39 protein-coding genes and 1 riboswitch (1 of these 40 only partly in view) are annotated in these 57,671 nt (G+C 42.2%); of the genes, 27 read left to right on the plus strand and 12 right to left on the minus strand.

The annotated features are described in order from the left end of the window. The first annotated feature begins 3 nt into the window (after window positions 1-3). Window positions 4-3,147, plus strand: coding sequence for a TonB-dependent receptor (locus tag DW182_RS17955; RefSeq protein WP_115502570.1), 3,144 nt, complete (start codon window positions 4-6; stop codon window positions 3,145-3,147). Window positions 3,148-3,175: 28 nt separating this feature from the next. Then, the gene (locus tag DW182_RS17960) at window positions 3,176-5,266 is read left to right on the plus strand and encodes a RagB/SusD family nutrient uptake outer membrane protein (RefSeq protein ID WP_007666539.1); all 2,091 of its coding nucleotides are present in this window, start codon (window positions 3,176-3,178) and stop codon (window positions 5,264-5,266) included. Between the two features lie 256 nt (window positions 5,267-5,522). Here DW182_RS17960 and DW182_RS17965 read toward each other — a convergent pair whose 3' ends face one another. Then, window positions 5,523-6,203: an SGNH/GDSL hydrolase family protein gene (locus DW182_RS17965; RefSeq protein ID WP_199678620.1), complete on the minus strand. Its 681-nt coding sequence runs from the start codon at window positions 6,201-6,203 to the stop codon at window positions 5,523-5,525. Window positions 6,204-6,239: 36 nt separating this feature from the next. After that, complete coding sequence (locus tag DW182_RS17970) at window positions 6,240-8,279, minus strand: beta-galactosidase (RefSeq protein WP_370449828.1); 2,040 nt, start codon at window positions 8,277-8,279, stop codon at window positions 6,240-6,242. Window positions 8,280-8,517: 238 nt separating this feature from the next. Here DW182_RS17970 and DW182_RS17975 point away from each other — a divergent pair, with 238 nt between their 5' ends. The 4 genes from DW182_RS17975 to DW182_RS17990 all read left to right on the plus strand — a co-directional run bounded on the left by DW182_RS17975 (window position 8,518) and on the right by DW182_RS17990 (window position 13,205). Next, window positions 8,518-9,198 (plus strand): DUF4450 domain-containing protein, encoded by a 681-nt coding sequence (locus DW182_RS17975; protein ID WP_118296397.1) that lies wholly within the window; start codon window positions 8,518-8,520, stop codon window positions 9,196-9,198. Then, window positions 9,195-10,616, plus strand: a complete 1,422-nt coding sequence (locus DW182_RS17980) for a glycoside hydrolase family 28 protein (RefSeq protein WP_118296398.1) — start codon at window positions 9,195-9,197, stop codon at window positions 10,614-10,616. The genes DW182_RS17975 and DW182_RS17980 overlap by 4 nt, the downstream gene beginning before the upstream one ends. A gap of 57 nt (window positions 10,617-10,673) precedes the next feature. Further along, window positions 10,674-11,801: a glycoside hydrolase family 88 protein gene (locus DW182_RS17985; protein WP_117706800.1), complete on the plus strand. Its 1,128-nt coding sequence runs from the start codon at window positions 10,674-10,676 to the stop codon at window positions 11,799-11,801. Window positions 11,802-11,927: 126 nt separating this feature from the next. After that, window positions 11,928-13,205 (plus strand): rhamnogalacturonan acetylesterase, encoded by a 1,278-nt coding sequence (locus DW182_RS17990; protein ID WP_118296399.1) that lies wholly within the window; start codon window positions 11,928-11,930, stop codon window positions 13,203-13,205. A 115-nt stretch (window positions 13,206-13,320) separates the two neighbouring features. Here DW182_RS17990 and DW182_RS17995 read toward each other — a convergent pair whose 3' ends face one another. Further along, window positions 13,321-13,986 (minus strand): Crp/Fnr family transcriptional regulator, encoded by a 666-nt coding sequence (locus DW182_RS17995; RefSeq protein WP_117706798.1) that lies wholly within the window; start codon window positions 13,984-13,986, stop codon window positions 13,321-13,323. A 175-nt stretch (window positions 13,987-14,161) separates the two neighbouring features. On the opposite strand from DW182_RS17995, the gene DW182_RS18000 reads away from it, so the two are divergent. After that, window positions 14,162-14,758, plus strand: a complete 597-nt coding sequence (locus DW182_RS18000; RefSeq protein ID WP_117706768.1) for a MarC family protein — start codon at window positions 14,162-14,164, stop codon at window positions 14,756-14,758. A 305-nt stretch (window positions 14,759-15,063) separates the two neighbouring features. Here DW182_RS18000 and DW182_RS18005 read toward each other — a convergent pair whose 3' ends face one another. Beyond that, window positions 15,064-15,726 (minus strand): rhomboid family intramembrane serine protease, encoded by a 663-nt coding sequence (locus DW182_RS18005; RefSeq protein WP_117706766.1) that lies wholly within the window; start codon window positions 15,724-15,726, stop codon window positions 15,064-15,066. Window positions 15,727-15,918: 192 nt separating this feature from the next. On the opposite strand from DW182_RS18005, the gene DW182_RS18010 reads away from it, so the two are divergent. Genes DW182_RS18010 through DW182_RS18020 form a run of 3 tightly spaced genes read left to right on the plus strand, consistent with a single transcriptional unit; the run spans window position 15,919 to window position 20,564 of the window. Next, window positions 15,919-17,859, plus strand: coding sequence for a glycogen debranching enzyme N-terminal domain-containing protein (locus DW182_RS18010; protein WP_117706764.1), 1,941 nt, complete (start codon window positions 15,919-15,921; stop codon window positions 17,857-17,859). Between the two features lie 14 nt (window positions 17,860-17,873). After that, complete coding sequence (locus tag DW182_RS18015; protein ID WP_007666504.1) at window positions 17,874-19,145, plus strand: glycosyltransferase family 4 protein; 1,272 nt, start codon at window positions 17,874-17,876, stop codon at window positions 19,143-19,145. An 18-nt stretch (window positions 19,146-19,163) separates the two neighbouring features. Continuing rightward, complete coding sequence (locus DW182_RS18020; RefSeq protein WP_118296400.1) at window positions 19,164-20,564, plus strand: glycoside hydrolase family 57 protein; 1,401 nt, start codon at window positions 19,164-19,166, stop codon at window positions 20,562-20,564. 86 nt (window positions 20,565-20,650) lie between these two features. On the opposite strand, the gene DW182_RS18025 is transcribed toward DW182_RS18020, so the two are convergent. Then, window positions 20,651-22,198, minus strand: coding sequence for a DUF4270 domain-containing protein (locus tag DW182_RS18025; protein WP_118296401.1), 1,548 nt, complete (start codon window positions 22,196-22,198; stop codon window positions 20,651-20,653). A 20-nt stretch (window positions 22,199-22,218) separates the two neighbouring features. After that, window positions 22,219-23,043 (minus strand): glycogen/starch synthase, encoded by an 825-nt coding sequence (locus DW182_RS18030; protein ID WP_117691686.1) that lies wholly within the window; start codon window positions 23,041-23,043, stop codon window positions 22,219-22,221. A gap of 246 nt (window positions 23,044-23,289) precedes the next feature. Here DW182_RS18030 and panC point away from each other — a divergent pair, with 246 nt between their 5' ends. Both panC and panD read left to right on the plus strand, forming a co-directional pair. After that, complete coding sequence (gene panC / locus DW182_RS18035) at window positions 23,290-24,135, plus strand: pantoate--beta-alanine ligase (protein ID WP_118296402.1); 846 nt, start codon at window positions 23,290-23,292, stop codon at window positions 24,133-24,135. Between the two features lie 27 nt (window positions 24,136-24,162). Further along, window positions 24,163-24,516: an aspartate 1-decarboxylase gene (gene panD, locus DW182_RS18040; protein ID WP_007212709.1), complete on the plus strand. Its 354-nt coding sequence runs from the start codon at window positions 24,163-24,165 to the stop codon at window positions 24,514-24,516. 196 nt (window positions 24,517-24,712) lie between these two features. Here panD and DW182_RS18045 read toward each other — a convergent pair whose 3' ends face one another. The 5 genes from DW182_RS18045 to rplU form a co-directional block, all read right to left on the minus strand. After that, a complete protein-coding gene (locus tag DW182_RS18045) occupies window positions 24,713-25,678 on the minus strand; it encodes a hypothetical protein (RefSeq protein WP_118296403.1) in 966 nt (321 codons plus the stop codon). Window positions 25,679-25,694: 16 nt separating this feature from the next. After that, entirely contained in the window at window positions 25,695-28,001 is a 2,307-nt protein-coding gene (locus DW182_RS18050) for a bifunctional dihydroorotate dehydrogenase B NAD binding subunit/NADPH-dependent glutamate synthase (protein ID WP_007666491.1), read from the minus strand. A gap of 233 nt (window positions 28,002-28,234) precedes the next feature. After that, entirely contained in the window at window positions 28,235-29,509 is a 1,275-nt protein-coding gene (gene serS / locus DW182_RS18055; RefSeq protein ID WP_118296425.1) for a serine--tRNA ligase, read from the minus strand. Between the two features lie 144 nt (window positions 29,510-29,653). Continuing rightward, on the minus strand, window positions 29,654-29,923 hold the full coding sequence (gene rpmA / locus DW182_RS18060) for a 50S ribosomal protein L27 (RefSeq protein WP_007666487.1): 270 nt from the start codon (window positions 29,921-29,923) through the stop codon (window positions 29,654-29,656). A 23-nt stretch (window positions 29,924-29,946) separates the two neighbouring features. Continuing rightward, the gene (gene rplU / locus DW182_RS18065) at window positions 29,947-30,264 is read right to left on the minus strand and encodes a 50S ribosomal protein L21 (RefSeq protein WP_007666485.1); all 318 of its coding nucleotides are present in this window, start codon (window positions 30,262-30,264) and stop codon (window positions 29,947-29,949) included. Between the two features lie 429 nt (window positions 30,265-30,693). After that, window positions 30,694-30,901: riboswitch (cobalamin riboswitch) on the plus strand. Window positions 30,902-31,020: 119 nt separating this feature from the next. On the opposite strand from rplU, the gene DW182_RS18070 reads away from it, so the two are divergent. From DW182_RS18070 to DW182_RS18085, 4 genes are read left to right on the plus strand one after another with little or no spacing between them, the layout of a single operon-like run. After that, window positions 31,021-32,193 carry a DUF5074 domain-containing protein gene (locus tag DW182_RS18070; RefSeq protein ID WP_021967055.1) on the plus strand — a complete coding sequence of 391 codons (1,173 nt, stop codon included), beginning with the start codon at window positions 31,021-31,023 and terminating at the stop codon, window positions 32,191-32,193. Window positions 32,194-32,202: 9 nt separating this feature from the next. Then, entirely contained in the window at window positions 32,203-34,215 is a 2,013-nt protein-coding gene (locus tag DW182_RS18075) for a TonB-dependent siderophore receptor (RefSeq protein WP_007666476.1), read from the plus strand. Window positions 34,216-34,239: 24 nt separating this feature from the next. Continuing rightward, window positions 34,240-35,595, plus strand: a complete 1,356-nt coding sequence (locus DW182_RS18080) for a DUF5074 domain-containing protein (protein ID WP_118296404.1) — start codon at window positions 34,240-34,242, stop codon at window positions 35,593-35,595. Between the two features lie 2 nt (window positions 35,596-35,597). After that, a complete protein-coding gene (locus tag DW182_RS18085) occupies window positions 35,598-36,581 on the plus strand; it encodes a PKD-like domain-containing protein (RefSeq protein WP_007666472.1) in 984 nt (327 codons plus the stop codon). Window positions 36,582-36,627: 46 nt separating this feature from the next. Here DW182_RS18085 and DW182_RS18090 read toward each other — a convergent pair whose 3' ends face one another. Next, the gene (locus DW182_RS18090; protein ID WP_007666466.1) at window positions 36,628-38,775 is read right to left on the minus strand and encodes an HAD-IA family hydrolase; all 2,148 of its coding nucleotides are present in this window, start codon (window positions 38,773-38,775) and stop codon (window positions 36,628-36,630) included. Window positions 38,776-38,912: 137 nt separating this feature from the next. Here DW182_RS18090 and DW182_RS18095 point away from each other — a divergent pair, with 137 nt between their 5' ends. The 11 genes from DW182_RS18095 to DW182_RS18145 all read left to right on the plus strand — a co-directional run. Further along, a complete protein-coding gene (locus DW182_RS18095) occupies window positions 38,913-41,147 on the plus strand; it encodes a GH92 family glycosyl hydrolase (RefSeq protein ID WP_118296405.1) in 2,235 nt (744 codons plus the stop codon). A 20-nt stretch (window positions 41,148-41,167) separates the two neighbouring features. Continuing rightward, complete coding sequence (locus tag DW182_RS18100) at window positions 41,168-41,728, plus strand: RNA polymerase sigma-70 factor (RefSeq protein WP_118296406.1); 561 nt, start codon at window positions 41,168-41,170, stop codon at window positions 41,726-41,728. A 31-nt stretch (window positions 41,729-41,759) separates the two neighbouring features. Continuing rightward, window positions 41,760-42,767 (plus strand): FecR family protein, encoded by a 1,008-nt coding sequence (locus DW182_RS18105; RefSeq protein ID WP_117691692.1) that lies wholly within the window; start codon window positions 41,760-41,762, stop codon window positions 42,765-42,767. Window positions 42,768-42,808: 41 nt separating this feature from the next. Next, a complete protein-coding gene (locus DW182_RS18110; RefSeq protein ID WP_118296407.1) occupies window positions 42,809-45,088 on the plus strand; it encodes a GH92 family glycosyl hydrolase in 2,280 nt (759 codons plus the stop codon). A 190-nt stretch (window positions 45,089-45,278) separates the two neighbouring features. Then, the gene (locus tag DW182_RS18115; protein ID WP_044533831.1) at window positions 45,279-48,623 is read left to right on the plus strand and encodes a TonB-dependent receptor; all 3,345 of its coding nucleotides are present in this window, start codon (window positions 45,279-45,281) and stop codon (window positions 48,621-48,623) included. A 22-nt stretch (window positions 48,624-48,645) separates the two neighbouring features. Then, window positions 48,646-50,223: a RagB/SusD family nutrient uptake outer membrane protein gene (locus DW182_RS18120; protein ID WP_007666457.1), complete on the plus strand. Its 1,578-nt coding sequence runs from the start codon at window positions 48,646-48,648 to the stop codon at window positions 50,221-50,223. Between the two features lie 26 nt (window positions 50,224-50,249). Next, window positions 50,250-51,254, plus strand: a complete 1,005-nt coding sequence (locus tag DW182_RS18125) for a glycoside hydrolase family 18 (RefSeq protein WP_233564182.1) — start codon at window positions 50,250-50,252, stop codon at window positions 51,252-51,254. Between the two features lie 8 nt (window positions 51,255-51,262). Beyond that, on the plus strand, window positions 51,263-52,417 hold the full coding sequence (locus tag DW182_RS18130) for a DUF1735 and LamG domain-containing protein (RefSeq protein ID WP_044533833.1): 1,155 nt from the start codon (window positions 51,263-51,265) through the stop codon (window positions 52,415-52,417). 30 nt (window positions 52,418-52,447) lie between these two features. Then, window positions 52,448-54,421 carry a BT_3987 domain-containing protein gene (locus DW182_RS18135; protein WP_227073113.1) on the plus strand — a complete coding sequence of 658 codons (1,974 nt, stop codon included), beginning with the start codon at window positions 52,448-52,450 and terminating at the stop codon, window positions 54,419-54,421. 149 nt (window positions 54,422-54,570) lie between these two features. Next, window positions 54,571-56,577, plus strand: a complete 2,007-nt coding sequence (locus DW182_RS18140) for a glycoside hydrolase family 97 protein (RefSeq protein ID WP_118296410.1) — start codon at window positions 54,571-54,573, stop codon at window positions 56,575-56,577. Window positions 56,578-56,604: 27 nt separating this feature from the next. After that, window positions 56,605-57,671: the start of a GH92 family glycosyl hydrolase gene (locus DW182_RS18145; protein WP_118296411.1), read on the plus strand. 1,201 nt of this gene lie beyond the right edge of the window; only the first 1,067 of its 2,268 coding nucleotides appear in the window; its start codon is at window positions 56,605-56,607; its stop codon lies off the right edge, out of view.

The following is a 57,671-nucleotide window of genomic DNA, read 5'->3' on the forward strand; positions in this document are numbered from 1 at the left end:
AGTATGAAAAACAGCAAGAATTTAAGTCTGTTGAGTCGTCTGGGTAAACTCCAACGGCTGTTTCTCGTGGCTTTGTTCTCGGTATTGGCTATAGGAGCCGCCGCACAAAGCAAAACCGTTTCGGGTACTGTAATTGATCAAACCGGTGAACCGGTTATTGGTGCCAATGTTCTGGTTAAAGGCACTACTAATGGTGTGATTACTGACTTGGATGGTCGATTTACTCTTTCCAATGTACCTAACAATGGTACGATTTCTATTTCTTTTATAGGTTATAAAGACCAAGAAATTTCTGTTGCAGGAAAAACAAATTTCCAGGTGACATTGCAGGAAGATAATGCAATGTTGGATGAAGTAGTGGTAGTAGGTTACGGCGTTCAGAAGAAGAGTGACGTGACGGGTGCTTTGACACGCGTAGGAAGTAAGGAACTGAATGCAAAGCCCGTAAGCAATGCTTTTGAGGCATTACAAGGCAAGGCGGCAGGTGTGGATATTACTTCCAGTCAGCGTCCGGGTTCTGTAGGTTCTATTCGTATCCGTGGTAATCGTTCATTGAATGCCAGTAATACTCCGCTTTATGTCGTGGATGGTGTTCCTTTGAGTGCAGGGGGGATCGAGACACTAAATCCGCGTGACATTGAGTCGATTGACATTTTGAAGGATGCTTCTTCTACGGCTATTTATGGTTCGCGTGGTGCCAATGGTGTTGTGCTTGTCACTACTAAACGCGGTAAAGTGGGACAATTTGCCTTAAATTACTCTGGAACGGTCACTATGGAAACTATAGAAGATAAGTCGCCTGTGATGAGTGCCAGTGATTACATTACTTGGAAGCGCTGGGCGTACTACAACAATAACCCAGAGGTTTACGCTCCTGGTAATGCGCCTACTTATGAGAACGACCAAAAAATCTTTGCGGGTGACACCTATGCTTTGAAAAATGTAAACAAAGGCTGGGAAGGTAACTCTTGGGATGGTTCCAAAGTAAGCAATACCGACTGGACAGGCATCGTAACGCGTACAGGTATCACCCATGAGCATACATTGAGCGCCACTGGTGGTAGTGAGAATCTGCAAGGATCTTTCTCTTTCGGCTATTTAAATAACAAAGGTACGCAGAAAGGACAGGAATATGAGCGTTTTAATCTGGCTGCAACTGTAGATATTACACCGAAACCTTGGATTAAAATAGGAGCATCGATTAATATGTCGTTTGCAGACCAACAGTATGGTGTGGATCGTATGGCCGGTACGAATAACGGCCCCGGTGATATTTACGGACTGGCCAAATCCATTCCTCGTTATGCTGTACCATACGATGATGAAGGAAATGTGATTGCTACGCCGCATACCGAATCACGTACTTATACGGTAGTGGATGAATGGAAGAAGGTGAACGATGATCGTGAAAATTATCGTGCATTGGCTAGTTTCTACGCACAATTGGATTTCGGTAAGATGTGGAAACCGTTGGAAGGTTTGAGCTATAAGTTTGCTTTTGGTCCTGATTTTCGTTACAATCGCAATGGTATCTTCCGCGACAGTTCATCGGCATCCCTTGCCGGTTCAACGAATTATGCCAGTTGGGGGTCTAACCGTTATTTTTCCTGGACGCTGGACAATATGATTCTCTATAACCGCCAGTTTGGCAAGCACAACATCGGCGTGACATTGTTGCAGACAGCTTCAAAGAATAACCATGAAAGCGGTTCAATGAGTGCATCTGATATCCTTGTTCCCGAAATGCTATGGAATAACATGGGGATTGTTGATGTTACACAATCCCGTTACAAAGCAGGCATGGGTACCGGTTTGACCGAAAGCCAGATGGCATCCTACATGGCTCGTATAAACTATTCGTTCAATGATCGCTATCTTTTGACTGTATCAGGACGTTACGACGGTTCGTCAGTACTGGCGGCAGGCAATAAATGGGATTTTTTCCCGTCAGCCGCCCTTGGTTGGCGCATTAACCAGGAAGAGTTTATGCAAGACATTACTTGGATTGACAATTTGAAACTGCGTATTGGTGTAGGTACAACGGGTAACTCTTCCGTCAGCCCTTATGGTACATTGGGTGGAATCTTTACAGGTTGGATGCCATTTTCGACGGGTAACCAAATGATTTTTGTGACTAATGAGCCTTACTATGTAGATATGAGTAAGAAAGCCAATTCGATGGCTAATAGAGACCTGTCGTGGGAGAAAACTACACAGTGGAACTATGGTATTGATTTCGGATTCTTAAGTAACCGTATCAATGGTACGATAGACGTTTATCACTCCAAGACGAAAGATTTGTTGATGTCCGTAAATATTCCTACTCTGACAGGGTATCCTTCTACAATGCAGAATATCGGGCAGACAAAGAACTTCGGTGTGGACATTTCGTTGAATGTAACTCCCATCCGTACTGAGGATTTTGAATGGGTATCATCTCTCAATGCAGCTTATCAGAAAGAAGAGATTGTTGAACTGGCTAATGGCAAGAATGATATGATTGACAACACATGGTTCATTGGTCAATCTATAGGAGTCTTTTATGATTATGCTGCCGATGGTATCTGGAAAGAATCAGATGCGGCGGAAATGGCTAAGTGGAATGAGAAGGGAAGCAAATTCAAGGTCGGCATGGTGAAGCCGGTAGATCAGAATGGAGACTACCAGCTTGATGCCAACGATGATAAGATAATTTTGGGTAATAAGACCCCACGCTGGACGTTGGGCTGGAGTAACTATTTTACTTGGAAAGGTGTTGAATTGGGAATTGAATTGTACGGTCGTTTCGGTTACATGATTTCGACAGGAGGCGAGGCACAGGCCGGTCAGTTCCAGCAGCGTGAAATAGACTATTGGACACCGGATAATCCGAATGCCGAATGGCAGATGCCTATCTACGGTTCGGGTGACTCTTATGCCGGTCTGTTGGGCTATAAGGATGCTTCCTTCCTGAAACTGCGTAATATTTCTTTGGGGTACAACATCCCGCAAAACATTTGTAAAAAGATAGGTATCAATTCATTGAAAGTATATGTACAAGGACGTAATCTGGGTGACATCTATTCATCTATTGATTACATTGACCTCGATCTCGGTACGTCTTATTACAATCGTGGTGTTACGTTTGGCTTGAATGTAGGTTTCTAATCATTAATCATTAAACAAAAAAACGAATATGAAAAATACTAATAAAATATTATCGGGTATTCTTGCCGCTTCAATAATGTTTGGTACGACCTCATGCGGTGATGACTTCCTGAAAGAAAATGCAAACCATACTACTACGGATGCTTTGCTTGAAACTGGTGCGGGCGCATTGGCCATGGCTGCCGGTCTTTATGGTAACCTGCGTTGGCACTTTGGATACGAATGGGCTTATGCCATTACACTTTATGGTTGTGATGAATTTTCAATGGGATCAGACGAAACTTCGCTTGGATGGATGGACTATAATACGGCTGAAATGAATCCGGCAGGATCGTCGCGTCGAAACCATCCTTCGCCTGCAGATTTGTGGAACGAATTGTATTTTGGTATTGCAACGTGTAATCTACTGTTGCAAAAAGCTCCTCTCATAGCCAGTGAACAGGATCGCAATTCAGCCTTGGGGGAAGCTTATTTCTTGCGTGGATACAACTATTATCGTCTGTTCTGCCAATACGAGCGTTGCCCATTACAACTGGAACCTATTGATGTAAGTGCAGGCGTTCCACGTAACTTCAAGCTGTCTAGTGGTGAAGATGTACTGAATCAAGTCATTGATGACTTGCAGAAAGCGTATGATTTGCTTCGTACAGACGATTGGCGTGGTGCTGGTACGTGGACTAAATATACGGCTGCCCATTTCTTGGCTAAAGCTCTACTCTATCGCCAAAGCGAGCGTTGCACTTGGAAGAGTAATTATCCTGCAAAGACCGATCTTGACCGTGCCATCCGGCTCTGTGATGAAGTCATTGATGCGCGTGGCTTGGAAAAAGATTATAATAATTTGTATTCCAACTGGACAGGGGTGGACTGTAATATTGAAAAGTCGAAAGAAATCTTGATGTCGGCTTTGCATAACGATGCTTCGACTACTGTTGGCCGTTACGGAAATCGTACCTATAATTATTTCTCTTCGCAGTACAACACTTATTCAGGTGGCTATGTTCCCCGTGGTCAGTATATCGGCGACATGGAGTTCCAGCGTTGCCGTCCTACAGAATATACTTATGCTGTGTTTGATAATGTGAATGATTCTCGTATGTGGAAAACCTTTAAAACGGTTTATGGTATTTGCAATAACGTAGCAACGCCCGATTATGTTAAAGCTGAAAATGCGCCCACATTTGGCGATCAAGGAGTTCTCTTCTTGTTGAATAAGAAGGATGACACACGCTTTCGTAAGGATGAGTTTGGTCGTGCGGCTATTAAGCATACATTTGTCAATCCTGAAACGGGTAAATGGGTACCCAATGTAGCCCCGGTTTATGCTGAAGGTCAATATGTGATGAATACTTACGGTACATCGGCAGCCAATCGTTCTAATATGTTCTGTGGTATTAACAAAACAGCCGATGGTAGCCGTACCGGTGAAAAGGGGGATGCACACCGAGATGTAACGATGGCTCGTGTTGGTGAGACCTACCTTGTGAAAGCTGAATGTCAAGTACGTAATGGTGATGATGCAGGCGCATTGGCTACTATTAACTTGCTGCGCAAACGTGCTGAATGGAAAGCCGGTGAAGACCGTGAATATTATGTAGATGGTACTATTGCTTTCAAGAGTAACTCAACAGCTTCAGGCAATTGTGCAAAAGGTAACAAAGATGCCAATGGCGCTAAGTTGACGAATCAGCAGGCATTTGAATATTCGTTTATCCAGAAGAATTCTTATGTACTTTCTACGGGTGTGGAACGTCCGGTAGAAAGTGAATCGTGGAATGCATCTAGCCTTCAAATCTCCAGTTGGAACAACCTCCCTGCAGAAGACCAAGCTGTATTGAACGGAATGGGACTGAGTGTTAATACACTAGAAGGTAAGGTTAATTTTATTCTGAACGAACGTACTCGTGAATTATTGGGTGAGTGGAATCGCTGGGATGAACTGAGCCGCACGAAGACTCTTTATAAGCGTGCCAAACTTTTCAATCCTGAAACACTCTATATTCAAGAACATCATAACCTGCGTCCTATTCCTCAGTCGTTCCTTGATGGCTTGACTAATGACAATGGTGAACCACTGACAGATCAAGAAAAGAAGGATATGCAGAATCCGGGGTATTAATTTAGGGTATAGGATAATATAGTTTTGTTGATTTGTAAAGGGTTGTCCTCTGTAGGCAGATGAGGCAACCCTTTTCTTGTTTACTTGACATGATCTTGATTTTACACTTACTGGATGGCTCCACTGAGCATCTTCAAATAACAAAACATGATGCGAAAACGAGTTATATGTATCAAACCAATTTTGAACTGCTACTTACGATAAAGATGAAAAAAGGAAACAGCTAGGTGTTCCGGTCAAAGAGCCCACAGTGGCTTCAATACTGTAATATAAAGTTCTCCGCTACTTTCAGGAAGCGGACATGACCTTTTGCATTCAGATGTGCCGTGTCCTTCTCTCCCTGAAAATATATTCTTCTGAAAGTGTCATTGTCGGCATAGATACCTCCCTTCCTGGCGCAATCAAAGATGGGAATGCTGTAATTACCGCAGACTTCAACCATGGCGTCTACCACTTTCTCGGAGTCACTTTCCTTAAAGTTCTTACAGTTCCATCGGGTAAAGAAAAAGATTTTGGCTGTGGGATATTTCTCTACGAGGCCTTTGCAGAGTATTTCCAGCTTAGCTTTGAAATTATCTATTCCTCCGATGGAATCAAGCTTGAAAGCATCGTTGTGTCCTCCGATTACGATAACATAGTCGAGGCTGTCTGTCATCTCTTTATATCTTATGTACATGGCCTCGCCCCAGCGCGGGCTGGAATAAGCAATACTATTCCCATTCCTGCCATAATTGAAGTATTCCATGCCATGTTTTTGAGCAAACGCATAGTGCCAGGTATTTTCAACAGGTTCTTTGTGGTTCTTCACATAACTGTCACCAATGACTCCGATACGTTTTCCTTTCAGATCATCCGCTTGCGAGTGAGTGTTTGCTGTCTGTGCGAATCCCGTGAGAGCGGACAGGCAGAAGATGATAAATAATAGTTTCTTTCTCATGATACTTATTGTGTATAAATAGATGCCGGTTTTGAACTATTGCTTTGTTGCGAATACCAGTACTCCTGCCGTCGGAATATCTGTTGTTCCTATCAAAGTTTTGGCTCCTTCAGGAAGATTGAAGTGATAGGGCTTGTCGCCATAATTGAGAACTATTCCCAAACCGTTGCGATATTCCATCGTTACTCCATACGGCAGATCCATTACAGATATATTCAGTTTTGCATAGAGCTTTTTGAGCACATCTCTTTCTAAGGTTCCGTCTGTGCTGTCGATTCCTACATAAGTGATAGTGCCTTTACCAAGTTTGCGGGTAGTAATGGCCGGTTTTCCTTCATAAAATTCTTCGATATACTTTCCCCAGGTCTGGCAATCCTTACTTGGTTTCAGTATCTCTCCCCAGGTATTCCAGGGGTATTCTTTGCCATCCATAACAAACTTTCCCGGTTCTTCGGGGAGCAGAAGGTCGTAAAACTCTATTTCATTTCCCGTCAAATCATAGATCTGTGAACCGAAAGGTGCTTCGGGCAGACGGCCGTAACGGTCTTTCTGTGCTGTACGGCAGGTTAGTACCAGATTACCGCCATTCTTTACGTATTCAGTCCAACGGTCTACCAATGCTTTGTCTGCCATCTGATAGGCAGGAGCAATGACTACCGGATACTGTGACAGGTCTTTGCTTTCATTAATAATATCGACCGGAGAGCCGAAGCTTTTTAGCGTACGGTAATACTTGTTGATGTGTGCCATCGTGTTCCAGGTACGGTTCTGCTTCTGGCGTTCGATGCTCCATGCATTTTCGTGATTGAAAAGTATGGCGGTGCGACGGGCTTGGTAATCAGCGGGTTTCACATCACGTGCTTTTGCTTGTGTACGCAATTGTTTCACTTCTTTGATGAATTGTTCGAATTCATGTCCTCCGGGGGTGATGGTAGTGCCGTCTGTGTTGGCAATTCCGTAATGATACTGCTCTGTTCCGTAAAGCGGTTGGCGGTAACGGTACGTACAAATGAAATCGCTTCCTCCTGCAAATACACTCCAGAGCCACAGGCGGACAGCGCCGGGAAGTGGTTGTGGATTAATACCTCCCCAATTTACTTGTCCCGGTTGCAGTTCCATTACTCCGTAAGTTCCTTGTACGGGGCGGAAGAAATCGTTGGCAAAGGCAATGCGTAACGGATTTCCCACCCGATATCCGCGACGTCCGATGCCTTCGTTATCGCCATAAACCATGTAGCGAGTATAGCTTACGAAATCCAGGTCGGGACTTCCACCAATATGGCCTTCATCATAGTTGGGGATATAATTGGTGGTAACCCATTGGTTGCGGGCATGCTTCTTAATCAGCAGGCATTGTTCGTTCAGAAAGTCATTGGTTTGTTCGGCGGCAAAGCGTCGGTAATCCAGTATTTGATGATGATTCATAAACATCTGGGCAGTCTTGGGGAGGGTGATTTCGTCAAAGTTAGAATAAACTTCACTCCAGAAAGCAGTGCCCCAGGCATCATTCAGTTCTTTGATAGTATTGTGATACTTGTTTTTCAGGAAGTTGCGGAATGCTACTTCTGCCGCCTCATTATAATCGAACTGTACGGCAGGCTCGTTATCAAGCTGCCAGCCTATGATGCGTGGATCATTGCCGTAATGTTGTGCCAACTTTTCTATCATCTTGTAGGCGAGCTCCCGATATCGTGGAGAGGCGAATGATGCATGTTGGCGGGCACCGTGGTCGAGGACTGTACCATCTTCATACTTAATCAGGATTTCAGGATATTTGCGACTTAACCAGACGGGTGGGGTAGCGGTAGAAGTACACATCACTACTTTTAGTTTGTACTTGTCTGCCAAAGCGATTGCCTTGTCCAGCCAGGCGAAGTCATATTTACCCTCTTCCGGTTCCAGTTGCGCCCAGGCAAACTCGGCAAAGTGGGTGAACTCAAAACCTAAGTCATGCATCTGCTTGAAGTCACGTTCCCATTGGCTTTCGTCCCAATGCTCGGGATAGTAGTAAACACCGGTCAGGGTGAGGTTTTTGTCATTGAACCATGTTGATTGTGCAAAGAGCATTCCGCTCATCAGGCATGCACAAAGTAGGGTGAAGATTTGCTTTTTCATGGATGTTTTTCTTGTTGGATTTATATGTACGCAAAGATAAGTGACTCAGGAAAAAGAGCCTATGGAAAATAATGCAATTTCCTGCAAAATAGGACTTTTTTAGATGAATTTCCATGTAAATGTACATGTTTCCATTTATTGAAACTGTGAAATGGCCTATTTTCGCAGCATGAATTAATGTAACGGAATACTAGATACTATGAGAAGAGGCATCACGATATTATTATTGTTAGTCCTTGCGCTGATGGAAGTGAAAGCACAGGTGCTTCCTTTCTGTTTGTCTAAAGGGGCGGGTACTTTCCGACTCGGAATAGTAGCAGGTGATGAAAGCCGTTGGTTGGATGAATGTAATTTGAAGAAAACGGGAGACCGGATATATACCATAAAGGATGCATTGTTGGGAAAGGGTGAAGTTAGGTTGGTAATATGTCCTTTGGCAGATACGAAGGGTTTTGTAATGGAGGTTTCCGGCTCCCGTTTACCCGAAAATATATCTTTGTGTTGGGCTTTCGGAGCTTGCAATGAAGATGAAACTCTTTCGAAAGAAGGAAATATAATCTTTCCCAGGGCTTGCCGGGACAATGTATTCAGTGATGAAGAGAACGCTGTTACTGTATATTATGGCGAAAGTATGGGGTTGCGGGTTATTTCGGGAATCATGCCTGTTGGTTCTGAACTTCGCTTGTCGGATGCCCATCAGCAGAAAACCCCACTAAAATTGTATCATTCGGGAAAGAAAACAGATGCTCCTGTACTTTCCGGTTTCTACTCCTGGACTGCGCAAGAGAATTGTTACTTCTGTTTCTATAAACAGAATGCCAAGGCGGATTATAATTACTTTATGTTACCGGAATTATTTCTAAAAGAAAATAAGAGATGAAACGTTTGGTTGTGTTCATATCGGTTTGTTGCTGGGTGCTGTTGATGCAGGCGTCCATCCATAATGTGAAAGATTATGGAGCCAGGGCCGACGGGGTGACTATTGATTCACCTGCCATTAGTCGTGCCATCTCTGCGGCTGCCGGTGAAGGTGGCGGTACCGTATATATCCCTGCGGGAGAATATGCCTGCTATTCCATACGGCTTGCCAGCCATGTTCATCTTTATCTGGAACAGGGTGCGCGCATCATAGCGGCATCGCCTACTCCGGAGGGTGGATATGATGAGGCTGAACCGAACGAACATAACCGTTATCAGGACTTTGGTCATAGCCATTGGAAGAACTCCCTGATCTGGGGAATCGGCATTGAAGATGTGACTATTAGCGGTCCCGGACTAATCTATGGCCGTGGACTGACTCGTGAAGAAAGTCGTTTGTCGGGAGTGGGAAATAAGGCTATCAGCCTGAAGCTTTGCAAAAATATCACACTGAAAGATTTCTCCATGTTGCGTTGCGGACATTTTGCCTTGTTGGCTACCGGAGTGGATAATTTGAGTATTATCAACCTGAAAGTGGATACCAACCGTGACGGATTCGATATAGATTGCTGTAAAAATGTCCGTATAATGGGATGTAGTGTCAACAGTCCGTGGGATGATGCTATTGTATTGAAGGCATCCTACGCCCTCGGAAGTTTTAGGGACACGGAGAATGTGACGATTTCCGATTGCTATGTTACTGGTTACGATCGTGGAACGATGCTGGATGCCACATGGCAGCGCGATGAACCGCAGGCGCCCGATCACGGCTATGTAACGGGACGTATAAAGTTGGGCACTGAATCCAGTGGCGGCTTCAAAAACATTGCTATTACGAACTGTATCTTTGAGCGTTGCCGCGGTCTTGCCCTTGAAACGGTGGATGGCGGTCAGTTGGAAGATATTGTTATCAGCAATATCACAATGCGGGATATTGTGAATGCCCCTTTCTTCCTGCGCCTTGGCAAACGTATGCGTAGCCCCGAAGGTACTCCAGTAGGTTCAATGAAGCGTATTCTTATCAGTAATGTCAATGTATTCAATGCCGATTCACGTTACTCTTCTATTATCAGTGGAGTGCCGGGAGCATGGATTGAGGATGTAACTTTCAGCAATATCCATATTTATCATCAGGGAGGCTATACGGTAGAAGATGGTAAGCGTATTCCGCCAGAGAATGAGAAGACTTATCCGGAACCATGGATGTTTGGTACTATTCCGGCAAAAGGTTTTTATATCCGTCATGCACAGGGAGTGACGCTGGATAATGTACATTTCCATTATAAACAGCCGGATGAACGTCCTTTGTTTGTGACAGATGATGTCGAAAAAGTGGTGTACCGGAATATAACCGTGGATGGTGAAGGGTACAATAATTAGTGTGAAACAATAGGTAGATTAAAATATAGAACAGTATTAATGAGTAATAACCACATCATGAAAAAGAAATTGATAGGAGTTTTCCTCTTTATGAGTCTTATTTGCGGGAGTGTCAGTGCACAAGGATTACCCGACAGGAAAGAGACACTTAAAACTTTGGTAAAAGTGAATGATTACTTCATGAAGAAGTATGCAGATTATCGTACGCCGTCTTATAATGGTATTATTCGTCCCAGCAATATCTGGACGCGGGGAGTATATTATGAGGGATTGATGGCGTTACATTCTATTTTTCCACGGGAAGATTATTATAATTATGCTTATCAGTGGGCTGATTATCATAAATGGGGAATGCGCAACGGGAATATTACCCGTAATGCCGATGACCAGTGTTGCGGACAAGTTTATATCGATTTGTATAATATTTGCCCCAATCCGGAGATGATTAAGAATATCAAGATTAATATCGACATGGTGGTTAATACTCCGCAGGTAAACGATTGGTGGTGGGTAGATGCCATACAAATGGCAATGCCTATTTATGCCAAACTGGGTAAGTTGACAGGAGAGCAGAAATATACTGATAAGATGTGGGAATTATATAGCTATACCCGCAACGAGTATGCCAAGAATGGTCTGTTCAACCCTAAAGATGGACTGTGGTGGAGAGATCATGACTTTGTTCCGCCCTATAAAGAACCGAATGGAGAAGATTGCTATTGGAGCCGCGGCAATGGTTGGGCGTATGCTGCATTGGTGCGGGTGTTGGAAGAATTACCGGCAAATGAGGTACATCGTGCAGATTACATCAATGACTTCCTGGCTATGAGTAAGGCAATCAAGAAATGTCAGCGTAAAGATGGTTTCTGGAATGCGAGCTTGCATGATGAAACAAACTTTGGCGGTAAAGAAACGAGTGGTACGGCTTTATTTGTTTATGGAATGGCCTGGGGCGTGCGCAATGGGTTATTGGATAAGAAAGAATACCTCCCCGTATTGTTAAAAGCTTGGAATGCAATGGTACAGGATGCTGTTCATCCGAACGGTTGTTTGGGCTATGTACAGGGAACAGGAAAGGAACCTAAAGACGGTCAGCCAGTGACTTATGATAAAATACCTGATTTTGAGGATTATGGTATCGGCTGCTTCCTGTTGGCTGGGACTGAAGTGTATAAATTAAATTAATTAGTAACAGATTTCATAGATTATAGTATAATTGATTAAAAAGTCAATTAGGGGGAAGGAGGGACTGTGAAGTCGTTCCTTTTCTTTGCATAATAAATTGAGTAACTAACATAAAATGAAAGAAATATGAGACGAATTTTTACATTGTTAATTTTAGGATTTTTGTTTGCTTCCGGTGTGGGAGCACAAAGTTATAAGTTCGACTTTACTTCTGGTAAAAAAGTGAAGGACGGATATATTAAGGTTACATCTACCGACCGGTATGATCAGGCAAAAGGCTATGGATATGACTTGTGTCCTTCTCCTGACGGAAAGAGTAAGGCTCCTTTCTTCTTTTCTATAGCCGTACCGGATGGGAATTATCATGTTACAGCTATTGTAGGCAGCAAACGCAATGCCGGAGAAACAACGCTTCGAGGAGAATCACGCCGTCTCTTTTATGAGAACGTGAAAACGAGAAAAGGGGAATTGCTACCCTGTTCCTTCACTATAAATAAGCGTGATATACATATCTCCGACAAAGAAGACGTGCGCATCAAGCCGCGTGAGCGTAGCAAACTGAACTGGGACGATAAGCTGACTTTAGAATTCAACGGAGATGCTCCCCAGTTAACAGAGCTGATTATTGAGCGTGTGGAAAGTGTGCCTACTATCTTCTTGTGTGGTAACTCTACTGTGGTAGATCAGGATAATGAACCTTGGGCCAGCTGGGGACAGATGGTACCTCGCTTTTTTACAGATAGCATTTGCTTTGCAAATTATGCTGAGTCTGGCGAATCCGCCAATACTTTCATTGGTGCCGGTCGTTTAAAGAAAGCTCTGACGCAAATGAAACCGGGCGATTATATCTTTATGGAGTTCGGGCACAACGACCAAAAGCAGAAAGGCCCTGGTAAGGGTGCTTTTTACTCTTTTATGACAAGTCTGAAAACTTTTGTAGATGAAGCTCGTGCCCGTGGTGCTCAACCTGTATTGGTAACTCCTACCCAAAGACGTCGTTTTGATGAAAATGGTAAGATAGAAAACACTCATTTGGATTTTCCCGATGCAGTACGTTGGTTGGCAGAAAAGGAAAATATACCTTTAATAGACCTGCATGCTATGACACGTGTCTTGTATGAGGCTATGGGAGTAGAGGAGTCTAAACATGCTTTTGTGCACTATCCGGCAAATACTTATCCCGGACAGGATAGACCATTGGCGGATAATACCCATTTTAATCCGTATGGAGCCTATCAGATTGCTAAATGTGTAATTGAAGGTATGAAGAAAGCCGGGTTGCCTGTTGTGAAGTTCCTGAGAGCAGATTACCAGGGATATAACCCGTCACAGCCGGATAATCGCGACTCTTTTAAATGGAATGACATTCCGTTTACGGAAGTGGAAAAGCCGGACGGTAACTAAAGAAGGTTTTAGAACATAAATTACGCGAATCATACAGATATTTTCTTTGATTCTTTAAAGAAATCAGTTCTGTATGATTCGCGTAATTTATATTCTGATACTTATAAAAAGACTTTTAGGGGATCAATCTTTCTAAGTCCGGAATCACTATTTCGCCTCGGTGTAGCTCCAGTAAGCCATTTTCCTGCATGCCATTCAATGCTTTCGATACATTCAGGCGTGTGTCATTAATAGCATTGGCAAGTTCCTCCATCTTTATTTTCAGTATCTTTTCTCCCGAGGGGCGTTCAATGTGTGAGAGTATAAAATCGGTGATACGTGCTTCAAGTCTTTCCGGAACTTCCGTCCACAAACGATTGTAGCAGGTTTGTGCCCGGTTACTGATAATATTCATATAGTTGAGTCGGAAGATTTCGTATCTGAACAAATCGTTCATCACAAACGCTTTACTGATAGTTACGGTATGCACTTCTGTATGGGCTACGTGAGTAGATACATAAGATGTATTCATACCGAACAAGGATTGGGGCTCGATCAGGTAAGGAGCCTGAAAGAACTCTGTAAAGGTGTAAGAATTATCTGTAGATGAGGTAGATGAAGCGATTTCCCCGTTTAAGATAAATACCAACTGTACACATGCTGTACCTTTTTTAACTAAGATTTCGCCCGCCTTATGCTTGGTGAAATGTAATTTTACTTTTCCCAATATACTGGTGAAGTCCTCATGGGCGAGTCCTTGAAATAGTGGCAATTGGAGCAGGGTGTCATACATCGTTTCCATATCTTTATCAACTTCTTGTTTGAAAACAAATGTAGGCATAATAGCTATTTACCGTAAACACTTTGCCTCTCTTTTTGTTTTTTTTATTATTTCTTAAACGTGCTATTCATTCAGGTAATTAAATCTTGCGGAATGCATAAAAATCGATTATCTTTGCAAAAAAAAGGAGGGACACATGTTTGCAGCATTTAACTTACAACAAATGATCAGTGCATTTATCGTACTATTCGCAGTTATTGATATCATTGGTTCTATTCCTATCATTATCAATTTGAAGGAAAAAGGTAAAGAGGTGAACGCATTGAAGGCTACGTTGATATCTTTTGCGTTATTGATAGGCTTCTTCTATGCAGGAGATATGATGTTAAAGTTATTTCATGTGGATATTGAATCGTTTGCCGTTGCGGGTGCATTCGTTATTTTCCTGATGTCTCTGGAGATGATTCTGGATATAGAGATATTCAAGAATCAGGGGCCGATTAAGGAGGCTACTTTAGTGCCGCTGGTTTTCCCGTTGCTGGCAGGTGCAGGTGCTTTCACTACATTACTTTCCCTTCGTGCGGAATACGCCAGTGTTAATATTATCGTTGCTTTGGTGTTGAATATGTTATGGGTATATTTTGTCGTTAGCATGACAGGGCGTGTAGAACGCTTTTTAGGTAAGGGCGGCATCTATATTATCCGTAAGTTTTTCGGCATCATTCTGTTGGCTATCTCGGTGAGGTTGTTTATGGCAAACATTACCTTGCTGGTGGAGGCATTGCAAAAATAGTCATGAAGCACGTGCCCGTGGACACATACAATCCGTAGGCGGTGTCACGGAAAAGGAAAAGTGTTCATTTCTTTCTGATAGGGTTGAAACAGACCGTTTCCCGGATTTCCTGTAGCTGAACTCTCGTCAGAGGGTATTCTGAAGGGGGGTAGCAATTTTTAGTAAATCTTCATCCGATTTTTAGTAAAACTCCAGTGGATTTTTACTAAAAACTGACCGAAGATTTAGTAAAAAAGAAAAGAGGCTTTAGTAAAGGTGTGAGGACGATATAAATAGTAATGATATTTCGTTGAGGGACAACCGTGTCAAAAAGCTTTCTCCTCTTCTTCTCCGGACTCTTCATCGGGTATTCCTTCCTCTTCTTCCTCTTCTTCTTTTTCATCTGCAAACGGGTCCGGTCGTTGAGGCCCATACCCCATGAATGCTATGGCGCATATCGTTCCGGTTATCGCTCCGCTGAGATGTCCTTCCCAGGAAGTGGTTTCTTTGGCAAAGAACGGGAACATATTCCAGATAAGTCCGCCATAAAGAAAGGTGACTAATAAGGAAATCGCAATGAGTGGAACGTGCTTTCGAAGAATGCCGCTGAAAAATAGAAAGAATGCAAGGCCGTAAATGATTCCACTGGCTCCGATGTGCCATCCCGGTTTACCTATAAGAAAGGTGAGTGCACCGCATCCTATCCAGATGGCAAAGAATATATAAGAGGCAATGTGCCGGTAAAAGTAGAACAAGCACCACATCAGAAAGAGTAGCGGTAATGTATTTGCCAGTAAATGTTTCCAGCTGCCATGTACAAGCGGATGTGCGAAGATACCAAATACTCCTCTTTGCTCCATAGGATATACACCTAACCTCCTGAAATCCCAGTCCATGCCGACTTCAAGGAATTTTAGCAAGTAAAGAATAAAAATAAGGAATAACGGTATAACCGCTGCCAGAGCTATCCGGCGGATATCATGCTTCATGTTTCGTACAGGTTTCTGTTATTTTGGTACAATGCTACGAATATTTAAGTAAAAAACGAAAATAAATGAACTTTTTATTTTGCGTATTGTCTTTAATTTGTATTTTTGGGCATCACTACCATACCCGTAAACATAGTAGGCGAGGTATGGAGCATGATGCCTGAACAATTAACCTTTAAATAATGCACAACTATGAGTTATTTACGATTTGACAAGACTCTGATGATCAATCTGGAAGAATCTTTACCAAGGGAGATACTCCGGACAAATAAATCAGGAGCCTATCATTGTACAACGATTGTAGATTGTAACACACGCAAATATCATGGACTATTGGTGATTCCTGTCCCCAATCTCGACGATGAAAATCATGTGCTGCTGTCTTCTTTGGATGAAACGGTAATTCAGCACGGTGCGGAGTTTAACCTGGGGTTGCATAAATATCAAGGAAACCACTTTAGTCCGAACGGACATAAGTATATCCGCGAATTTGATTGCGAACATATCCCGGCGACAACTTACCGTGTTGGAGGAGTTATTCTCCGCAAAGAAAAGATCTTTGTACACCATGAAAACAGAATTTTAATTCGTTATACCTTGGTAGATGCCCATTCGGCAACCACACTTCGTTTCCGCCCTTTCCTGGCATTTCGTAGTGTACGCGAATATACGCACGAAAATCCACAGGCAAACCGCGACTATCAGTTGATAGAAAATGGTATAAAAACTTGTATGTATCCCGGTTATCCTGAGCTCTTCATGCAATTGAATAAGAAGAATGAGTTTCACTATCAGCCGGACTGGTATCGTGGTATCGAATACCCTAAAGAACAGGAACGTGGATATAGTTTTAATGAAGATTTGTATGTTCCCGGATATTTCGAAGTGGATATAAAGAAGGGTGAGAGTATTGTTTTCTCTGCCGGTATCTCTGAGATTTCTCCGCGTAAGTTGAAACAGACATTTGAAGCAGAAGTGGAAGATCGTACGCCACGCGACAGTTTTTATCACTGTCTGCAGAACTCGGCCCACCAGTTCCATAACAAGCAGGGTAATGATCATTATGTATTGGCCGGATATCCCTGGTTCAAGTGTCGTGCCCGCGACCTGTTTGTATCTTTGCCTGGATTGACGCTGGCAGTAGATGAACAGAATGAGTTCGAAGATGTTATGGTAACTGCTGAAAAGGCTATACGTGAGTTTATCAATGGTGAGCCCGTCAGCTATAAGATCTACGAAATGGAAGATCCCGATGTATTGTTATGGGCTATATGGGCATTGCAACAATATGCTAAAGAAACCTCTCGTGAACAATGTCGCCAGAAATATGGCCGTTTGCTGGAGGATATCATGGATTACATCCGTAGCCGTAAGCATGATAATCTTTTCCTGCATGAAAATGGTCTGCTATATGCCAACGGAACAGAGAAAGCTATTACCTGGATGAACTCTACGGTGAATGGTCGTCCAGTAACACCACGTACAGGATACATTGTGGAAGTGAACTCTTTGTGGTATAATGCACTTCGCTTCATAGCCGATCTGGTCCGTGAAGCTGGTAATGTTCATCTGGCAGATGAACTGGATGCCCAGGCTGAAATAACCGGGAAGTCCTTTGTAGAGATTTTCCGTAATGAGAGTGGTTATCTGTTCGATTATGTAGATGGATATATGATGGACTGGAGCGTCCGTCCCAATATGATATTTACCGTTGCCTTTGATTATTCTCCGCTGGACCGGGCACAGAAAAAACAAGTGCTTGATATTGTGACGAAAGAGTTGCTTACTCCGAAAGGTCTGCGTACTCTCAGTCCGAAGAGTGGGGGGTACAATCCTAATTATGTTGGTCCTCAGATTCAGAGAGATTATGCTTATCACCAGGGTACAGCCTGGCCTTGGCTTATGGGTTTCTATATGGAGGCGTACCTGCGTATTTACAAGATGAGCGGTGTATCATTCGTGGAGCGTTATCTGATTGGTTTTGAAGATGAGATGACGAGTCATTGTATTGGTTCGCTCCCCGAACTCTTTGATGGTAATCCACCGTTCAGAGGTCGTGGTGCAGTATCTTTTGCTATGAATGTGGCTGAAATACTGCGCATCTTGAAATTGTTGTCTAAGTATAATTTATAAGAGGAGGAACGAAAATGAAAGTTTTAATGTTTGGATGGGAGTTCCCCCCGCATATCTTAGGTGGCTTGGGAACTGCCAGCTACGGTCTGACGAAGGGAATGTCCCAGCAGGAAGATATGGAAATTACTTTCTGTATTCCAAGGCCGTGGGGCGATGAAGACCAGAGCTTCTTGCGTATCATAGGCATGAATAGCACTCCTGTAGTGTGGCGTGATGTAAACTGGGATTATGTTCAGGGACGTGTAGGTTCTTATATGAACCCCCAACTCTATTATGATTTACGTGATCATATTTATGCCGATTTCAATTATTTGCATACTAATGATCTCGGTTGTATCGAGTTTTCCGGCCGTTATCCGGCCAACTTGCACGAAGAGATCAATAACTATTCTATTGTAGCCGGTGTTGTGGCACGTCAACAAGAGTTTGAGATCATCCACTCACATGACTGGTTGACGTATCCTGCAGGTATTCATGCCAAACAGGTATCAGGCAAACCGTTGGTAATCCATGTGCACGCCACCGACTTTGACCGTAGCCGTGGTAATGTGAATCCCACTGTGTATGCCATTGAGAAGAATGGAATGGATCATGCCGATCACATTATGTGTGTAAGCGAGCTGACTCGTCAAACGGTTATTCATAAGTATTTCCAGGATCCACGCAAGGTATCTACCGTGCATAATGCAGTTTCTCCGCTTCCGCAGGAAATACAGGATATCGTACCGCAGAAGAAACCGAATGAAAAGGTGGTGACTTTCTTAGGTCGTATTACTATGCAAAAAGGACCTGAGTATTTCGTAGAAGCTGCTGCAATGGTATTACACCGTACTCGTAACATCCGTTTCGTAATGGCGGGTAATGGTGATATGATGAACCAGATGATTCGTTTGGTAGCTGAACGCGGTATTGCCGACCGCTTCCATTTCCCCGGTTTTATGAAAGGAAGTCAAGTGTATGAAATGTTGAAGGCGAGTGATGTGTACATCATGCCCTCTGTTTCGGAACCATTTGGTATTTCTCCTTTGGAAGCTATGCAATGTAGTGTACCTACCATTATCTCTAAACAATCCGGTTGTGCCGAGATTTTAGAGAAATGTATTAAGACCGATTATTGGGATATTCACGCTATGGCAGATGCGATTTATGCTATCTGTACTTATCCTGCCCTTTATGAATACTTGCGTGACGAAGGTAAGAAGGAAGTGGATGCCATTAAGTGGGAAGATGTGGGATTGAAAGTGCGCCGCATCTACGAAGAGGTCATTAAACAATATAATAGATAACAATAAAACAATATAGATATGAGAACCATCTGTCTTTATTTTGAGATTCATCAAATCATTCACCTGAAACGCTATCGTTTCTTTGATATAGGTACGAATCATTATTACTATGATGATTATGCCAACGAATATAGTATCAACGAAGTTGCCGAACGTTCCTATATTCCTGCATTGAGTGCGCTCATTGACATGGCAAAGAATTCCGGAGGTGCATTTAAGGTAGCTTTATCGATTTCCGGTGTGGCTTTGGAACAGTTGGAAATCCATGCACCGGCTGTCATTGATCTGCTACATCAGTTGAATGACACGGGATGTTGTGAGTTCCTCGCCGAGCCTTATTCTCATGGGCTTTCTTCTTTGGCAAATGAGGATTGTTTTAAAGAAGAAGTGAAGCGTCAGTGTGCTAAGATGAAACAAATGTTCGGTAAGTCACCGAAGGTATTCCGTAACTCCAGCTTGATTTACTCTGATGAAATAGGAGGACTGGTAGCAAGTATGGGTTTTAAAGGTATGTTGACTGAAGGTGCCAAACATATTTTGGGTTGGAAGAGCCCGCACTATGTATATCATTGCACTCATAACCCCAACTTGAAATTGTTGCTGCGTGATTTTAAACTTTCAGATGATATAAGTTTGCGTTTTTCTAACTCGGAATGGAGTGAGTATCCGTTGTTTGCAGATAAATATATTGGCTGGATTGATGCTTTGCCACAGGAAGAACAGGTTATCAATATCTTTATGGAACTGAGTGCTTTGGGAATGTCCCAGCCACTTTCATCCAATATCTTGGAATTCCTGAAGGCGTTGCCTGCTTGTGCAAAAGATAAAGGTATTACATTCTCTACGCCAACAGAGATTATCAGTAAATTGAAATCGGTATCCCAACTGGATGTGCCATATCCTATGTCTTGGGTTGATGAGGAAAGAGACACCAGTTGCTGGTTGGGTAACAGTATGCAACGCGAAGCTTTCAATAAGCTATATAGCATTGCTGAACGTATCCATTTGTCTGATGACCGTCGTATCAAGCAGGATTGGGATTATTTGCAGGCAAGTAATAACTTCCGCTTTATGACTACGAAAAATAGTGGTGTAGGTTTGAATAGGGGTATTTATGAATCTCCGTATGATGCTTTCACCAACTATATGAATGTTTTGGGTGATTTCATCAAACGGGTAGAGTCGCTTTATCCAATGGATATAGACAATGAGGAACTGAATGCCTTGTTGACGACTATTAAGAATCAAGGTGATGAAATTGATGAATTGCATAAAGAATTAGAACAATTACAGACTAAGTTGGAAAAAGGGAAAGCTGCTCCGGTAAAGGCTGTCAAAGCAACAACAGCTAAAACTAAAGCCCCGGCAGCAAAGAAACCAGCGACAAAGAAAGTGACTAAGAAAGAAGTTGCTAAGTAGTCACTTCTTTTAGAGTATATCAACAAAAAAGCCTTCCGTTCAAATGAACGGAAGGCTTTTTTGTTGATATACTTTTTAGGAAAAGCTTACTTATTAAATGTGGTGTAAGTTACCTCCAACTTTAGTGGATTCTTAACTTTGTCACCTTCTTTAGCCGGACCACCTTTCAGTTTGGCGTATCCTGGTCTCAAATCATTCTGGATACCAGTCATTGTTTTAGTGTTGTTACTTGTATCGTAACTGATTGTAACAGGGATCAGGTATACTGTTTTCCAGTCTTCTTCCCATTGTTTATCCTTCTTGTCAGTCCAGGTACTGCCAGCTTCTTCTTTTGCTTTTTTCTTTGCAGCATCCTTTCCTTTGATACAGGTTGTAACCAAACGGGCAATATTATTAAATGTATATTGGTTAGTTGTTACATTATTATGTGCCACTGTAAAGGAAGTGATATTGTCCGGTAACTTGTTCTCTTCAAAGAAACTCTTGAAATCTACTTTACGTAACAATAAAACCTCATTTGGAGCACTCATACTGAATTCATAATCACTTTTTTCATTATAATTAGTGAAAGTCAGTTTTACGGCATTGAGTGTATCGTTAGATAACTTTTCATAGATTTCATCATATGGTAAAATCGCTTCTGTGAAAATTCCGGCAGGAGATTTGATGTATGTCCAATCTTCTATCTTGGCAAGCTCTGCAATTTTATCAGAATTGAGGAATTGATTCGCTTGAATAACTTCTTTTGTAGAAGCAAATTCTGTTTGCCATCTGTAAGCAGTAGAGTCCTGTCCTTCGAAACCTTCCTGTTTACGTTTATAAGGTACTCTGGTAGTATCATTCAATACATAGTACTGATATTTCATTTGTAAGTCTACGCGGTCTACGTAGAGTACTGTTCCGTCTCCATAATCGCTTTTTATGTATACACCTTTGAATACATTTTCAATGAAAGCATCGGAGTTCTTGAAATACTCGGGATGACTCTGGCAAAGGTCAAGCCAATCATTTCCAAATTTGTCCTTGTCGAGTGTAAAAATAACACTTGGATAGTATGTTTTGTTACCATTACTATCGGTTTCGTTCCTTTCTTCATCCGTTACGCTTGTATCATAAGCTGTATAGGCTCTGCGACCCAATAATGACTTTGTAGGATTCAGCCAGTCATAATAATCTGTCGGCTTGATATTGGTATAACGGTTACGCTCTAATTTTTTGTCCAATTCATATGCACTCATACGGCAGGCATTCAGAGAGTCACCGAACCATGTAGAGTAGAAAATAACTAAACGTACGTCTGCTACTGTATCATCAGTCAAAATACCCGTTTTTTTATCAAAATCATACTTTTCAGGAAAACTGAAATCATCTATACAGTTCAATTCAGTAAGGAAGCTGGCTTCGTAATATCCGAATTGAGGATCTGTAAAACGACCTACATATCCAGTACTGGTTTTTGCAAATACAGAATCAGCAACCACAGAACGTGTAGTCACATTGAATGTTGTCGTATGTGCGCTAATACCGTCAGATCCGGGTAACATTCCTATTCCTAACGTTCCTGTATTGTCATCGCAACCAAAGAAAGTAAGGGTTGCCGCTAAAAGCAATGCTCCTAAGTACTTAACTTTCATAGTTTTCTTTGTTATCTTGTTTATTTTTGTTCTGTTTCCCACACTTTGTCGTAGAACTCATTACAAGCATCGGCAAATGTTTCGGGAGTTTGATATTCTAAAATCGGTTTTCCTGCTTGACGGGCATATTCCATTACCTCTTCGTTGACATTTTCACTTTGCTGAATTACACCATCCGAATAATCGATGGCCAGTTTACACAGCGTAGCATAGTCTACGGGAGTTTTCAGATGAGCCACATCTTTTTTAGTAACGCCTTTCAATACCAATCTGTTTACAAAATCAGCATTGAATGATTCTTTGAAATCATCCTCAAAAACGGAGAATACTACTTTAGCGTCACGGAATGAAGGCTCGTCCTTATATGCTTTCTTGATATACAAAGGAGCTAAGGCAGTCATCCAGCCATGACAATGGATGATATCCGGACACCAGCGTAATTTCTTTACCGTCTCTAATACCCCGCGTGCATAAAATATAGCACGGCTGTCATTGTCTCCATATTCCACGCCATTCTCATCAGCAGTCTGCAATCGATTCTGGAAATAATCATCGTTGTCGATGAAATATACCTGCATGCGGGCAGATTGAATGGAAGCAACTTTAATAATAAGGGGGTGGTCGGTATCATCAATAATCAGATTCATACCGGAGAGGCGTATCACTTCGTGCAATTGGTTTCTGCGCTCGTTGATATTCCCCCATTTAGGCATGAATGTTCTAATTTCTCTGCCTTTTTCCTGGATTGCTTGAGGTAGGTTTCTGCCTACAAGGGACATTTCGGATTCTGGTACGTAAGGAGTAATCTCTTGGGTAATAAATAAAACCTTATTCGCCTTTGTCATAATAACAATGTTCTCAATTATTCTGCAAAGATATAAAAAAAATCGGGCACTTGAGCAAATAAGGCGACTCTATAATTCCTTATGAATTGTTAACTGCTTGTTAATCAGTGATGCTTTGTCTCAAAGAGGAGTGCTGCTCAAGCAGAACTTTTGCATTAATTTGCGATATTTCTTCTTTATATGCTAAATAATAGTTTATTTTGCACCGCTTTTGCGAACAACTAAGTTATTATATAACCTATAAAAATGGAAATAGTACATACTATCAAGGACTTGCAGGCCGAACTTTCGGCTTTACGGGCCCAAGGTAAAAAGGTAGGATTGGTGCCTACAATGGGTGCCCTACATGCCGGTCATGCGTCATTGGTGAAACGTTGTGTTGCAGAGAATGATGCTGCGGTAGTGAGTGTTTTTGTAAACCCGACACAGTTTAACGACAAGAACGATTTAGAGAAATATCCCCGTACGCTGGATGCCGATTGTGTTTTGTTGGAAGCTTGCGGTGCTGCGTTTGTATTCGCTCCTTCGGTTGCGGAGATGTATCCCGAACCAGATATGCGCCAGTTTAGCTATGCGCCGTTGGATACAGTGATGGAAGGTGCGTTTCGTCCGGGACACTTCAATGGTGTTTGTCAGATTGTGAGCAAGCTGTTTGATGCAGTGAAGCCGGACCGTGCTTACTTCGGAGAGAAAGATTTCCAGCAGTTGGCTATCATTCGTGAGATGGTGCGCCAGATGAATTATTCGTTGGAAATTGTGGGATGTCCCATTATGCGTGAAGAGGATGGGCTGGCCCTGAGTAGTCGTAATGCGCGTTTATCTGCCGAAGAACGTAAAAATGCTTTAAAAATATCGCAAACATTATTTGAAAGTCGTACCTTTGCGGCTTCTCATACAGTTGCTGAGACTCAGAAGTTTGTGGAAGATGCCATTGCAGCCGCTCCCGGTTTGCGTCTGGAATACTTCGAACTGGTAGATGGCAACACGTTGCAGAAAATAGCCAATTGGGAAGATACGGCGTATGCTGTAGGTTGTATTACAGTATTCTGTGGTGAGGTTCGCCTGATTGACAACATTAAGTATAAAGAGTAATAAACCTAAAAAGAGAGATCAGACCTTATGATGATTGAAGTGCTGAAGTCGAAAATCCATTGCGCTCGTGTCACAGAAGCTAACCTCAATTATATGGGAAGCATTACGATTGACGAGGACTTGCTGGATGCGGCCAATATGATTGCCGGTGAAAAAGTGTACATTGCCGACAACAATAATGGTGAACGTTTTGAAACCTATATTATTAAAGGTGAACGTGGTTCGGGCAAAATATGCCTGAATGGTGCGGCAGCCCGCAAGGTGCAGCCGGATGATATCATCATTATTATGTCGTATGCCTTGATGGACTTTGAAGAAGCCAAGTCGTTCAAGCCGTCGGTGATTTTTCCTGATCCGGCAACGAATAAAGTGGTGAAATAAATTTTTATAAAAAACAAAAACGGAAGCCCCGCTTGCACATTCAAGTTGCAAGCGGGGCTTCCGTTTTATTCTGGAGTGTATGAGAAACCGTTACTCAAGGGGCTTCCGATTTGAAATGATATTGCTTGTTTTGCTTGAAGACAAGCAATGCTTTGGGTGATAACATTGCTTGTCTTCGAGCATAACATAGCTTGTTTTATTGATGCAGGTGGTAGAGGGAGTCGTTCAGTGTATATACTTTCAGGGTTTGTCCCAGCATTAGTTTCCCTGTTTTGCTTAAGTCTTTACCCGGATTATCTTTACTTCCATATCCTTTCAGTATAGGGCGTATCGTTGAGTAGACAAAGGGAGACAAGAGACCGTTTTTAGTATGAAACAGCCCGTCATGATAAAAGACGGCATGGATGATTTCATTGTACCCGTTGACGATAACGATTACGCTGTTGTCCGGAAAGCTCACGTCTTTCACTTTCTTATAATGGCAGGGATAATCGGCTGTATGTTTAAGAAAGTGTTCGAAGAAAGCGGCCAACTCTTCTTTTTTGCTGAAATTCGTGTTGCGGGTAATGACAGGATCCGGGCAAATGCCATGGGTGCGGAAGAATGCATCCAGGGCATAGAAAAAGCATGCTTGCGGACAGTTCATTAAAGTATCTTGAGGGCTCTTCATCCGTTTCATGGAGTCGGTAAGTGCAGAAATTTCCTTTTCGGACAGCCCCTCGACATCGGCGGCAAAGCGAGTATAGGGAGGAAGTTGGCTTTCCACTTCCAGAACACGGATTTTCTTTTTTTGTTTATTATCGTTTCTGTAGTAGAATCGTGTGTCGGGAAGCCGGGCATAACTTAAAGTGTCATTACCCCATATTGCCAGAAAAACAGGGTAGTTGCCTTTTGGCGTCCGCCAATCAGCGGGTTGGATGGTATCAAGATGATTGATGAGTGAATCGGTGTAATTGCCGTTGCCGAAAGGTATCATTCCCGAGCTTGATACCAAGTCAGAATCCAGTATCCAGTGTGAATCTTGTATCCCTTTTTGTAACTCACTGATGTAGGATACTCTGATCTCGGGGTATGCTTTTTGCGCCAGGCAATTCCCGCAAAGAAAAATAAAGAACAGACAGCTCATTAGCTGAACTGCCTGTTTTTTAAGAATTTTATTCATAAGATTATCTTCTGTTCTATCTTTTCAACTGTTCGTTCATAGCAGCGGCAGCTTTTCGTCCGTCGCCCATGGCAAGGATAACGGTGGCACCGCCACGAACGATATCTCCTCCGGCGTAAATCATCGGGATGGACGATTGCATACTGTCATTCACGGCAATCGTTCCCTTACGTCCCAGTTCCAAGCCTTTGATAGATGAAGGTACAATCGGGTTGGGAGATACACCTACGCTGACGATGGCCAAGTCTATGTCAATCGTTTCCGTTGCTCCCGGGATGGGGACAGGACTACGGCGTCCGGATGCATCGGGTTCGCCAAGCTCCATTTTTTGCAGAATAACTTGTTTCACCTTTCCTTGTTCGTCGGCAATGTATTCTATCGGATTATGCAGCGTGAGGAACTCCACACCTTCTTCTTTGGCATGTTTTACCTCTTCGATACGCGCAGGCATTTCCTCTTCGGAGCGACGATAAATAATCATAGCACGTTCGGCCCCCAAACGACGTGCAGTACGTACTGAGTCCATAGCTGTGTTTCCGCCACCGATAACGGCTACGTTTTTACCGAAAGGCACCGGAGTATCAGAGTCTTCGCTTGCTGCATCCATCAGGTTGACACGCGTCAGGTATTCATTGGATGACAGAATATTGATGGAATTTTCTCCCGGAATATTCATAAAGTTAGGCAATCCGGCACCGGATGCCACGAATACACCTTTGAAACCTTCTTCTTCCAACTGTTCCACACTGATAGTCTTACCTATGATACAGTCTTTAATAAAGTTAACCCCCATCTTGGCAAGATTGTCAATCTCCACATCCACCACTTTGTTCGGCAGGCGGAATTCGGGGATACCATACTTCAGTACACCGCCTATCTCGTGAAGAGCTTCAAAGACAGTAACATCGTAACCATATTTAGCCATATCTCCGGCAAAAGAAAGTCCGGCAGGTCCGGAGCCAATGACGGCAATCTTAATACCATTCTTTTCTTTGATTTCCGGTACGGAGATTTGCCCGCTTTCACGTTCATAGTCAGCGGCAAATCGTTCCAGATAGCCGATAGCTACCGGCTTTTCTTTCATTTTCAGGTGGATACATTTTGACTCGCACTGTTTCTCCTGCGGGCAAACACGACCGCAAACAGCAGGCAGAGCACTGGTTTCTTTCAGTGTCTTGGCAGCTTCGAGTATTTCTCCGCGTTCAATGTTTTTGATGAAACGAGGAATATCAATACCTACGGGACAACCTTCCATGCAACCAGGATTTGCGCAATCGAGGCAACGCTTGGCTTCCGTCAGGGCTTGTTCCTCTGTCAGCCCCTGGTTTACTTCCTCTTTGCGACTATGCGAACGGTATTCTGGATCGAGTTCGTTCATTTCAACACGCGGAATAGCGGTGCGTTCTTTGGGTTTCATTGCCTTGCGAAGCTCCAGACGCCATGCGGCATTACGACTTTTCTCGTCTACTTCCTGTGCAGGTTCCGGCATAACTTTACAGGATTCACCTTCTTCAAGTTTGTGCATCTCCTCACGTTCGATGCTCTTGAAGGCACCCATACGCTTCAACATCTCGTCGAAGTCTACCTGATGACCATCAAATTCCGGTCCGTCTACACAAACGAATTTGGTCTTTCCGCCGATGGTGATGCGGCAAGCACCGCACATACCTGTACCATCCACCATGATTGTATTCAGCGAGACATCGGTCGGTATTTCATATTTTTTAGTCAGCAAGCAAACAAATTTCATCATGATGGCGGGGCCGATGGCAAAACATTTGTCCACTTTCTCCCGTTTAATGACTTCTTCAACGCCTTCGGTTACCAATCCTTTGCGTCCATAAGAGCCGTCGTCGGTCATAATGATGACCTCGTCTGCACTTTCACGCATTTCTTTTTCAAGGATAATCAGCTCTTTACTACGTCCGGCAAGTACGGCAATAACGCGGTTACCGGCAGCTTTCAAAGCCTGTACAATAGGGAGCATGGGAGCTACGCCTACACCACCACCTGCACAAACCACTGTTCCGAAGTTTTCAATATGAGTAGCTTGTCCCAACGGACCTACCACATCAGTGATATAATCGCCCTCATTCAGTTCGCAAAGGCGGGTAGAGGAGAGGCCTACTTCCTGTACTACCAAAGTGATAGTACCGCGTACGGCGTCAGCCGCTGCAATTGTCAATGGCATACGTTCACCTTTTTCGCCTACACGTACAATGACGAAGTGTCCTGCCTTACGTGAACGGGCTATTAAAGGTGCCTCAATCTCTAATTTAAAAACCTTTTCAGAAAAATGTTCTTTGCTAATGATTTTGTTCATTATCTATAAATTTTGTTGGTATAATTACGTAATTACTTTCAGATTGTTACGGATTACAAAGATACGGGTTATTTGGTAAAAACAAAGAAAGTTTCTTCTAAAAAGCTGTGTAACTGATGTGGGCGAACGATAATTCGCCCCTACCAGGCCATATCGACGTAATGGTATAAACGTCTGAGGTTACCTGTGTAAGAGCGAATTATGATTTACCCGCCAGAATAACGCAGTTATTTTTAGTCAATCATTTCAAAACCCGTATACGGCACCAGTGCCTTTGGAATACGGATGCCTTCCGGTGTCTGATTATTTTCCAGTAAAGCGGCAACGATGCGTGGTAATGCCAATGCAGATCCGTTCAATGTATGGCAAAGCTCTGTTTTCTTTTCTCCACTGCGGTAACGGCATTTCAAGCGATTAGCCTGATAAGTATCGAAGTTAGAAACGGAACTTACTTCCAGCCAACGTTTCTGTGCCTCTGAATAAACTTCGAAGTCGAAGCAGAGAGCAGCGGTAAAGCTCATATCACCGCCACACAGGCGAAGGATACGATAGGGTAATTCCAGTTTCTGCAGCAATCCTTCTACATGATCCAGCATCTCTTTGTGAGACTGTTTGGAATGTTCCGGCTTGTCAATGCGTACCAATTCTACTTTGGAAAATTCGTGCAGACGATTCAAACCGCGCACATCTTTACCGTAAGATCCGGCTTCGCGACGGAAACACTGCGTGTAAGCGCAGTTTTTGATAGGAAGTTGTTTCTCTTCCAGAATCACGTCGCGATAGATATTTGTTACAGGTACTTCAGCTGTTGGAATGAGATATAAATCGTCTACTTCGCAATGGTACATCTGTCCTTCCTTATCGGGCAACTGGCCTGTTCCGTAACCGGAAGCTGCATTTACCACTGTCGGAGGCATGATTTCCAGATAGCCAGCCTTGCGGGCTTCGTCCAGGAAGAAGTTGATCAGTGCGCGTTGCAACTGTGCACCTTTTCCTTTGTAAACCGGGAATCCGGCTCCTGTGATCTTTACGCCTAAGTCGAAGTCAATCAAATCATATTTCTTCGTCAGTTCCCAATGAGGTAGTGCATCTTTGGGAAGTTCGGTTTCCATGCCACCCATTTTCTCTACTACATTATCCTCGGCGCCCACACCTTCGGGTACTTCATCATAAGGTATATTAGGAATGGTGTAGAGCAGATTCTGCATATCTTCAGCAGCCTGGTCCATTTCGGCTTGCAGAGTCTTGTTAGTTTCTTTTAGCTCGGCTACACGACTTTTGGCAGTTTCAGCTTCCTCTTTTTTCCCTTCCTTTATCAGTTGTCCGATAGATTTGGAAATAGAGTTCACTTCAGAGAGGTTATTATCTAATACAGACTGTGTGCTACGTCTTTTGTCGTTAAAGGCAATTACTTGGTCTATTGTCTCTTTAGCATTTTTGAAATGCTTCTTTTCCAGTCCGCGGATCACCGCGTCGGTGTTTTCTGTAATTTGTTTGATGGTAAGCATATCTTGATACTTTGTTTTGATTAAAATCTTGATTTGAGAGCACAAAGATAAGTAAAAAACAAATAAGGTGTTGTTTTTGCTATAAAAAGAAAGGGATGCAATCCATTGGATTACATCCCTTTTCTTTATTTTTTATTCTGAAACTTACGCTTCTGCGCTTTCAGCGGGGATTACAGATACATAACGTCTGTCTTCCTTGGTTACTTTGAACTGTACAGTTCCGTCTACTAAAGCGAAAAGAGTGTGGTCTTTACCCATACCGATGTTGTTACCCGGGTGGAATTCAGTACCTCTTTGACGAACGATGATGTTACCAGCTTTGCAAACTTCGCCACCAAATATCTTAACGCCTAATCTCTTGCTCTGTGATTCGCGGCCGTTCTTAGAACTACCGACACCTTTTTTATGTGCCATTTCTTCTTACTGTTTTAAATTGATTAAGCTACTACTTCTGTGATTGTTAACTCTGTGAATTGTTGACGGTGACCGTTCAACTTGCGATGACCTTTTCTTCTTTTCTTGTGGAAAATGAGAACTTTGTCACCTTTTACCAGGCTTGATACAATTTGGCAAACTACTTTTGCACCTTCTACGGTGGGAGCACCTACGGTGATAGCACCTTCTTTGTCTACCAAAAGAACTTTGTCAAATTCTACTGTTGTACCGTTTTCTGCATTCTGGATGTGGTGTACAAACAGCTTTTTGCCAGCTTCTGCTTTAAATTGCTGACCGTTGATTTCTACAATTGCGTACATTTCTTATATATAATGTATAAGTTAGCTCCGTCGGGTGGTCTCTAATCACTTAGAAAGCACTTTGTCGAACCCGGTGCGGAATAATCGGGCACAAAAGTACTTCTTTTATTTGGAACAGGCAAACGTTTCTTCCTCTTTTTTTGAGGAATAGATTTGTGAAATCTGTCAGGAAGGGATTCTTGCAAGTCTGCTTCATACCAACTCCGTGTCAAAGCCGTACCAACTCCGTATCAAGTCCAAGCGTATAGATACGGAGAAGACACGGAGTAAATAAGACTCAGATATAATGAATATACGGGGCCTATTCATAAAGCCTTGAGTACTGAACCAAGCAAACTTATAAGAGAGAATAAAACATTAAATTCATTTTCTTTTTTTTTAGAATATTCTTCCTTGCATGATTTATAATGTCTATCTTTGCACTCGGATTTAAGAATCCGGCTTTCGGGTGCTTCGTGATATATCTTATCAAACGAGGTGAAAAGGGAATCAGGTGAAACTCCTGAACAGACCCACTGCTGTGAGCTTCATTAAACTTTTCGGATAAATTCTACACTTGTCCACTGTCCGTATAGGATGGGAAGGACTTCCGGAGAGGAAGCGAGTCAGAAGACCTGCCTGCAAAGTTTGCAATCTACAGTTTCGGGGGAAAAGGAACTTAAGAGATTCACATTGCTTCAACTCATATTGTTATAGATATGAGAGGTCATTGCTCTGACTTCGTACCTCGAAACATAACGGAAAATAATTGTGTGTATGCAGAAGAAACGCATTTTGAGGTTATGTTGTGCAGTGCTAATGGTATCATTATCCGCCTGCGAATATGAGGATGATTTTCCTGCCGGAGTGGGCGAGGGTAATATCGAAGCTATTGTTTTGAACGAGGGAAGAATAGGTACGAATATGGGAGCTATATCTGTATTGTACCGTAACGGGATGGTGAGTCCCGATGTCTTTCGTGTTGTGAATAACCGACCGTTAGGGGATGTAGCACAATCTATTACGATGATTAATGGGAAGTACTTCATCGCTTTGAACAATTCTAAGAAAATCGAGATTGTAAATTCCAAGACTTTCGAATCCGAAGGTACGATACTTTATACACAGGCAGGATTACCACGTCAGATTGTGGCTATATCGGATACTACTGCTATCGTTTCCGATCTTTTAAGTAACAATGTCTCCGGTGTTGATTTGCCCAGCCAGCTGGTACGGATTCGTACCGTGCCTCCTTATGGTACTCCCTTGGAATATATCGTTATCAGAAAATGGGTAGAATATATGGAAGTGTCTGAACATAAACTTTTGGGTATTACAGCAAAAGGGGTTTATGTGTTCGATCTGGACAATATTACTCTGGAAGGAAGCCGCATGATAGAAGAAGTCTATAATGAGGAAGTCACTAAAACCTGTAAATTGCTGAAAGACAAAAATGGCAAGATATGGGCTTTGATGAACGAACGTGATAAAGGCAAACTTACTGCTATCCTGTTAAAGTGTATTGATCCGCAGACGGAGAAGGTAGTGACTACTTACAGACTGCCTTTTGTCAGTAAGAATGAAGCCAAAGAAGGGGATGTAACCGGAACTATCAGCTATAACCGGACTGACATGGATGCTACTAAAACTCTGATCTATTTTAGTGTGCGAACCTGCAAACCGGGTCTTCCGAATGACTCACAACAAAGTATTTATACGTTGAATACGGATGATGGCACTTTTAAATTACATCGTCATGTACCTGGAGTAGATATGATGTATGGTTGTGGAGTAAGTCCGCAAGGGGAAGTGTATATCTGCGACTGCCTGGACTATTCGGCACAGCGTGGTTATATTCGTCATTATAAAGAGAGTGGAAATGTTGAAAGTTACCGTGTTGGTATTTATCCCAATCAGGTCTATTTCCCTGAATCATCCGAAGTTCAATAATCTAAGTTTATGAGAAAACTGTTTTTCCTGATAGTTGCCGCATGCCTGCTGGTGACTGATGCGATAGCTCAGAAAAAGGATACGATTGCCTATGGCCTGAATCTGGATGAGGTGCAGATTGTAGCCCGTCGGATACGTCATGCCAATGAAGCAAATGCCGGTGCAAAAGTGACGCATCTTGAGCCTGAATTGCTGCAAATCAATAAAACCCGTTCGTTTTCTGAGTTATTGACCGAAAATTCAGCTACCTACATTAAGAGCCTGGGCACGGGAGCATTATCTACAGCCTCTTTCCGTGGAGGAAGTGCTGCGCAAACCCGGGTCAACTGGAATGGAATCAATATCACGCCGCCGATGTCCGGAGTGTTTGACTTTTCGCAGTTCCCTGTTTTCTTTGCCGACAACGTGAACCTTTATTATGGAAGCAGTCATGTGAAGAGTGGTACCGGTGCTGTGGGTGGGAGTGTAAACATCTTCAATGATCCGGAGTGGGGAAAGGGAGTTACAGGTAAATTTTTTGGAGAATATGGTTCTTATAACACATATACCGGAGGAACACAGATTAATGTAAGTGGCAAACGGGTGGTTTCGAAAACGCGTTTGTTTTATCAGCATTCGGATAATGACTATACTTATATTAATAAAGTACTTACTAATGAAGCTTTCCGTGAGAAGCGGCAAGATGCCAAATATTCACAATGGAGTGCGATGCAGGAAGGGTACTTTAAACTGAATCCGTACGCACAACTGGCTGCTGTAGGCTGGATACAACAAGGGAAGCGTATGTTGCCCCAACCATTAGGCATTGTGGGAAAGACACACGAACAGCAGAATGAAACGAATATTCGCGGGTATGTAGGGTTCGACTACGTGCGTGGCATCCATGAATTTCATGTAAAAGGCGCATGGCTTTATTATCGTCTGAAGTATGACAAATGGTTTGATGGCGGGTTGTTCGACCCGGAAGGCAATATCAACTCTTCGCAGACATGGCAGGGGGTTGCTGATTATTCGTGTGCACCTGTTGACGAGTTGGTATTGAATGCTACGCTTACCTATACACACGACTTGGTAAATGTGAGTAGTTACATTGATGTGGATTCCGCTAAGTACCTGATAGACGATGTGTATTATAATATACCGGTACCCGAACCGCCATTGAAGCATCATCGCAATGTATTGTCGTTGCAAGCTTCGGCGAACTGGACATTATTGCCATGGTTACAACTGCATGGACAGTATATGTTCGAGCAGAATAATAGCCGGAACGTGTCTACATGGTCGGCTGGTTTTGCCACTAACTTTTTTGACAAGACCTTCTACGTGAAAGGTAGCATGTCGTACAATTACCGTTTTCCCAGTATGAATGATCTTTATTGGCGTCCCGGTGGAAATCCCGATGTGAAACCCGAAGACGGCTATTCTTATGACGCAGCCATCGGTTATAAGAATGATTTAACCTCCTGGATGACATTGAATGCAGAAGCGTCCGGTTATCTGATGCATATTGACAATTGGATATTGTGGCTTCCAAAAGATGGCAACCAGTGGATATGGACACCTCAGAACAAACGTAATGTCCTCTCGATGGGAGCAGAGTTTACTGGTAAAATGGTGCTTAGCTTTGGAGATTTCAAGACTACACTTTCCGGTAATTTCAGCTGGGCTCGTTCGCGTACGCGGAAGAAGCAGCATGTAGATGATAACTCTTATATGCAGCAGATCCCTTATGTGCCCGAATTGAAATGGAATGCACGGCTGGCGTTTGATTATAAAAAAGCCTTTTGTTCGTGGCAGACTACTTATATAGGTAAACGTTATGTCACAACTGATGAATCTTATTCAACCCGTCCTTATACGGTTCATAACTTATTAGTGGGTTATTTGTGGAAATTAGGGAACGGCATGCAGCTTACTTCGCAAGTACGTGTGGATAACATTCTGAATACCTATTATGAATCGACACAATACTATCCGATGCCATTGCGTAATGTGCTGTGCTCGTTGATGTTTGAATTTTAGTTTTTAATTTTTTATATACTAACAATGAAGAAGAACATTATTTATTTTTTATCATGCCTTGTCCTTACGGTAGGACTGGTATCTTGTAGTGATGATGACAAAGAACCGTTGTCGCCTTTAACAGTTGTGATAGAGGGTGCCGAAGCACAAGAAGTAGTGCAAGGTACAACTCTGAATCTAAAGGCTGTAGTAGAAGGAAGTTCAGAAGTGAAATACGCCTGGACATTGAATGGTAAGGAAGTCTCTACCACTTCTACTTATGATTTTACTGCGGTGGATCTTGGAAAAAGTGAAATTCAACTGAAAGTTTCAAATGCGGAGCAAGGTGAAGCCGCAGCCAAGTTAGACCTCGACGTGTATGGAAAGTATAAGTATGGAACCTTTATACTGAACGAAGGAGCTTCTTTGCGAGGCGATAAAGGTGGGTCTTTAATATTCATAAGTCCTGAGGGAGAATTAGTGGAGATGGCTTTCCAGAAAGAAAACAATGGAGCATGGTTGGGTAGTGTTCCACAGGATGTATTTATTGCCAACAATAAAATGTATATTGTTTCTCAAAACGGAGGTAACGAGGGAGGCTTTTTGACGATAGTCAATGCTGAAACATTGAAACTGGAAACTGCTTTTGGTGATGAATTGAAGAGTCAGGTAAGTTGGCCTACGCATGTAGCAGTGTTGGGCGATGATAACATTTATCTGCGTGATAACGGAGGTATTAAGTTGTTTCATCCTTCTACAGGAGAAGCGACTCTTATCGAAGGAACGAAAGGAGCCAGAAAAAATACGATGGCAGTTGTTGGAGGAAAAGTTTTTGCTTCGCAAAACAAGAATCTTCTTGTCATAGAATCCGGAAAGGATAAAGTATCGGCAACGGTTGAATTTGACGGTAATATTTCGGGTGTGGTAAAATCATCAGATAATAACGTTTGGGTATCGGTTTCAACTGGTAAAATAGCTAAAGTCAGTGCCAAAGATTATTCGATTATAAAAGAAAACGACTTATCGGCGGATAAAGATGCTACAAAAACATTGTCAGCCTCGTTTGCAGCTGCTCCTAGCATAACAGCTAAGGGTGATACATTGTATATGAGTGGTCTTGCTACCAAAGTTTATCGGCACATTTTTAGTACCAATGAAACTAAGTTGATGGTGGATGCTAAAGAAATGGTAGAGAATGCCAATATTGTTTATAATACGGTGGCCGTTGATCCGGTAACAGAAGGTGTTTATCTCAATACGATAAAAGGATATGGAGATAATGTAAGCATAAATCAAATTAGTATATTCGATTTTAGTGGTGCAACTCCTACTTTGAAAGCACATTATAATGATTGTACAAGATATCCGGCTGGAGTCTTCTTTACTTCTAATTTTAGATAACTATGAAGAATAATATTATCTATTTTTTATCATGTCTTGTCCTTACTATAGGATTGGCATCTTGTAGTAGCGATGATTCCAACGACAATGCTTTACTACTCTCAGTATCCATTGTCGATGGTGAAAAACAAGACGTTGCACTTGGAAAATCTCTCACCTTGGAGGCGAAAGTGGAAAATGGTGAAAATGCTCGTTTTGAGTGGACAGTGGATGGTGAGAAGGTATCAACTGAACTGAAGTATGTGTTTACTCCCACAAAGGCAGGAACTTACGACGTGAAGTTTGCAGCTTATAAGGATAAAGATGAAGCCTATGCCGCTATACTGGTGAATGTATATGTGGCTTATGATGCTGTAAAGTCTATGAGTGATATTCAATTCTGGACAGGAGAGGGAGAATGTCAGTCTGCATTAGGCGTGCAATGGATAAGTGGTGACAACTGGGAAGATCCGATACAGGATAATGTTCATTTCCTGAGTTGGGGGTATCGTTGGAAAGAAAGTGACCAATCTACCGGATATCAGATGATCTTAGCAATTGCTAAAGCAGATCCTCGCTTCTTTGTTGTGATGGGACCAGGTTTTGGTGGTGATGACAGTCGGTCTGTTCGTGGTTTGGGCTACGATGCCAATGGTGATGGTTGTTTTTCTATAAAGAATGAATCCATGTCTATTACATATGATGCAAAGGACTTTACGGATGGGGTAATCTTTCTGAAAGATGATGTGACGGGAGATGGATTTGTATCAACCGATCCTGCCGATTATTGGATGGGTGGCTGGTATGAGAATTATTGTTCGTATTATTTGGGTGATGATGGGAAGAATGTTCCGGAATCATTTGAATATTCTCCATATATGGCAGACTTGCGCACATTAACTCAGAACAGTTGGGATGCTTGGACTTGTTCCTCAATCAATTCCGGTATGATGAATACTTATCCTTTTTCAGAATGGATGGTAGGGGCTCTTGCAAATCCCCAATAATAGATACGAATTGATTTTTCCTGAAATAAATAAAAGTTCTCTCATATCAATTGATAGGGAGAACTTTTATTATATAAACCGCAGCAACTATCAGGGCTACTACAATAATAGCAAAGATAATAAGCAATATTAGACTGTAGAAGAACATAAGTACTGTGGTCCAAAAACTTCTCCACCACGTGTATCCATACAGTTGCTTATAATCCAGGCAGAAGAGGGCAAAGATGAATAGTATGGGCAATTCGTATAAATCGCCTACCTGTGCACTGCCGTTGAAAGGAAGCACAATGATGCTGAGCAAGAGTATTTGGCAAGCGATATAGGCCTGTATAAATACATGTTCTGTCAGATTATAGCGCAGCTTGTTCTTTTTACGACGGAAAGCCATGAGCGTTGCCAGAGCAAAAAGAGGTAACGTGGCAATGATGCGGAATGCCTTGTTGCCATGTCCCCAACTTTTCAGTAAGTTCCATACTTTTTCCAAGAAAGGTGTGTTGTGGATGACTTTTTCAAGTTTATCAAATGCTGAAGACCCATCTTTCAGCAATTCGTCTATGAGCTCATCATCTTCATCGCCATTTATTTTTATGGTGATATTGTCCTTTTTAAAAGAACTTTTTGTTTCTAGTTTTTCCAAATCCAGATTCAGGTCTTTTATAGTTTGAGTCAGAACTTCCTTTTGAGCTGGTTCTTTGGCCTTTTTTATCTGTTTCTGCAAAAGTTCGCGTGTGACTATCAGATTCTTCTTCCGGATTTCCGTAGAATCCTCTGTTCCCAGATTTTCCAGTTTCTTGTTCAAGCCTTTTATGGCCTGGTTCAGAACATCTTTGGTGTGTGAGTCTTCTGTTCCCTCTATTCGTTTTTGTAGTTGTTCACGTGCAGCAAGTATTTCTTGTCTTTGGACTTCCTGTGATTTTTCCTTCTTTTCTTTCAGGGCTTCAGGGTCTACCAGTTGCACAGCCATTATGTAAAGGGCGGCAAGTACAAATAATGTCTGGAAGGGGCGGAAGTATAAGATTCGTTTGCCAGCAATGAAGTCTCTGATCATGTATCCCGGGCGGTAGAGCAAGTCCAGAAGGGTGCGGCCGAAACCATTATCGATATTAGTGAATCCGCCTAATATATTTCTGAATGCATTACTGAAACGGTAACGGGGAGTATTCCGGCTTTGACCGCAACGGTTGCAATAGCTACCTGTATAAGCAGTTTCACAATTTAAGCAAATATTGCTTTCCTCACTCATGGGCGGTGTTTTCTTTCCTTGTACCATTTTGATGTGTAGGGCGCGAAGGCGTATCTTACAGGGAAGCCACCAGGGAGAGTTTAATATTCGGTTTGGCAGAATCCTGCGTTTGGTAAGGATATACAAGAGAACCAGAATGAAAGCCCACAGAAAAACATTACTGTCTTCTCCTTCTTCAAAAGATAACCATAGTAGTACTGCCAGGATTAGTATTTGCCAGATATTGATCATTTTCTTTCTGCAAGGAGTGCGACGGGAAACAATAACCGGAACGGAAGGTGGATTGACAACCGGATGGGTTGGTTGTTCATCCGTTTCCAAGAGTTCTTCCAGTGAGTTCATAATTTTCCAATGCGGATATTTGCCTAATTCTTCGGCGGAAGTTACTCCATGGGTTACACCGGCAAAGTCCACACCAGCTGCTTTGGCTGTGGCAGCGTCCACTGTGCTATCGCCAATGTAGAGGGTTTCTGCCTTGGTGACATGCAACTGTTTGATGGCAAGCAGCAACCCTTCGGGTGAGGGCTTGGCTGTTTGTACATCTTCTCCGCCAATAATGATGTTGAAGAAACTGCCGGGGAAGTGCTGGTCGAGCATTTCCTTTATGCGATAACGGTATTTGGTGGAGATGATGCCGATGAATGCGCCTGCATCTTTCAGGGCAAGCAGCACAGACTTGGTTTCCAGAAAGAGTACGGTGTTTATTGTCATGTGGGTATCCGCTTCCTTCCTGTATTCGCTCTTAAAACCAGCTAGTTGGTCTTCATCCGTCACCCCCGTCAGGATAGAGAAAGATTCTTCCAAAGTTTTTCCGATGGTACGTTTAATATCTTCATCGGTTACATCTGTATAACCATGTTGATTGAGCACATTACGGAAACAGGTAACGATGCCGCGAGAAGAGTCTGCGAGCGTGTAGTCAAAGTCAAAGAGATAAGTCGTATAGCTCATTGTCGCTTTTTGCGGCAAAGTTATAAATTAATTGGAATTTTTAGGCTATATTTGTTCGTTCGATGAATTTATTAGGGAAACCGTTAAGTGTTTCCGGATGCTGAGTTGTTACATATGCACGTTAACTATGTAGTATTATGAAATTGTCAGAATTGTTTTTACTGGTTTTATTCCTTTTCTCCCTTTCAGCGTGTGTGTCCCAGCAACCGGATACGAAGAGTAAGTGCTATGCCACAGAGTATGTCAACCCCTTTATCGGTACGGATTTTACCGGGAATACGTATCCCGGAGCACAAACTCCGTTCGGTATGGTGCAGTTAAGTCCCGATAACGGGCTTCCGGGATGGGATCGCATCTCCGGTTATTTCTATCCGGACAGCACGATTGCAGGTTTTAGCCATACCCACCTTTCAGGTACCGGGGCAGGTGATTTATATGATATATCTTTTATGCCTGTTACTTTGCCCTATAAAGAGACGGATGCTCCGTTAGGTATTCATTCTTTATTTTCTCACTCCGAAGAAACTGCCAGTGCCGGATATTATCAGGTTCGGTTGAAAGACTATGATATCAATGTAGAACTGACGGCAACCGAGCGTTGCGGTATTCAACGTTATACCTTCCCTGAAGCAGATGCTGCCATTTTCCTTAATTTGCGAAAGGCTATGAATTGGGATTTTACCAATGATACTTATATTGAGAGAATCGATTCTGTTACCATACAAGGGTATCGCTTTTCTGACGGTTGGGCACGCGATCAGCATATTTATTTTCGTACCCGATTCTCTAAACCGTTTAAAGCAATGCAGTTGGATACTGCTACTATTGTCAAGGATGGTGAACGGATTGGAACGTCTGCTATCGCCCGTTTTGATTTCCATACCGCTGCAGGAGAGCAGATTCTTGTAACCACTGCCATATCAGGTGTAAGCATGGAGGGAGCTGCTCGTAATCTTGCAGCCGAAGCACCGGATGATGATTTCGACAAATATCTGGCTACTACCCAAAAAAACTGGAATGAACAACTGTCTAAGATAGAAATCACATGTGATGATCCTGATGAGAAAGTCAAATTTTATACGGCTCTGTATCACTCTATGCTGGCACCGACTATTTATAATGATGTGGACGGTGCCTATTACGGTCCCGATAAACAAGTGCATCAGGCAGATAGATGGACCAATTACAGTACTTTTTCATTGTGGGATACCTATCGTGCCGCTCATCCTCTTTACACTTATATAGAACCGCAACGTGTGAATGATATGGTTCAGTCTTTTCTTGCTTTTTTTGAACAGAACGGACGTCTTCCGGTATGGAACTTCTATGGAAGTGAAACGGATATGATGATAGGCTATCATGCTGTACCGGTTATTGTGGATGCTTATCTGAAGGGAATAGGAAATTTTGATCCGAAGAAAGCCTTGGAAGCCTGTGTAGCTACAGCCAATATAGATGAATATCGCGGAATTGGATTGTATAAAAAGTATGGTTATGTGCCTTATGATGTGACAGATCATTATAACTCAGAGAACTGGTCGCTCTCTAAAACTCTGGAATACGCTTACGATGATTATTGTATTGCCCGTATGGCGGACAAGTTGGGTGAAAGGCAGATTGCAGATGCATTCTATAAACGTTCTCAAAACTATAAGAATGTATATAATCCCCAGGCTTCTTTTATGCAGCCGCGTGATAATAAAGGAAATTTTATTCAACCCTTCAGTCCGGATGACTATACTCCGCATATTTGCGAAAGTAACGGTTGGCAATATTTCTGGTCTGTGCAGCAAGATGTCGATGGTTTGATTGGTTTGGTCGGAGGTACGGAGCGTTTTGCCCAGAAACTGGATAGTATGTTTACTTATAATCCTTCTGCGGATGAAGATCTGCCTATTTTCAGTACCGGAATGATCGGGCAGTATGCGCATGGAAATGAACCGAGCCATCATGTCATTTATTTGTTTAATGCTGTAGGGCAACCTTGGAAGACTCAGAAATATGCCGCCGAGGTGATGCATGAACTTTATAAGAACACGCCTGCCGGTTTATGCGGGAATGAGGATTGTGGTCAGATGTCTGCTTGGTACGTATTTAGCGCAATGGGATTCTATCCGGTAGATCCGGTTAGCGGCAGATATGAAATAGGCACCCCTATGTATCCTGAAATGAAAATGCATTTGGATAACGGCAAGACATTTACGGTATTGGCGCCGACTGTTAGTGAAGAGAATATATATATCCAGTCGGTGAAACTCGACGGGAAACCTTATGATAAAAGCTATATCACACATGAACAAATAATGAATGGCTCTGTCTTTGAATTTGAGATGGGGAATAAACCGGGGGCAGTGTGGTATGCGATAGAGTGATAAAATGAAGTTGTGGGATTATGGGTGATAACTTTGATTCAACTTATAAACTCCTTTTCCGTAAATACTATGCCAATCTGCTTTTCTATGCCACACGTATTGTGGGCGAGGAAGAAGCAGAGGACGTAGTACAAGATGTATTTGTGGAATTGTGGCGACGAAAAGATACAGTGACGGTGGGAGAGCAGATACAGGCATTTCTGTATCGGGCGGTGTATACCCGTGCTTTGAATGTTTTGAAGCACCGGGATATCAAGAATAGTTACGAAGCTGTCGTAATGGAAATTAATCAGAAGAGGGTTGAATTCTATCAGCCGGATAGTAATGATGTAGTGAAAAGGATAGAGGATCGTGAGCTTAGAAAAGAGCTTTCCGAAGCCATTAATGGACTGCCGGATAAATGCAAGATGGTTTTCAAACTCAGTTATCTGCATGATATGAAGAACAAAGAAATTGCAGAAACAATGGGAATATCGTTACGGACGGTAGAGGCTCACATGTATAAAGCTTTGAAGTTCCTGCGTGAAAGATTGGGCTACCTCAACTTTATGTTAGCCCTGTTTTTATTGAATAAGGTATAAGTGTTTTTGTCGAAACGATTGTTTTATTAGTATGATGAAGGAAGGAAAAAATAAGTTGAATGAAGAATTACTGGCCAAATTCCTTATGGGTGAATGTTCTGAAGAAGAACTCCGTGAGGTGAACACTTGGCTGAACGAGTCGGACGATAATGCGCGTGAACTGTTTAGGATAGAAGAAATATATCATCTGGGAAAGAGTGGCGATTCTACAGATGAGAAAAAAATTGAAAAAGCAGAAAAACAGTTATTCAAACGGTTGGCACAGGAAGAAGCTAAGCAGTTCAAGGTGCGTAGAATGCATACTTGGATGAAGTATGCTGCTATGTTCATAGGAATTTTCCTTGTATCCGGTTTGAGTTATCATATCTATCAGTCTCAAAGTGAAGAACAGTTAGTGGCTGTTGTAGCCCGGGATGAAGTGAAGGAATTGATGCTGCCCGATGGCACTAAAGTATGGTTGAATAAGCACACGACCTTGAAGTACCCGCGTGAGTTTTCTGAAAAGGAAAGAAATGTGTATATGGAGGGAGAGGGCTATTTTGAAGTAAAGAGAAATGTTGAAAAGCCTTTTATTGTGCGAAGTGAAGCCATGCAAGTCAGAGTGCTGGGTACGGTTTTTAACTTGAAGAGTGATAAGATGAACCGTTCGGCAGTAGCTACACTGATTAAGGGAGAGATTGAGGTGAAAGGCAATCACAATGAGGGTATGATTGTGTTGGCTCCGGGACAAAAAGCCGAATTGAACGCTGTAACTCGTCGTCTGGTAGTGAAGCAAGTGGATACAGGTATTGAGAATTGGCATAATAATCAGTTTGTCTTTGAAAATGCTGATATATTTACGATTGCCCGTACTTTAGAGAACTCTTATGGAGTGAAGATTATTCTGGCGCCTGATATGGATGCTACTAAAACATATTCGGGTACACTGAAGAAGAAAAACACTGTGGAGGAAATCCTGAATTTGATTAAAAGTACAAATGCAATACCTATTGAATATAAAATTGTAGGAAATAGTGTATTTTTGTCTCCCAAAAAATAAAAGGAAACTTTTGAAATATATAATCTTATAAATATAATAGTATGAGAAAGCTGCTTTTATCAATGTGCTTTTTGGGCTGTGCTCTCTGGGCGCAGGCTAAAGATTTAACACAATACGTTAACCCGTTGATGGGTACGTTATCCAGTTTCGAACTATCTACAGGCAATACATATCCTGCTATCGCACGTCCATGGGGTATGAATTTCTGGACTCCTCAAACAGGAAAAATGGGAGATGGTTGGCAGTATGTTTATACCGCCCATAAAATCCGTGGTTTTAAACAAACCCATCAACCCAGTCCCTGGATTAATGACTACGGTCAGTTTTCTATCATGCCGGTAGTGGGCAAACCCGAATTTAATGAAGATAAGCGTGCCAGCTGGTTCTCTCATAAAGGAGAAGTTGCATTGCCTCATTATTATAAGGTGTATCTTGCTGAACACGATGTCGTGACAGAGTTTACTCCCACTGAACGTGCTGTTTTATTCCGTTTTACTTTTCCGGAGAATGAACATTCATATATTGTAGTGGATGCTTTCGACAAAGGATCTTATATTAAAATTATTCCTGAACAAAATAAGATTATCGGATACACAACCCGTAACAGTGGTGGAGTGCCCGATAACTTCAAGAACTACTTTGTTATTGAGTTCGACAAGCCTTTTACTTATCAGGCTTCTGTTGCCGATGGCGTTTTGGCAGAGAATCAAAAAGAGCAGAAGGCCGGACATGCAGGTGCAATCATTGGTTTTAAAACCCGTAAAGGAGAAATCGTGCATGCTCGTGTAGCCTCTTCCTTTATCGGTTTTGAGCAGGCAGACAGAAACTTGAAAGAGCTTGGAAACGATAGTTTTGATACTTTGGTTCAGAAAGGGCAAGATGCCTGGAATGAGGTATTGGGTAAAATAGAAGTGGATGGTGGCAATCTTGATCAGTATCGTACTTTTTATTCTTGTCTGTATCGTTCGGTACTTTTCCCCCGTGCTTTTTATGAATTTGATGAAACTGGCAATCCTGTTCATTATAGTCCTTACAATGGTCAGGTATTACCTGGATATATGTATACGGATACCGGCTTCTGGGATACTTTCCGTTGCCTGTTCCCTTTCCTCAACCTGATGTATCCTTCGGTAAACAAACAAATCCAGGAAGGTCTCGTCAATACATATAAGGAAAGCGGTTTCTTCCCTGAATGGGCTAGCCCGGGACATCGTGGTTGTATGATTGGCAATAACTCTGCCTCTGTACTGGCTGATGCCTATCTGAAGGGGGTTAAAGTGGATGATGTGGCTACCTTGTATGAAGGACTTATCCATGGCACAAAGAATGTACATCCTGAAGTTTCTTCTACCGGACGTCTCGGTTATGAATATTATAATGAATTAGGTTATGTTCCTTATGACGTAAAGATCAATGAGAATGCTGCCCGTACTCTGGAATATGCTTATGATGACTGGTGTATCTATCAGATGGCAAAAGCGCTGGATCGTCCGAAGAAAGAGCAGAAACTTTTTGCCAATCGTGCTATGAACTATAAGAACGTGTTCGATAAGGAAAGCCTGTTGATGCGTGGACGTAATAAAGATGGGCAGTTCCAGACACCTTTCTCACCTTTGAAATGGGGAGATGCCTTTACAGAAGGAAACAGTTGGCATTACTCCTGGTCCGTTTTCCACGATCCGCAAGGTTTGATCGATTTGATGGGTGGTGAAAAAGTTTTTGTCGAAATGCTGGATTCTGTGTTTATTGTTCCTCCCATCTTCGATGACAGCTATTATGGACAGGTGATTCATGAAATACGTGAAATGACAGTGATGAACATGGGTAACTATGCGCATGGTAACCAGCCTATACAGCACATGATTTACATGTACAATTATGCCGGGCAGCCTTGGAAAGCCCAATATTGGTTGCGTCAGGTGATGAACCGTATGTATACTCTAGGTTCTGATGGGTATTGTGGAGATGAAGACAATGGGCAGACTTCTGCCTGGTATGTGTTCTCAGCATTAGGCTTCTATCCGGTTTGTCCGGGAACCGATGAGTATGTTCTCGGTGCTCCTTTGTTCAAGAAAGCTACACTTCATCTTGAGAATGGCCGTTCATTGGTTATTGATGCAGCAAACAATAGTTCTGAAAATATGTATATTGAATCGCTTCGTCTGGATGGAAATGAATATACGAAGAATTATGTGAAACATGAAGACCTGTTGAAGGGCGGTGTCCTGAAATTTGATATGGGTAATAAACCCAACTTACAGAGAGGAATACATCCGGAAGATTATCCATATTCTTTCTCTAACGAAATAAAAAAGAAGTAAGGGCTGAAGTTAATAATGTAAGAAAGAAGGGAATAGAAATTAAAACTATTCCCTTTTTTGCTTTAATGAAAAAAAATATCATTTTGTAGTAAGTGTATTTTTAGCGACTGTTGTTTTATATGTGAAAGTCGGGAGAAAGGATCTCCTGGCAGATTAAAATTAACCAATGTGTAACCTTTAAACTTTGTTTATGGACAACAATCATGCTTTTCAAAGTTCGAAATTTCTACGGGCTTTATTAGTCTTGTTCTTCATGACTGTATCAGTTCAGTGGACTTTTGCCCAACTGGATTTGAACATGTCTCGCACGACATTAGGTACGGTCATTGAACAAATCAAAACTCAATCCAAGTATCAATTTTTTTATGACGACAAACTTGCTGCTACGGCAGTGGAAAAAGTCAATGTGAAGAATGCATCTATCGAAGATGCCTTGACTGCTATTCTTAAAGGGAAAAATATTTCTTTTAAAGTAGAAGATAACATTGTTTATCTTTCAGAGAAGTCTCAATCAGGACAAGAAAGTACCCAACAAGGGAAAGAACGTACGATAACCGGTCAGGTATCGGACGATATGGGACCTCTGATCGGTGTCAACGTATTGGTGAAAGGTACCAGTGTGGGTTGTATCACCGATTTTGACGGTAATTTTACGCTGACCACGACAGAAGCAAATCCTGTAATTCAATTCTCTTATGTCGGTTATAAAACACAGGAGATTGCAGCAAAGGAACAGAGTGTTATTAATCTGATGATGGAGAGCGATTCTCAACTGGTAGAAGAGGTTGTTGTAACAGCCTTGGGTATTAAACGTGCAACTAAAGCACTAAGCTACAATGTTCAGGAAATCAAGAGTGATGAACTGACCAGAGTGAAAGATGCTAACCTTGTAAACTCTTTGTCTGGTAAAGTGGCGGGTGTTACCATTAATGCCAGTTCCTCCGGTGTAGGTGGTGCCAGTAAAGTAGTGATGCGTGGTACGAAAGGTATTGATCAGTCCAGCAACGCTCTTTATGTGATCGATGGTGTACCTATGTTCAATCTTTCCGGTGAAGGTGGTCAGGAATTTGACTCTAAAGGTTCTTCAGAAGCGATTGCAGATATAAATCCGGAAGACATCGAATCTATGTCTGTACTGACGGGTGCTGCCGCTGCCGCTTTGTATGGTAGTCACGCTGCCAATGGTGCTATTGTTATTACGACTAAGAAAGGCAAGGAAGGACGTTTGAGTTTGACTGTATCACAGAATACTGAATTTCTCCGTCCGTTTGTTACTCCTAATTTTCAGAATTCTTATGGCACAGGCGATCTTCTGTCCAGTGCAGGTTCTGTAGAAAAAAGCTGGGGTAATAAATTGAACCCTTCCAATTACATGGGATATGATCCGATCAATGACTTTCTGAGAACAGGTGTGGTAGCTACCGAAACCGTTTCTTTATCTACAGGTACGGAAAAGAATCAGACTTACTTCTCTGCGAGTGCTGTGAATTCTGTCGGTATGGTTCCGAATAACGATTATGACCGTTATAACTTTACTTTCCGCAACACTACTTCTTTCCTGAATGATAAGATGACACTGGATGTAAGTGCTTCTTATATCAAACAGAAAGACCAAAATATGGTGAATCAGGGTACTTACTCCAATCCGTTGGTTACAGCTTATTTGTTCCCTCGTGGTGACGACTGGAATGAGATTAAGATGTACGAACGCTGGGATACTTCCCGTAACATCTATACACAATATTGGCCACAGGGCATCGATACTTTTACAGGACAAAATCCGTACTGGATTGCTTATCGTAACCTGCGTGAGAATAATAAGGATCGTTATATGTTGAGTGGTAGCTTGAGCTATAAGATTTTAGATTGGTTGAGTGTATCAGGCCGTGTGCGTGTGGATAACTCTGCAAGTACTTATACGGAAAAGCTTTATGCTACAAGTAATACTACATTGGCCGAAGGCTCTAACAACGGTTTGTATGGTATTTCTAATACGAATGACAAGCAAACTTATGCTGATATCATGTTGAACATCAATAAAAACTTTGGTGAAAATCTTACTTTCCAGGCTAATATTGGTGCTTCTTTATCGGATATGCAACAAGATGTACTGCAAAATCGTGGTCCTATCAGTGAAGACGGTATTCCTAACGTTTTCAATGTATTCCAGTTGGATGACAGTAAGACAAAACGTACGCAGTCAGGTTTTCATGATCAGACTCAGTCTGTTTTTGCCAGTCTTGAATTAGGATATAAGAGTACTTATTACTTGACTTTGACCGGACGTTCTGACTGGCCTTCACAATTGGCAGGTCCTAATTCTACTCAGAGTGCATTCCTTTATCCTTCAGTCGGTGGTTCTGTTATTTTGTCCGAGTTACTGAAATTGCCACAACAAATTTCTTTTCTGAAAGTACGTGGCTCATTTGCATCTGTGGGTCTTCCTTTCCCGCGTTTCCTGGCCAACCCTACTTATTCATGGGATAACTCCAATAAGGTTTGGCAATCCAAACGTAACTATCCGATGTATAATCTGAAACCGGAAAGAACGGATTCATGGGAAGTAGGTCTTACTGCCCGTTTCCTGAATCATTTTAATCTGGATTTGGCTTTGTATACTACTAAAACTTATAATCAGACGTTTGACCCTAAGATTTCCGTATCTTCCGGTTACTCAACATTGTATGTGCAGACGGGTAGCGTACGAAATAAGGGTATTGAATTAGGATTGGGCTATTCTAATGAATGGGGTAAATTTAAATGGTCCAGTAATTACGTATTCAGTACCAATAAGAATGAGATTCTTGAACTGCTGGAAAACTATGTGCATCCTGAAACCGGAACTGTCATCACTAAAGAACGCTTGGATGTAGGTGGTATGGGACAGGCTCGTTTCATTCTGAAGAAAGGTGGCTCTTTGGGTGATCTCTATTCTACTGCCGACCTGCAACGTGATAGTAACGGCAATATTCTGGTAGATCAGAATGGTAGTGTGACTGCTAATTATAATGCAGAAGATATTAAATTAGGTAGCGTATTTGCAAAATGCAATATGTCGTGGAGAAATGATTTCAGCTGGAAGAACCTGAATTTTGGTTTCATGCTCTCTGCACGTATCGGTGGTATCGTTTACTCTGCTACTCAGGCTGCTATGGATATGTATGGTGTTTCTGAGTCAACAGAAATAGCACGCAATCAAGGTGGTGTTTATGTGAATGGAACGGACTTGGTAAATGCACAGAAATGGTATACTACTATCGGTTCTCAGTCTGGTATTCCACAATATTACACTTACAGTGCTACCAATCTGCGTCTCCAGGAAGCCAGTGTCGGTTATACTATACCGAGAGATAAACTTTGGAATGTGGCTGACGTGACCGTATCTCTGGTAGGCCGTAACTTGCTGATGCTTTATTGTAAAGCTCCGTTCGATCCGGAAGCAGTAGCTTCTACCGGTAACTACTATCAGGGTATTGACAACTTTATGACGCCGAGTGCGCGTAGCTTAGGATTCAATGTAAGATTTAAGTTCTAACAGATTAAAGAAAGAAAAAACAATGAGAAAATCAATTATAAAATTCGCTTTATGCGGTGGAATGTTAGCTGGCATGTTGGCATCTTGCACAGGTGATTATATGGATTATAATACCAATCCGTATGAAGCAACCAAAGACCAGATGGACCGTGATGCCTACTTGACTCGTTCGGCATTGACAGGTATGCAGGGATATGTCATCCCTACGGATGTACTTCTTAATCAGTTTCTGGAGGCCCTTTTGGGTGGACCTTACGGTGGCTATTTGGCGGAATCCAATTCCGGTTTCACGAACCGTTTCTCCAACTACAACCAATCTCAGGACTGGGTAGGTAAATTATATAAAGATGTTATTCCTAATGTGTATGCTAACTATGCACAGTTGGAAGCTGCAACTGAAGACCCTGTTTATTTGTCAGTAGGAAAAGTTGTAAAGGTAGCAGCTATCTTGCGTGTTACAGATGGATACGGTCCTATTCCTTATTCCCAGTTGGGGGCCAATGGTGACCTGACTGCTCCGCTGGATACTCAGAAGAAAGTTTATGAGACTATGTTGAATGAACTGGATGAGGCAGTGACTGCATTATTACCACATCGTACGGAGACTTTTTCATCCAAAGCTGATAAGGTTTATAGTGGTAAAGTGGAAAACTGGATAAAACTGGCGAATTCTTTGAAATTGCGTATGGCTATGCGTATGGTGTATGTAGATTCTACTACGGCACAAGCTAAAGCGGTGGAAGCTGTTGACTCAGAAAGAGGAGGTGTGTTTACATCAAATGATGATAATGCGACCATTCAGGCTACTACTAATCCATTCAGAGTTATTATGTATGAATATAATGGCGGTGACTCTCGTATTGCGGCAGATATTACTGCCTATATGAATGGTTACAAAGATCCTCGTCGTGAAAAATATTTTGTTGAATCTACCTTTACAACAGCCGATGGAGTGAAGAACGGGTATCATGGTATTCGTTTGGGAACTGAACCGCTTCCGAGTGAAACAGCTCATAAGTATTCTAACATGAATGTTGAAGCCAATACGAAACTTGTTTGGATGACTGCTGCTGAAGTTGCCTTCCTGCGTGCCGAAGGCGCATTGCGTGGTTGGAACATGGGTGGAACTGCAGAAAGTTTTTATAAGAAAGGCGTAGAGTTATCATTCAGTCAATGGGGGGCTTCCGGTGCGGATGCTTATCTGGAAGATGGTAGTAGTTTGCCCGATCTGTATAAAGATCCTCTGGGAACTTATAGTTATAACGGTTCTCAGCCGACTATTACGATTAAGTATGATAATAGCGCCGTCTTTGAAACAAATCTGGAACGTATAATTACCCAGAAATGGATCGCCATATTCCCGTTGGGTAACGAAGCATGGGCTGAATTCCGTCGTACGGGTTACCCGCGTCTGATGACTGCTGCCGTTAATAAAAACAAGGCGGAAGTTCCCGAAGGTACTTTTCCACGCCGCTTGCCTTATCCGCAGGATGAGTACAAGGACAATGGTACGAATGTGCAGAATGCTCTGCAAGATTTGAAACCTGCGAACGATAGAATGTCTTCCAAAGTATGGTGGGACTGCAACCCTAACATCTAATAAAGAAAAGAATTATGAAAAATAAAATGAAAAATATATTCATCGTAGCTTCCTGCTTCGCTGCCATAACCTGTTTCAGCGCATGTGACGACTGGACGGAAGTAGAGAATGTGAATATCAATACTCCCGGAATAGAGGAACAAGATCCGGCTGCGTATGCCAAATATCTGCAAAATTTGGTAGCCTATAAGAATTCGGACCATAAGGTTGTATATGCCTGGTTCGACAATAGCGAGAAAACACCGTTCAGTCGTGGACAGCATATCTCTGATGCTCCTGACAGTTTGGACGTAATTTCCATGATGTACCCAGCAGAACTGGCTGCGTTTGAATTAGTTGATATGCAAACTGTACATGCTAAGGGTACCAAGGTGGTATATACTATCAGTTTTGATAAGATTCAAAAAGAATATACTGAAAAAGTAAAGGAAGGTACGGAAACCGGATCTTTCGATACTTATCTGAAGTCAGAAATGGACAAACAGATTGGTTATGCAAGGAGTTTCGATGGTATGATTACTGAATATAAAGGAAATAATCCTATTTATATGTCTGCCGAACAAAAAGCAGAGGCAAAGAAATATCAGGATATTTTTTTCAGTGCTGTTTCAACCTGGAAAACTGCTAATGCAGATAAGTTGCTGACATTTCAGGGATATCCGGAAAATTTGATTGAGCAGACCATTTTGACTAATTGTAAGCACATCATCCTGGCTACGGATAATGTAACGGATGATGCACAGTTGTCGGTATTTGCCCGTTTGGCCATGGCTGCTGCAGGTGTTCCGACTGATCGTTTCGTAGTTGCTGTTTCCACAGCTTCACTGGATGCATCTGATAAGCAAACCGGGTTCTACGGTACCGACCGGGCGCTTACGGAGGCAGCTTATTGGACTACGGAACCATCTGATGGCTATACCCGTGCCGGATTGGCTATTTATAATGTTCAGAATGACTATTACAATGCTACTAACACATACCAGTATGTGAAAGAGGCTATTAATATTATGAACCCTGCTCCTAAAAAATAAATCAAGCTATGAAATTAAAAAACTTATATTTATTATCGATCACATTGCTGTCTGTAGCTTTAACAGCTTGTAGTGATGATACTGAAACGTTTGATAACCAAGTGTATATAGATGCTTCGGTGAAGACTAGTAATGTTTTACTGAAGAATACGATTCCTTCTGCGGAAGGTGAATTTAGGGTTGCTATGGCTAAGCCGGAAAATGCAGATGTAACTATTTCCTTGAAAGCTGAACCTGCGTTGGTTGATACTTATAATGCTGCATTTTATGATAATGCTGAGGCTTTGCCGAGTAAGCATTATACATTGGAAACTCCACAGACTGTGATTCCTGCCGGATCTGTTCTTTCAGAAAAAGTCACATTGAAATTTGGTAATCTGACAGAGCTGGATGCTGAAAAGGTTTATGTATTACCTGTAACCATTGATCAGGCTAACGTAGGTATTCTGCAAAGTGCCCGTACCATGTATTACGTATTTAAAGGTGCTGCCCTTATCAATGTAGTAGCTGATCTTACTAAGAATCTTGTATACGTAAATTGGAGTACACCTGAAAAGGCAAATGGTTTACGGAAGCTGACTGTGGAAGTATTAGTAAATCCCAGCAAGCTCGATAAAGCTATCAGTACAGTTCTGGGTATTGAAGGATATTTCCTGCTCCGTTTCGGAGATACTGCGCCGGCAAAGAATTGTTTGCAGATTGTAGGTCCTGGAGATAAGAAGATAAATTCAGAAGATCTGACTGTGGCTACCGGTGAATGGACACATATTGCAGTGACTTATGATGCTGAAGCTCAAAAAGTGATAGCCTATTTCAATGGCGTGAATAAATTGGAAGCGACAGCGAATTGGGGAGCATTGGATTTGGGAAAGACAAAAACTGATGAGGGTAATGGCTTCTGGATTGGTCACTCTTATAACCGTGATCGTTGGTTTGATGGTGAAATGTCCGAATGCCGTATTTGGAATAAGGTTTTAACTCAGGAGGAAATTAATGCAAAGAATCATTTTTATCAGGTAGAACCGGGTGCGGAAGGACTGGTTGCCTATTGGAAATTTGATGAAGGTGTAGGTACTTCAATAGCTGATTATAGCGGGAATGAGAATCATGCTACAGCGGTGGAATCGCTTACTTGGACTGCGGTAGAATTGCCTGCGAAATAAATTAAGTTATATTTTAAACAGATGTATATTATGAAATATATGAATCACATAAAATTAGGCTTGTTGGCAGTTACCTTTGCCTGTGCAGGAACTGTTTTCACAAGTTGTGAAGATGACATTACGATTAATGCCGTTAATACAGAAAAGCTGGATACAGTGGATGGCGTATACGGTTATGTCAGATCAGCTGCCGGAGCACGCGAACTTACTTCAATTTCTCTCTTTGGGGATAAAGCCGGTACGGGACATCTTTATTTTGAATTGAGTAAAGCTGCTGAAAAAGACATAACGGTTACTTTCAAAGTAGATGCAACAGCGCTTGAAGTTTATAATGCTGCTCATGGTACATCTTATGCTATGTATCCTGCTGATAAATTGAGCTTGGCAAATGGTGGTACGGTGACTGTTAAAACCGGAGAGAAAAAGTCCGGTGCAGTAGAATTAACTATTAATGCCGGAGGTTCAATTGGTTCAACCTATGCAGTAGCGGTTTCAGCTACTGCAAATGATGGAGTGGCTGTTTCAGCTAATAATCAGACTTATATTTATTTGGTGAAGCCATTGGCAGCTGTGCCTGATTCTAAAAAGGGAGATGTACGTACTCTCTGTTTTGTGGAAGTGAATGATGAAAATATCCTGAATTGTGGTGAATATGTAATGAAGGAAAGTGGAAAACCGTTCTTTGATGTAGTTAGTATCTTTGCTGCCAATATCAATGTGGATAGTGAAAGCGGCCGTGTGCATATTCATTGTAACGATCAGGTATCTTTCCTGTTGAAAAATGCAGATAAATTTATCCGTCCTTTGCAGGCTAAAGGTATCAAAGTCAATATGAGTATCTTGGGTAATCATGATGAAGCCGGTATGGGTAACTTATCGCAGGCTGCTGCGGCTGATTTTGCCAAAGAATTGAAAGCATTTGTCGATATTTATGGTTTGGACGGCATTGATTTTGATGACGAGTATACAGTTTACAAAGAGAATCCGAGTCCGGGCTTCGAACAACGTTCCCGTGAGAATTACTGTCGCTTGATCAGCGAATGTCGCAAGGTGATGCCTGATAAATTGCTGGGTATTTATGAATATAAAAGTAATTTTGAGGATTCTCCAAGCGGAACTGTCGACGGTAAGTCTATTGGCGAGTTGGTAGATTATATGTGTTACGGAACTTATCAGAGATACGTCAAAGGACGCGAATCTAATTTCACCGGACTTCCCAAATCAAAGTATGGCCCTTATTCATTGAAGATTAATGAAGAATATAAAGGTGGCTGGACAAGTTTTAAAGAAGAAACGATTCAGGACCTGAAAGATGCCGGATATGGTTTGCAGGTATTCTATAACCCGAAACCACAATTGTATTCTTATGATTATTATTTCACGGCTGTAAGTAAGATTCTGTTCAATGATGAGGTAGAATGGAGTGGTAAGTATTATGGAAGGACGGACTTCACGGCTTCAACAGGGGTTAAGTCTAACTATGAGGCTTATCTGGGTGAATGGCAAGTAGCTTCTACCAATTCTTTATTCTTTTTTACGCCTCCCGAAGGTGGTAATGGTTGGTGGGATTATAATGGAGATCAGACATTTGATGTTCGTATTGAGGCTAAAGAGGATGGTAAGACTTACTATATCTATGGTTGGGGAGAATATCCTGAAATAACCAATAAATATCCTTTGGTAGCTGAATTTGATTCCAATAATGGTAACTTTACTATTTCCATGCCTCAGGTTATTCATGAAGGTGATACAGAGGATCCCGAAACATGGGAAATGAGATGGGGAACTTATAAGAATGGTAACCAGAATACTTGGAAATACGATACAAATACGACTGCTACGAAGGGAGCATTTGATCCGCTTGGAAATCTGACTCTGATGGGTAGAGGCCAACGTTATGGCATATCTCTGTGCCGTATAGTAAATGGTACGGCAGAATTGCCGGAAGCATATTATGATGCTTATTATCATCCTGGCGCTAATTATAACCTGACTAAAAAGTAAGCTTTTGGCTTTTTAAAAGAGAATGTCTCAATTAATCATGCTATTTTATGTATCTTTGAGACATTCTCTTAACTATCTTGCTGACCGATAACTTCGGACACATGAATTCTGGTGAAACATATTTCCGATAACAAAATAATGAATCGAATATGAGAATACATTTTATTTATTTTATTGTGATTATTTGTCTGGCAAGTAGTTGCTCTTCTAAGCAAAAAGAGGTCTTTTCTCCTGATGGTCGTATCAGGTTACAGTTTGCTCTGAATGACAGTAACCGGATGACCTATCAAATTGAAGTTGACAGTATTCCTTTTGTAGCTTCTTCCTGTTTGGGATTCGAAGCAGAGAACGGGATTAATCTTCATAAAGAATTCCGTATTGTAGATATTGATTTCGCTACTCAGGATGAAACCTGGACGCAACCTTGGGGAGAAAATAAAACCATTCGCAACCATTACAATGAAATGGCTGTTCACTTGTCTGATGCAGCTGCTACCAAACTGATTTTACGGTTTCGTGTATTCGATGACGGGGTAGGATTCCGCTACGAATATGAAGTGGCCGGAGCAGACAGTCTTCTTATCACGGATGAGCTGACTGCGTTCAATATAGCACAGGATGGTACTTCATGGTCCATACCTGCCAATTATGATACTTATGAATTGCTATATCGTACACAGCCTGTCAGCCGGATAGACAATGCCAATACTCCCATGACATTTAAGGCAGGCAATGTATATGCCAGCATTCACGAAGCAGCATTGACGGACTTCCCCGAGATGACATTGAAAAATACAGGTGGTTGCAATTTCAAGTCGGAACTGGCTCCTTGGCCTGATGGCATTAAAGTGCGGGTAAACGGTAGTGTTTTCAAGTCGCCTTGGCGTACCATACAGATTGCTCCGAAAGCTGTCGGTCTAATTAACTCCGGGCTTATACTGAATCTGAATGAGCCTTGTGTACTGGAAACTACGGATTGGATACGTCCAATGAAGTATGTAGGTATCTGGTGGGGAATGCATCTGGGGGTAGAAAGCTGGGTGATAAATGACCGCCACGGTGCCACAACGGAGAATGCTAAACGATATATTGACTTTGCAGCAGCTAACAACATTGAAGGAGTGATGTTTGAAGGCTGGAACGCCGGTTGGGAAAATTGGGGAGGCTCTCAGGACTTTGATTATACGCGTCCGTATGCTGACTTTGATATAAAGGAAATAGTCCGTTATGCTAAGGAAAAAGGAATTGAGATTATTGGACATCATGAAACGGGTGGCAACATAGTCAATTATGAGAAACAACTGGATAAGTCTTATAAATGGTATGCTGACTTGGGTATTCATAGTGTGAAGACCGGTTATGCCGGCGGACTTCCCAATGGGCACAATCATCATGGACAATACAATGTACGCCATTACCGTAAAGTGGTAAAGACTGCTGCAAAATATCATACCACTCTTGATGTACACGAACCAATCAAAGACACTGGTATCCGCCGTACATACCCCAATATGATGACTCGTGAGGGTGCCCGTGGCATGGAATGGAATGCCTGGAGCGAGGGAAATCCCCCCGAACATCATGTACTTTTGCCATTTACCCGTCTGTTGTCAGGGCCAATGGACTATACTCCGGGAATCTTCGACATACTGTATGAGCGTGCCAAAAAGTCTCCTTATCGCAAGAAGTGGAATATGAAGGATAGTAAGGATTGCCGGATCAATTCTACGCTGGCGAAACAGATCGCTAACTGGGTGATACTTTATTCTCCTTTGCAAATGGCTGCCGACATGATTGAAAATTACGAAGGACATCCTGCTTTTCAATTCTTTCGCGATTTTGATGCTGATTGTGACTGGTCGGAAGCGCTGGCAGGTGAGCCGGGAGAATATGTAGTCATAGTGCGCCGCGCAGGAGACAAATATTTCCTGGGTGCAGCTACTAATGAAGACGCACGTGAGGTTACAGTCAAATTGGATTTTCTGGAAAAAGGCAAGACTTACAGGGCTGTCATTTATGCTGATGGTAAAGAGGCTGACTGGATAACGAATCCTACGGCTTATGAGATTATAGAGAAGCAGGTGACTGCTGAAGACATTCTGTCCGTGGATATGGCAAGAGGTGGAGGACAAGCCATTACCTTTATGCCACTTTGATTATGAATATGTAATACTATTAAGAATATGAAGAAAAACATGAAACTGAATTTTATGTTGATGAGTGGAGTGCTGTTATTCGGAATGTACAGTTGTACCCCGGGAGCGCAGGATTATTCATCATACGTTAATCCGTTTATCGGTACGGGAGGGCATGGACATACTTACCCTGGGGCTGTAGTTCCGAACGGAATGATACAACCCAGTCCCGACACACGCATTTATCAGTGGGATGCCTGTTCCGGATATTATTATGCAGATTCTACTATGAATGGATTTTCGCATACCCATCTTAACGGCACAGGTTGTGGAGACTATGGTGATGTATTGCTGATGCCTACCGTAGGCAAACAGGATTATCATGCAATGGGAGAAGAGAGTCAACAGATGGCTTATGCTTCTGCTTTCTCTCATGACAATGAAGTGGCACAACCGGGCTACTATTCAGTCTTTTTGGATCGTTATCAGGTAAAAGCCGAATTGACGGCTACCAAACGTGCAGCTATTCACCGCTATACTTTCCCAAAGGCGGAAGATGCCGGATTTATACTGGACTTGGATTACAGTCTGCAGCGTCAGAAGAATGAAGAGATGGAGTTGGAGGTAATCAGTGATACAGAGATACGAGGACGCAAGAAAACAGTATATTGGGCATTTGACCAGTATATCAATTTCTATGCGAAGTTTTCCAAACCTTTTACCTATACATTGGTAACCGATTCTATGGCATTGGATGAAGGGGGGCCACTCTTTCCGACAGCTAAGGCTTTGTTACAGTTCCAGACAGAGAATAATGAGGAAGTTCTTGTGAAAGTCGGTGTTTCTGCTGTAGATATGGATGGGGCACGAAAGAATGTGGAAGCTGAAATACCTGAATGGGACTTTAACGGTGTGCGTAGTGCTGCCCGTGAATCATGGAATAATTATCTTGCCAAGATAGATATTGAAACGTCTGATAAGGACCAGCGAGTAATGTTTTATACTGCACTCTATCATACCGGTGTGCAACCTAATTTGTTTACAGATGCCGATGGACGCTATCTGGGTATGGATTTGAAACCTCATCAGGGTAGTGTGGAAGAGCCTATCTATAC

It is taken from the genome of Bacteroides sp. AM16-24, assembly GCF_003471885.1.
Classification (GTDB): Bacteria; Bacteroidota; Bacteroidia; order Bacteroidales; family Bacteroidaceae; genus Bacteroides.

What these genes read in the sequence shown, in the direction of transcription:
- DW182_RS17955 (WP_115502570.1), top strand. Translation starts at nt 4, where the DNA reads ATGAAAAACAGCAAGAATTTAAGTCTGTTGAGTCGTCTGGGTAAACTC.
- DW182_RS17960 (WP_007666539.1), top strand. Translation starts at nt 3,176, where the DNA reads ATGAAAAATACTAATAAAATATTATCGGGTATTCTTGCCGCTTCAATA.
- DW182_RS17965 (WP_199678620.1), bottom strand. Translation starts at nt 6,203, where the DNA reads ATGAGAAAGAAACTATTATTTATCATCTTCTGCCTGTCCGCTCTCACG.
- DW182_RS17970 (WP_370449828.1), bottom strand. Translation starts at nt 8,279, where the DNA reads ATGAGCGGAATGCTCTTTGCACAATCAACATGGTTCAATGACAAAAAC.
- DW182_RS17975 (WP_118296397.1), top strand. Translation starts at nt 8,518, where the DNA reads ATGAGAAGAGGCATCACGATATTATTATTGTTAGTCCTTGCGCTGATG.
- DW182_RS17980 (WP_118296398.1), top strand. Translation starts at nt 9,195, where the DNA reads ATGAAACGTTTGGTTGTGTTCATATCGGTTTGTTGCTGGGTGCTGTTG.
- DW182_RS17985 (WP_117706800.1), top strand. Translation starts at nt 10,674, where the DNA reads ATGAAAAAGAAATTGATAGGAGTTTTCCTCTTTATGAGTCTTATTTGC.
- DW182_RS17990 (WP_118296399.1), top strand. Translation starts at nt 11,928, where the DNA reads ATGAGACGAATTTTTACATTGTTAATTTTAGGATTTTTGTTTGCTTCC.
- DW182_RS17995 (WP_117706798.1), bottom strand. Translation starts at nt 13,986, where the DNA reads ATGGAAACGATGTATGACACCCTGCTCCAATTGCCACTATTTCAAGGA.
- DW182_RS18000 (WP_117706768.1), top strand. Translation starts at nt 14,162, where the DNA reads ATGTTTGCAGCATTTAACTTACAACAAATGATCAGTGCATTTATCGTA.
- DW182_RS18005 (WP_117706766.1), bottom strand. Translation starts at nt 15,726, where the DNA reads ATGAAGCATGATATCCGCCGGATAGCTCTGGCAGCGGTTATACCGTTA.
- DW182_RS18010 (WP_117706764.1), top strand. Translation starts at nt 15,919, where the DNA reads ATGAGTTATTTACGATTTGACAAGACTCTGATGATCAATCTGGAAGAA.
- DW182_RS18015 (WP_007666504.1), top strand. Translation starts at nt 17,874, where the DNA reads ATGAAAGTTTTAATGTTTGGATGGGAGTTCCCCCCGCATATCTTAGGT.
- DW182_RS18020 (WP_118296400.1), top strand. Translation starts at nt 19,164, where the DNA reads ATGAGAACCATCTGTCTTTATTTTGAGATTCATCAAATCATTCACCTG.
- DW182_RS18025 (WP_118296401.1), bottom strand. Translation starts at nt 22,198, where the DNA reads ATGAAAGTTAAGTACTTAGGAGCATTGCTTTTAGCGGCAACCCTTACT.
- DW182_RS18030 (WP_117691686.1), bottom strand. Translation starts at nt 23,043, where the DNA reads ATGACAAAGGCGAATAAGGTTTTATTTATTACCCAAGAGATTACTCCT.
- panC (WP_118296402.1), top strand. Translation starts at nt 23,290, where the DNA reads ATGGAAATAGTACATACTATCAAGGACTTGCAGGCCGAACTTTCGGCT.
- panD (WP_007212709.1), top strand. Translation starts at nt 24,163, where the DNA reads ATGATGATTGAAGTGCTGAAGTCGAAAATCCATTGCGCTCGTGTCACA.
- DW182_RS18045 (WP_118296403.1), bottom strand. Translation starts at nt 25,678, where the DNA reads ATGAATAAAATTCTTAAAAAACAGGCAGTTCAGCTAATGAGCTGTCTG.
- DW182_RS18050 (WP_007666491.1), bottom strand. Translation starts at nt 28,001, where the DNA reads ATGAACAAAATCATTAGCAAAGAACATTTTTCTGAAAAGGTTTTTAAA.
- serS (WP_118296425.1), bottom strand. Translation starts at nt 29,509, where the DNA reads ATGCTTACCATCAAACAAATTACAGAAAACACCGACGCGGTGATCCGC.
- rpmA (WP_007666487.1), bottom strand. Translation starts at nt 29,923, where the DNA reads ATGGCACATAAAAAAGGTGTCGGTAGTTCTAAGAACGGCCGCGAATCA.
- rplU (WP_007666485.1), bottom strand. Translation starts at nt 30,264, where the DNA reads ATGTACGCAATTGTAGAAATCAACGGTCAGCAATTTAAAGCAGAAGCT.
- DW182_RS18070 (WP_021967055.1), top strand. Translation starts at nt 31,021, where the DNA reads ATGCAGAAGAAACGCATTTTGAGGTTATGTTGTGCAGTGCTAATGGTA.
- DW182_RS18075 (WP_007666476.1), top strand. Translation starts at nt 32,203, where the DNA reads ATGAGAAAACTGTTTTTCCTGATAGTTGCCGCATGCCTGCTGGTGACT.
- DW182_RS18080 (WP_118296404.1), top strand. Translation starts at nt 34,240, where the DNA reads ATGAAGAAGAACATTATTTATTTTTTATCATGCCTTGTCCTTACGGTA.
- DW182_RS18085 (WP_007666472.1), top strand. Translation starts at nt 35,598, where the DNA reads ATGAAGAATAATATTATCTATTTTTTATCATGTCTTGTCCTTACTATA.
- DW182_RS18090 (WP_007666466.1), bottom strand. Translation starts at nt 38,775, where the DNA reads ATGAGCTATACGACTTATCTCTTTGACTTTGACTACACGCTCGCAGAC.
- DW182_RS18095 (WP_118296405.1), top strand. Translation starts at nt 38,913, where the DNA reads ATGAAATTGTCAGAATTGTTTTTACTGGTTTTATTCCTTTTCTCCCTT.
- DW182_RS18100 (WP_118296406.1), top strand. Translation starts at nt 41,168, where the DNA reads ATGGGTGATAACTTTGATTCAACTTATAAACTCCTTTTCCGTAAATAC.
- DW182_RS18105 (WP_117691692.1), top strand. Translation starts at nt 41,760, where the DNA reads ATGATGAAGGAAGGAAAAAATAAGTTGAATGAAGAATTACTGGCCAAA.
- DW182_RS18110 (WP_118296407.1), top strand. Translation starts at nt 42,809, where the DNA reads ATGAGAAAGCTGCTTTTATCAATGTGCTTTTTGGGCTGTGCTCTCTGG.
- DW182_RS18115 (WP_044533831.1), top strand. Translation starts at nt 45,279, where the DNA reads ATGGACAACAATCATGCTTTTCAAAGTTCGAAATTTCTACGGGCTTTA.
- DW182_RS18120 (WP_007666457.1), top strand. Translation starts at nt 48,646, where the DNA reads ATGAGAAAATCAATTATAAAATTCGCTTTATGCGGTGGAATGTTAGCT.
- DW182_RS18125 (WP_233564182.1), top strand. Translation starts at nt 50,250, where the DNA reads ATGAAAAATATATTCATCGTAGCTTCCTGCTTCGCTGCCATAACCTGT.
- DW182_RS18130 (WP_044533833.1), top strand. Translation starts at nt 51,263, where the DNA reads ATGAAATTAAAAAACTTATATTTATTATCGATCACATTGCTGTCTGTA.
- DW182_RS18135 (WP_227073113.1), top strand. Translation starts at nt 52,448, where the DNA reads ATGAAATATATGAATCACATAAAATTAGGCTTGTTGGCAGTTACCTTT.
- DW182_RS18140 (WP_118296410.1), top strand. Translation starts at nt 54,571, where the DNA reads ATGAGAATACATTTTATTTATTTTATTGTGATTATTTGTCTGGCAAGT.